We start from the raw sequence: 45,682 nt of genomic DNA, 5'->3' as shown, positions 1-45,682 counted from the left end.
TTTGCCGCCGGCTTCCTTCAGATTCCACCTCGCGATGGACACCCTTGCCCTTGGCTATGTGATTCCCGCTATTAGGGCTCACTCGGGACTCGCACCCGTTAGCTAATGCTCATGCTGAGCGTACCAATAACGATATCGCCTTGGAGATTGTAAGGCGATATTGCGAACGGAGTGGAGGGATAGAACTTCAGACATATAGCTCTCCACGCAGCGGCATGCAGCGCATAAGGGAGTGGCAGCCAGATGTGGTGCTGCTGGATATTGAGATGAGCGGAACGTCGGGCATAGAACTGGCGAGGCAACTGCCCACTTCCTGTTGCCTGATATTCACTACGGCATACGCACAATATGCCTTGGAAGGTTTCGAGGTGAATGCTGTCGATTTCCTTCACAAGCCTTTCTTCTACGAGCGTTTCGAGCGTGCCATGCAGAAGGCACGGCAATGGGTGCGCATGCACGACCTGCTCCGAACATCGGAGTCTGCCGTGCGCCAACTGTTGCTGAAGTCTGACTACAAGACCATCTCTGTCTCCATCGACACCATATTATATATAGAGTCTATAGACAATTACGTCAAGGTGCATCTTGCCGACGGAACGTCGATGCTTTCCAAGATACCGCTGCATATCGTGGAGGGGCAACTGCCGCAGGGAGAGTTTATACGCATACACCGTTCGTTTCTCGTGGCAAGATGCCGCATAGCGCGCTTCTCAAAGACAGAGATAATACTGGAGAAAGACGGGAAGGCACTGCCCATTGGAAGGAAATATATGGACAATTTGAAATTATTAAAACTTCGCAAGTAGTAAAAAGGAGGTAGATGAAGAATGAAAATACTTCTTTTACCTCCTTTTTACTACTATAGTTGAGCGAAACTTGAAAAGTCCTACTTGTCAACCTTGAAAATCTTGTGGTCTTTTATGTAAAGTCCACGTGTAGGCCGTCCTGAGAGTCGTCTGCCCTGCAGGTCATAGTATACAGAGCTTGCCGGGTCGTGTGGTTGAGAGGTTGTAACAACATCTATGCCGGTAGCCCATCCGTAGAAGTCGAAGACACGGGTTTCCATTCTTCCCAATGCCATCACCTCAGATATTGAGAGTGCGCGGTTGTAGACGATGAAGTCATCGAACATGGCATCGGGCGAGCCCCAGAACGACCCTTTGCCAAGGCAAATCTCTGCCGAGGAAGAAAGGAGATCGAGCAGCAGACTGTAGTCGAAGCCTGTTGCCGTGGTGACAGTCTTTCCGTCCATCACGCCGTTCCATTTGCTGAAGTTTGTCTTCTTGCTGTCCACATACATCGTGACGCTTGATTTTGTGAACACCAGAGTAACAAGGTGCCATGTACCAGTTCCAAGCGTTGTGGCGACAACATCATTGGGATGGTTGATGTCTATCCAGTTGTTGTTCTCAGCATTGCCGTCATTGTAGCCGATGTATGTGTTGCCTGTCATGTACAGCCGTGCCGTTCCGTCAGTAAGGCCGAACAGCGCGTCCCAGCTGTTGTTGTCAGCACGCTTCACCCAGAACGATATTGTCGCACCATTGGCGAGTTCCTGTCCCAATAGCGGATTGGGCATGGCCACGTAGCTCTCGTTGCCGTTGGCACCGAATGTCAGATGAACGTAGTTGCCAGTCCTGAGGGGATCATCATCGCTGAGTGTCGGCACCTTGTTTGTTCCTTTCTTCAGCAGCGACGCCTTCCTGCTACTGTCGAAGGCATCGGCGAGATCATCATCGTTGAAGCCATAGTATGCCACCATGCCGCTCTGCCAGTCGGCTGTAGGAAGGGCGTTGGCCTCGGAATAGGCGTTGACGGTATAGCTCTTCTCCCAATACCATCCTGGGGTCTCCAGTCTTACCGACAAGTCTACGTAGGTATTCTCCTGCAGTCCCGTAGGATTGTATTTTCCATATGGCGATATGACATCCTCGTTGCTGCTTGTCCATGTCATCTTCACGTTGCCGGCCTTCAGGTCCATGCTGTAGAGGTCTATGTCGCGCATGACGTTCTGCTTGTTCACTAAAGGCTCCGTCTGATTGTTCAGCTGCCATGCCAGGTCGTATTTTGGCGACATCTTGTAAGCCCAGACGCTTGTTCCCGTCGACGGTGCGCTTGCCGACAATGAAACGGTATGCACGGTCTTGCCGTCCATGACCTCCTCCGTCACCACACCATTGTATTTTATGCCTCCAAGAACGAGCGATATATATCCCGTACCTTCCGTAATGGTCCATGTGCCTGTCTTGCCGCCAGTGATTTTCCCGTCTTCCGACAGTGTTATCTCTATTGGCGTCACCTCCTCGTAGTTGGCATAGTCCATGCCGTATTTGTGTATCAGCAGCTTGTAGGTTCCTGCCAGCTCGGCAGCGGTGAATGGCTGTGCGGAGGCAATGTCGGCATCGGTCACCATCTCGCCATTATATCTGAAAGGAGAGGCAACGAGCCATCCGTCGCTGTTCGTAAACAGCTGGTGTGCCCTTACCTGATGTCCGGCTGTGCCGTCGTTGAATTTCGTATGGCATACGAGGAAAGCCCTTCCGTCTTCGGTCGTTATCGCTGAGTTGTGACCCTGCGCGCATTCCCCGACGGTCTGGAAACCCCATCCGTTGTATGCTCCCATTAACTTTCCGCCCCTTGTATCGCCATTCTTTCCGTAGTTCATCGCGTACGATGTGAAGATGGCACTCTTGCCCTTGGAGTCCTTGTACGGTCCGTCGGGCTTGTCGGAGCGGAATACCCTCATCTCATATCCTCCGTCGGGAGAGAAGAAGCCGTAGCTTACGAACAGATAGTACCAGTTGCCTATGTGCTCTATGTACGGGCCCTCGCCCGACACGTAGTATCCTCCCGCAATTTTCTTGCCGAAATATGGGTCGCTTGTCACGCCGTTCGACGAGCCGTTGACCGAGGGATATTCCACATCGTAGTCTCTGAGTCCTGTCTCCTCGTCGAGTTCCAGCATCCATATGCCGCCCGACCATGAGCCGTAGCACAGCCATAGCTTTCCCTCCTCGTCGAAGAATACGTTGGGGTCTATGGTGTGCGGCCAGCGCTCGCCCCATTTGGTGCCCACATTATAGCGTGAGGGCAGCGCCGACTGCTCGCCAAGCACTATCTCGAGGTCGGTCTCCTTGTATGAGTGTGAGGTGTCATAGAAGCCGCATGTCACCACAGGTCCCTGGTAGAGGTATGGTCCGGTGATGTTGTCGGCGGTGAGCAGGATGATGCTCGAGTGCCAGGCGTCGCCATTGATGCTCAGATACTGGCACCATTTATTCATCGTAGGGTTCCATATCACGTCGGGAGCCCACATGTTGCCGTTTATGTCGTAGCTGGCATCGCTGCGCTTCGACCAGTCCATGGCGTTGAAGGCCGGCAGGGCTACGGTCGCCCCACCCTTCTTTACGGCAGTAACGGCAGGCGTGACGAAGGCCACGTCATTGCCGGCATTATTGTTTGTGCCTTGTTGCCAGGTGAACGAGGACGATGTCCAGTTCTGCATATCAGTGGAATAGGCGCATCCGCGGTGGGAGCCGAAGATGTAATACCTTCCGCTGCCCTGGTCGTAGACCACCGACGGGTCGTGTATGCTCACCTCCTTCTTTGTCTTGTTAGCATACAGCGTTTTGGCTTCCGTATAAGTCAGTTCTGTCTGCGCTGATGCGGCCAAAGGGATGGCGGCGGCAAGCAGCAGCACATGTTTCAGTTTGATGTCTGTCATAGGTTGTGGTAAAAATGATAAGTTTCAGTTGACAATGCAAAAATAATTAAAAAACGATTATCCGACAAACAATTGCATGATTTTAACACAGAAAGACCTGTAGCATACCGACACTATGCTCGCTGTATGCAGATATGGCCTCCCGTGGAACGTAGAGCGTACCATTTAGATAAGGTTCATCAGAAATATGGAGTGACGAACATAATAATATATTATTCCTAAAGTATATTATTAAATGAAGTGGGTGAAACCGTTTGCCATAGGATATGAATACGTTTGCATCCCTGATAAGGTTAATAACCTTACGGCTGAAAGGTTAATAACCTTACGCCCTTAAGGTTATTAACCTTATCGGCAATGATATATATATATGCATAGACCACGCAACAATATATTGTCACTCGAGATATAGCATGAACCGCAAATATGAATACGCCACAGACAAGATTTGTAACCTTAGCGGCAATGAAGGTAACAAATACAGAGCACACTGCTATAAATGGTAATCACTCGAAATGCCGGATGACCCCAACTTCTTCTTGTTGGCATTCATTTTCCTGCCATTAAAGTCATTGTTCTTCTGTATCACTTGGTCTCTGGCGAACTTGGTTTTCTCAATGCAGAAGTCCACATTTCTTTGCCGTTTGCTCCACTGTTTTATTGCCTTTTCTTAGCTCTGACATACATGCCGGGACGGAACATGGCGTTGTGGTCTTTCACCTTGGCGTAGGCTTTGATGGAGTAATCCGTCTTGTCAACAGCCTGATCTACAGAGATGACAGTGGCCGAGAAGGTTGACTTGCCCATGCCATTGACGCGGAAGGACAGTTCGGTACCTCTGTCTATCAATTGTAGGTCTTTCTCGTAGACCGTGAGCTGTATGAGCGGCTGCGACTTGTTGATGACATCACAGATGGCACTGCCGGCTTCTACATATTTGCCCAGATTGACTGTCAGATTGGTGACATAACCACCGATGGGCGAGGTGACAGGCAGGTAAGTCTTGATGCCTCCGTTCTTCACCGCAAGAGGACTGATGCCCAACGCACGCAGCTGAGCCCCTGTGGCAGAAGCCTTGCTCTTCATGGCGAGATATTCTGCCTTGCTCTGCTGCACCCTTTTCTGTGAGGCAGCTTCCTTTGAGCCTAACGAACGCTGGCGGTTGTACTCCTGCTCAAGATATTCCAATTGTGCCGAGGCCTCCAGATAGCTCTGTTGCAGCTCGATGAATCCGGGGTCGTCAAGCAGGGCTATCACCTGCCCACGGCTAACAGCCTTGCCGGGCATGACATAGAGCTTATGAATGCGCCCGCCCATTGTTGATGACACGGTTGCCATCTGGGTGGGAGAGGCAATGAGCACTCCGTTGAATGTAGGACTGTTGGCCACATTTGTGGCACTCGATACGGCATCTACTGTCACAGAGTCTTGTTGTGCCGTTGATGCTGACGTGGTGTCGGCCGAGGCCGTCTGTTGGCCCTCAGCTGTTTCAGATACATTCTGTTCTTTTCCGCCGCATGATGCCAGTAATAATGCTGCCATCAGCAATGTAGGATATATTTTCATGTTGTCAAATTGTTTTTATTCCGAATATAATTCCAGTTCTACTGCTGTCACATTGTATTCATGTACAGCATCTATATATTGTTTGCGAATGTCGCGTGAAGTGTTCAGACTCTGTACAAGTTCGGCTATATCCGTCTCGCTCTCCTCATACAGCAACACGGCGTTGCGTTGCAGCTCGTCAGCCTCATGCAAGGCTGCATCAACATAGTAGGCCACATTCTTGGCATTCATTGACAGTTGGTCTCTCAGTTCTTCCACCTTTCGCCGTAATTGCGTGCGGTTTTCCTCAGCCTCAAACTGGGCAGAGAGAGCCTCCATCTTGGCCTGTTTCACCCTGCTTTTCTGTGGGAAGAACAACAAGGGGAACGACACCCCTACCGACCATGAGCTGAGATTTGTCAGAGGTGCGATTTTCTGTAGGGAATAACCGATAGAAAACTCAGGGAAAAACTTGCTTTTCTCAATGTTCACCATGTCTTGCTTCTGCCGTGCCTGCATGTCAAAATAGGTGAGATAGGTGGCCGACGGCTGTTCACAGAGCGTGGCAGGGAGCAACGACAGGAGGGTATCCTCAGGCACGACTGGTTCTGTCGACCGACATACCCAGGCAAAACGCTTGGCTGCAACGGCCAACTGGTCTTGTGCCTGCACCCTTTTGGTGTGCTGTTCTGCCGCCAGGGTGTTCATCATCGAGTATTCCAGTTTGCTGATGTCGCCCTGCTCATATCTGAGGACACTCATCTCACGCAGACGCTTGGCTGTCTGTTCCTCGCCCTGCCACAAGCGGCACAAGGCCAGGGCAGAGAGATATTCGCACCATGCACGCTTCACCTCCGCAGTAATTTCCCTTTTTACAATGTCACGGTAACGCTCACCTGTCGCGGTCATGGTTTTGGCAAGCACATTCTTGTAATGCGGAGTAAGCAACGAACCTAACGATTGTTCCACAGTGAGCTCGTTGTCGGCTCTGGTCTCCCCATTCAGTTGTCCCCACGCAAATCCGATGTTGGTATTGCCACCATCCCAGGCTTCCCCACGCATGGCGCGAGCACGCTCTATCTCTGCGTTGGCCATGCTTATGCGTGGCGAACGGTTGACCGCCATGTCGACAGCCTCGGCAAGTGATATGTGTCGTGGCTGGGTTTTGACTTGCGGTTGGGCTTGAGCAATGGTAAACAAGGCAACAATGGTAAATAATGTAGCAAAACGCTTGGGCACAACGCCACGGCGTACCAAGGCTCTCCAACTCACAGGGAAGGCGTTGACCATACGGTAGAATGCAGGAATGACAATCAAGGTGAGTACAGTGGACACTATCAGGCCGCCGATAACAACAGTGGCCAATGGACGCTGTACCTCAGCACCGGCTGACGTAGCCACTGCCATGGGAACAAAGCCCAACGAGGCTACAAGACCCGTGAGGAACACGGGACGAAGAATATGCTTGCACCCGGCATACACCACCTGGTTGGTGCATCTGCTGTAGGCACCTGACCGGCGTATCTCGTTGAAATGGTTGATCATCAATATACCGTTGAGCACCGCCACACCAAACAGGGCGATAAAGCCCACTCCTGCCGAGATGCTGAATGGCAAACCGCGTATCCAAAGGGCGGCAATGCCTCCAATGAGCGACAGTGGAACGGTGGAGAATACTACCAATGAATAGGTAACGCTCTTGAATGCAAAGAAAAGCAGAAGCAATATAAGCATCAGGGCGATAGGTATCACGACAAGCAGTGTGTTGATGGCATTCTGCAGGTTTTCAAACTGCCCGCCATATTCAAAATAATAGCCAGGTTTCAGTTTGACATTCTTGTCGAGTGTGGCACTGATGTTCTCCACCACCTTCTGAATGTCAGCATTGCGCACGTTCACACCGATGACAATCCGTCGTTTGGCGGCATCACGGTTGATTTGCAGAGGACCGTTGACCAGGTCGATGCTTGCCACTTCGCTCACTGGTATCTGCATGTCGTCTGACGTGCGCACCGTCAGGGCATTGAGGTCAAGGTCTTTCACCAGTTCGTGGTCGAGGCGCACCACCAGGTCGAAGCGACGCTCGTTCTCAAACACCACACCTGCAGTCTCGCCGGCGTATGCCGTACGGATGATAGAGTTCAGCTCTTCAATGTCAATGCCATATCGGGCAATCTTGTTTCGGTCGAAGTGTACCACCAACTGTGGCAGACCGACAGCCTGTTCCACAATCACGTCGGCAGCACCAGGCACCTTATTTATATATGAAGCCGCCTCCTTGGCTTTTTCGTATAATTCGTCCATGTCCTCACCGTAGAGCTTGATGGCGATGTCGGCCTTGGCACCAGTCATCAGCTCGTTGAAGCGCAGCTGTATGGGCTGACTGAAATTGAACTCTGCATCAGGCACTACTTCCAATGCCTGTTTCATCTTCTCCACCATCTCGGCCCTGCTGCTTGCAGAGGTCCATTCCTTGAAGGGTTTCATCACAATCATCACGTCGGCATCTTCCACCGACATAGGGTCTGTGGGCACCTCGGCCGTACCGATTTTGGCCACCACATGCTTCACCTCGGGGAATTTTGTTTTCAGAATCCGCTCTGCCTTCTCTGACACTTCAATGCTCTTTGTTAGCGAGCTGCCTGCCGGAAGGGTCATCTGCATGGCAAAGTCGCCTTCGTCGAGTGTGGGGATGAACTCTGCGCCCAAACGGGAGAACAACAACAGGGCTGCAGCCAACAGGGCAAAGGCTGAGGCAATGGTCGGCACGGTGCGCTTCATGCAGAAATGAAGTACTTTGTAGTAAATCCGTCCTAACCTGTTGAAAAACCTGTCGGCAAAAGTGGGCTTCAGGTCGACGTGTCTTGGCAGGAATATTGCTGCCATCATCGGCACATAGGTGAGCGAGAGAATCAGCGCACCGATGATGCAGAATACCAGGGTCTCGGCCATTGGGGTGAAATATTTGCCCTCTATGCCACTGAGCGTCAGCAGTGGGAAAAACACGATGAGGATGATGAGCACGGCAAAAGCCGAACTGCGCACCACCTTGGCTGCACCTTGCTCCACCTCGTTGTTCATCTCGTCGGCACTGAGCTGCTTGCCTGCCAGACGTTTGGTGTAGATATGGGCCAATATGCCTTCGATAATCACTATGGATCCGTCAACCACGATACCAAAGTCAATGGCACCAAGACTCATCAGGTTGGCTGACACGCCAAAGATGCGCATCAGGATGAAACCGAAGAGCATGGCCAGGGGAATGACCGAGGCAACAATCATGCTGGCCCGGACATTGCCCAGGAACAGCATCAGCACCACGAACACGATGATGGCGCCCTCGACCAGATTGTATATCACGGTAGAGATATTGCGGTTGACCAGTTCCGAACGGTTCAGGTAGGGCTCGATGGTGACGCCTTCAGGCAACATCTTCTGTACCTTATCTATACGGCTCTGCAGTTCCTTGGTCACCACATTGGCATTGGCTCCCTTGAGCATCATGGCGATACCGCCCACACACTCGCCTTCTCCGTCCATGGTCATGGCGCCAAAGCGCTTGGGAGCACCGAAGCCCACACGTCCGATGTCGCTTATATGCACCGGCATACCATTGCGGTTGGCCACAACAATCTTCTCGATATCCTTGATTTTCGAAATCATGCCCTCTGAGCGGATATAGTATGCCCGGCCTTTTTTCTCGATATAGCTGGCTCCTGTGTTTTGGTTGTTCTTGCTGAGTGCCTCAAACACGTCGCCAATGGTCAGCTTTTGAGCAGTCAGCACATCTGGGTCGATGGCTATCTCATATTGTTTGAGGTAGCCTCCGAAACTGTTTATTTCTACAATGCCCGGAATACCCGACAACTGCCGGCGCACAATCCAGTCTTGAATGGTGCGCAGCTCCATGGCGTCATAATCCTTGGCATGTGCCTTGTCCACCTTCAATACATACTGGTAGATTTCCCCCAGACCTGTAGTGATGGGCATCATCTCGGGTGTACCCAGTTCTGAGGGTATCTCGCCTGCCACTGTCTGTATCTGTTCGTTGATGAGTTGTCGGGCTTCAAGGGTGGGTACACTCTCCTTGAACACCACTGTGACCAACGACAGTCCGAACCTTGACACCGAGCGTATCTCGGTAACATTCATGATGTTGCTCATCGATGTCTCTACAGGAATGGTAATGAGTTGTTCAACCTCCTGTGGAGCCAGGGTGGGCGACACTGTCACAATCTGTACCTGGTTGTTGGTGATGTCGGGCACAGCATCTACAGGAAGGGTCAACATGGCGTAGATGCCTCCTAAAAGCAGAAAGAATGTGGATAATGCCACAAAGAGTTTCTTGCGTACTGAAAATCTTACTATACCATTAAACATATATATTATATATAATATTGTCTTATAGTGATATCTCTTTCAGCCGGGCTTGGTTGAGTGTTATACAGAGATTTAGCATTATATCATACAGAGATAATGCAAATTTATAAAAAAATCCCGAATTACAAGCAATTCGGGATTAAAAACTAATGTCATTACTATAATCGTACATTTTGACAAGAAAACATCAAACCTGTCTTAGGCCAGGAAATATCTCATCACAGGCTGCAGCAAATAGTCGTAGAGCCTTTGGCTGTATCGTTTTCTCGCTGCCGAGGCAGCCAAGAGTATTGGCATGAACATAAATTCGGAATTATTTGCCCATTGCCGGAAGCCGTCATTGGGCTTGAACGTATCGGCAAAGGAGACAAACTACAAATACTACTTTCATTATCTTCGCATCATAAGTATTTTGCGAGTACAAAGATATTCGCATAATACTACATATCCTTGACAATGGCGTTAGATATCTGTGAAAAACACGACTCAGAGGGAGCATACATTCGACACAGCCACTAAGCGGTGTGTTATATGACAAGCAGGACTTCATATATGTCGAGGTGACAAGATACGACAAAACATTACCTTTCTATCCTTCCTGTGGTATTCCCCATCATGGCAATTATCTCTTGCTCGGTTACGAGGTTCTGGTCGCCTGGTACGGTGTTCTTCATTGCGCTTGCCGCAAGTGCGAAGTCGAGGCACCGCTGGTCATCGTCCGCCCAACGCTGACGAGCATGGATGAATGCTGCCACAAAGGCGTCGCCCACTCCCATAGGGTCTATGATGGGCTGTATGTCGTAGATGCGGGTAGTATATAGCTTGTCGTCGGCATAGAGCACTCCCGTGAGGGTATGGTGGGCAGAGGTAATCTGGTTGCGCAGGGCTATGAGCATACGGCGGCAGCGTGGGAACTGCTTTTTCAGTTCCCTGAAATAAGCCTCGTAGGCATTGCGGTCTATCTCATAGCCGGCATCCATGGCCTTGAACGGGATATGCTTCAGCCCGCTTGCCACCTCCCATTCGTTCTGGTCACCGAAAATGAAACTGCTGTATTCCATGAGCTTGTGAAGGGAGTCGTGTGCGTTTGCACCTTCATATCGCCACAGGTTCTTGCGGTAGTTGATGTCGCAGGTGACCTCTATACCCATGCCGTCGGCAAGGCGCACGGCCTCCATAGTAGTGTCAAGGGCATCCTGGCTGACGGAGCATGTTATGCCCGAGCAGTGGAAGAGAGACGCACCGGCAAAGATGTCGCTCCACTTTATATCTCCGTTACGCAGCGTACAGAACGATGAGTCGTTGCGGTCGTAGACGACAACAGGATTTCGCATGGCAGCTGCAGACTCGAAATAGTAGGTACCGAGCCTATCGCCACCCCTCACTATATGTCTGGTACTGAGCCCGAACTGCTGCAGGTGCATGAGAGCCGCCCTGCCCATGGCATTGTCGGGCACACGGGTGACATACTCAACATTATCGCCTAAGCAGGCGAGCGATATAGCGACATTGGCCTCTGAGCCGCCATAGTTGGCTGAGAGCGAGGAGCCTTGGCTCAGACGCTGGCATCCCGACTTTGATAGTCTCAACAGTATTTCTCCGAAAGTAACAATCCTTTTATCCATGACAAGATGATTTTGAATGCAAAATTACTTGTTTTTCTAAAAATGCCATTCTTTTTTATATTGTTTTTTTTGCTCCTTTAGACATTTTTGGTATATTTGCAACAACAAAAATAAATTCTGACATGCATATGAAAGATATCAGACTACTATTACTAATACTTGCCGCAGCAACAGGCTTGGCCAATGCGCAGACTGACGTAAGCCGAAAATATATGGTAAATGCCGATTTCAGCAACGGCACCATGACGAACAAGTCTCCGGAAGGATGGACGTTATCGCTGACAACATCGGGCGTACAGTCTACTATCAGCACTGAGGGGAAAGGCAACGGGCTGATTGCCGCTGGGCAGAACCACTGGCAGCTATGGCAGGAAAGCGGCTCACTGAAGGGAAAGGCCTTCCAGACCACAAGCAGGCTTCCGTTGGGCAGATACAAGCTGACGGTTGACATGGTGACGGCGTTCAGCGAGGGAGAACTGAGACTGTATATTGGCTCCGACTCTACAAAAATCCTATCGGGCAACAACAGGACATACGAGGTTGAGACACTGGTTACATCAGAAACCCCGGAGGCAGGACTTTACATAACTATAACAAACGGCGGACTGCTCGACTTCGACAACTTCACATTGTACAGATACGAACTGACTGCCGAAGATGCCAGGAAGATTGTAGAGCCACTATATAAAATATGTATAGCCGACACCCTGTCGAAGGGACGCCAGAAATGGTATAACCGTGACGAGATGATTGAGGCATTGGAAACCTACAAGAGCATGGGCGATGACGACAGCTCCATATTGGCCGCCACAACCAAACTGCAACAGGCGCACGACAACTTCCAGCAGATAAAGTCCGACTACGTACAGCTCAGGGAGGAGGCGGCAAGCTTTTACACAGAGATACAGAAACTAAAGTTCGCCTATGTCGACAGTGTCTACAACATTCGCAAACAAATCAATTCCTACTACCTCAAGATGGAGGACCACTACGAATGGGTAAAGGCAACCCTGGCATCACTCCACTACATCATGGACGTATACGAGAAGTATAAGGAACTGGCCAAAGCCATCAGCTACGCCAACACACAGATGCAAGCTACCAACTATGAAGGCAAGGCCGACCTGCAAGCCGTCTTCAGCGAGGCATGGCAAACAGCAGCCGAGGCAACAACAACGGAGGAGTTTGACTCATGTATCAAAACCGTCTGCCAGGCACTGGACACTTATCTCGCCACAAGAGCATCTGAATGGATAACCGTCAAGAACGGATTGCCTCACTATACCGACAACAGGGCAACCGTACAGGCACACGCCCCGGGATTTGTGCGCGTTGGTGACATATGGTACATGTGCGGAGAAGACCGCACCAGCCAATGGAACCCTGACGTAAACCTCTATTCTTCCATAGACCTTGTAAACTGGAAATTCGAGAAGAAGATAATACAAAACGGTGTTACCACAGCAGAGTTGGGCAGCAGCAGGATGATAGAGCGGCCTAAGCTGTTGTACAACAGCAAGACAGGGAAATATGTGGTATGGTGCCACTACGAGTCGGGAGACTACAGTGCCTCAGAAGCCGCCTGCTTCGAATGCGACTCCATAAATGGAGCTTACAAATATATATGGAGCGGACGTCCAATGGGCATAAAGTCACGCGACTGCAATGTATTCCAGGACAACGACGGCACCGCCTATTTCATATCGACCACAGAGGAGAACCAGCACCTGGGACTGTTCCGTCTGTCAGACGACTATCATGAGGCCGTTGAGCACACGCAGCTCTTTGCATGGCAAAGCCGCGAGGCTCCTGCCATAGTACGCGTCGGCGACACATACTTTATGTTTAGCTCGGCCTGCTCAGGATGGGACCCTAACCAATGCAAGCTATCATACACCAGCAATCTGCAGACAGGATGGAGCTCACTGTCAGATATTGGCAACAGTATCTCATACGACACACAAGCCGCTGCCATCTTAGAAATAAAGGGAACGAAGGCCACAACCTATCTGTATGTAGGTGACAGATGGCAAGACCCGGGGTTGACAGAGTCGAAGATTATCATGTTCCCGATAACGTTCAACGGCAATTCGTGCTCATTCAAATATCACGAGAGGTTTGACATCAACTTCGTAACGGGCGAATGGCGTGAGACACCGACTGAGGAAATATTCCTGAGCAAGAAGAACTGGAAAGTAGCAGACTGCAGCAGTCAGGAGGGAATCAATCCGGCCTCGTATGCCATTGACGGGAATGTCAACACCTTCTGGCACACCCAATATAGCGGTACCGTAGCAGAAGCACCACACTATATCACCATTGACCTGGGCAAGCAGTACAGCATCAAGAGCTTCCTGGCCACACCACGCATGGATGGGAACACCAACGGACTGATACGTAATTACCAGTTCCTTGTGAGTGATGACGGAGCAAACTGGACAAGCACACGGTCGGGCGACTGGATGCCATACTGTACGGAGGTTGCCATAAATACCAAGGAAGGCAGATACATTAAGCTTGTGTGCACGGAAGGAACATTCGCCTCGGTGGCCGAGTTGGACGTCGTGGCAGAGGAAGTTGATACAGGTATCGATGGTGCCGGCTATGACGATAATGGAAAGACCGTTGCGTCGCACAGGCTATATACCATAGACGGACAGGCGGCATCCGACAGCTGCAAAGGCTTGCTGATAGACAAGATTACCTATACTGACGGTACCACACGATGTGTGAAGAAGGTTGTGAGATAGGAATACGAAATTACGGGTTGTTGCAACAAGAGCAACAACCCGTAACCCGTAATTCAGAATTCGCCGCAGGACTACTTCTTTGCCACAAGTTCCATGGTATCGCGTGCGATAACAATCTCCTCGTCGGTAGGAATGAGGCAAACCTTTACCTTTGAGTCGGGAGCTGAGATGACACGCTCTACGCCACGGCAGTGGTTTGCTTCCTTGTCCATCTTGATGCCAAGGAATTCAAGACCCTGGCAAGAATCCCAGCGTACATCTTCCTGGTTCTCACCTACTCCGGCTGTCCACACGATGATGTCAACACCACCCATGGCGGCGGCATACTCACCGATATATTTCTTTATGCGGTAGTTATACATCTGGAGTGCGAGGTGAGCACGCTCATTGCCCTCGCTGTCAGCCTTCTCTATCTCACGCATGTCGCTTGACAGCCCGGAGATGCCAAGTACACCGCTCTCCTTGTTGAGGAACTCAGCCATCTCATGCGGAGTCTTGCCAAGCTTCTCCATAAGATATGTCACGGCACTTGGGTCTATGTCACCACTACGGCTACCCATCATGAGTCCGGCAAGCGGAGTGAGTCCCATGGAAGTGTCGATAACCTTGCCGTACTTCACGGCAGCTATTGACGCACCATTGCCTACGTGGCAGGTGATAATCTTCTGTGTCTTGATATCCACACCGAGGAACTCGCAGACACGCTGTGACACATAGCGGTGTGAGGTGCCATGGAAACCATAGCGGCGAACATGATACTTCTTGTACAGCTCGTAAGGTATGGCATAGAGGTATGCATAGTCGGGCATTGTGCTGTGGAAAGCATTGTCGAATACTGTTACCTGTGGCACATGCGGCATCAGGGCATTAACGGCGCGTATGCCACGCAGGTGTCCGGCATTGTGTACAGGAGCAAGGTCGCAAAGGCTCTCGATACCGTCCTCAACTTCCTTTGTCACGATGCAGCTCTTCTCGAAGAGGTCACCACCCTGCACTACACGATGGCCAACGGCATCTATCTCGTCGAGGCTCTTCAATGCTCCGAACTCAGAGTCGAGCAGGCACTTGAACACGAAGTTGACGCCTTCCTTGTGGTCGGGCATGTCGTGCATGATAATCTTCTTCTCTCCATTAGGCATAGTAATCTTTATGAATGCCTCATCGAGTCCGATACGCTCAACACCACCCTGTGCCAGAACGGACTCATCGTCCATGTTGTAAAGCTTGTACTTGATAGATGAACTACCGCAGTTCAATACTAATATCTTCATAGTTTTGTATATTATTTTAATTTAGACTTATGCTGTAAGAGCATTTGTCATGCTTTTGCGTCCATTGCCTGGCAGGCGGTTATCGCTACCATATAATATATGTCCTCTACAGAGCAGCCGCGGCTAAGGTCGTTTACCGGGCGTGCTATACCCTGGAGGATCGGGCCTATGGCAATAGCGTCGCCAAGGCGCTGTACCAGCTTGTATGCGATGTTTCCTACCTCAAGGCATGGGAACACGAGCACATTGGCTTTTCCGGCAATGTCGCTGCCCGGTGCTTTCTTGGCACCTACAGACGGTACGAGGGCAGCATCTGCCTGTAGCTCGCCATCAACCTTAAGCTCTGGGGCAAGCTCGTGGGCGAGACGTGTGGCCTCAACAACCTTGTCCACCACCTCATGCTTGGCGCTGCCCTTGGTGGAGAAGCTCAGCATGGCAACCCTTGGGTCAGCAAATCCGGCAACACTCTTTGCGGTCTGTGCCGTGCAGACTGCTATCTGGGCAAGCTGGTTGGCATCAGGCATCGGGGTAACGGCAACGTCACCAACAACGAGCACACCGTCCTCACCATACTGTTTTTCCTTTGAGATAAGCAGCATGCCGCCACTTACGCATGTAATGCCGGGAGCGCACTTGATAATCTGTAATGCTGGACGCAGAGTGTCACCAGTGGTGCTGAGAGCACCGGAAATCTGGCCGTCGGCACCCTCGGTCTTGATAATCATGCAGCCAAGGTAGAGAGGGTTCTTCACCAACTCGCGTGCCTGCTCTATGGTCATACCCTTCTTCTTGCGCAGCTCGGCAAGCAAAGCAGCATACTCTTCGCTCTTCGGGTTGTTGAGCGGGTCGATGATGGTAGCCTTGCCGATGTTCTGCAAACCCCAGCCTGCGGCGAGGTTGTTGATCTCTTCGGGGTTGCCAATGAGAATGATGTCCGCAATGTCGTCAGCCAAAACTTGGTCGGCGGCCTTCAAAGTACGCTCCTCAGTAGCCTCTGGGAGTACGATGCGCTGCTTGTTTGATTTTGCGCGCGCAACAATCTGTTGTAATAAATCCATAGTTTTGTATATGTAGAATGTTAATTGTATATCTTCGTTATTCTCATATCCATTCCTTGCATGCAAAGGTACACCAAAATCAGCGAACGGCAAAGCGATTGCTTATCTTTTTGTTACGCCATCTCTCTTGCCAGCACACTCTCCAACTCTTCTGCCGACAGGCGCAGGCGGAACTCTCCCTTGATGGCAACGCTGATGCGTCCCGTCTCCTCGCTCACCACTATGGCAATGGCATCCGAGTCCTGCGAGATACCCATGGCAGCCCTGTGACGCAGTCCCAGCTCCTTAGGTATGTCAAGACTGTGCGACACGGGCAGTATGCACCCCGCGGCCCTTATCCTCTTCTTCGATATCACCATTGCTCCGTCGTGCAGCGGCGAGTTCTTGAAGAATATGTTCTCTATGAGTCTCTGGTTGATGCGCGAGTCAATCTCGTCGCCGGTATTCGCAATATCGTCGAGGGGAATTGCACGCTCGATTACTATCAGCGCACCGACCTTGCCCTTGGACATATCCATGCATGCCATAACGATGGGCATTATCGTCTCCTTGTCCTCCTCTATCTCGGCAGTCTTCTTGCCAGAGAAGAACTTGAACAGCCCGCGCATACGCTGGTGAGTGCCCAACGAATAAAGGAATTTGCGTATCTCCTCCTGAAAGAGCACTATCAGGCCGACCACTCCCACGGACACCAGCTTGTCCATGATACTGCCCAACAGCCGCATCTCGATGACCTGACTTACAAAAAGCCATATCACCACAAACACGATGATGCCGATGAAAACATTCAGCGACCGGCTCTCCTTCATGAGCCGGTAGATGTAATAGAGCATCAGTGCCACCAGCACTATGTCCACTATGTCTTTTACTCCAAAATCAAAGAACATTGTCTGTGAGATTAAGGTTATTGCCCTGAAGCTGACATCATACTAACCATTCGTACCGTGTCGACAGCCTCCTTCACATCGTGTACGCGAAGGATGCCCGCTCCCTTCATCAGCGAGACGGTATTAAGGGCGACGGTGCCACAGAGCGAGGTCTCTGGCGTACCACCAGTCAGCTTGTATATCATCGATTTCCGCGATATGCCTGCCAGCACGGGCAGCTCCAGCACCAGCAGCCGCTCAGCCTCTGCCATTATCTGGTAGTTCTGCTCAAGCGTCTTGCCAAAGCCGTACCCCGGGTCCAGGATAATGTCCTTTGCGCCAAGGTCACGTAGCTGCTGCACCTCTGAGGCAAAGGCCAGAAGCATCTCGCGGAGTGTTGGCTTCACCGACATGAGGATATATGGCACCCTCAGCTCACCAACCAGCTCAAACATGCTGCCGCTCTCATGGATGGGAGTGTTGACGATACCTGTCAGGCCACCCTCCGAGACATCGTTTATGATGTCAGCCCCCCACTCTTCTATACACCTGCGGGCAACAGATGGCCTATAGGTATCTACCGACAGCGGAACGTCGGGCTGCTCGCGACGAACAATGCCAAGCGCCCACTTAAGCCTTCGGGCTTCCTCAGCCTCGTCGACTTCAGTAGCACCCGGCCGTGTGGAGAACGCACCGACATCTATGAAGGCTCCGCCCTCCTCCACTATCTGGTTGGCCCTCGCGGCTATCTCCTGCTCGGTTTGCTTGCGGCTGCCTGAGTAGAATGAGTCTGGGGTGACATTGAGGATGCCCATAACCTTTGGCTGCGACAAGTCCACAAGGCGGCCTCTAACGTTAATAGTATATTCAACAGGTTTAATCATACCCTGCAAATTTACTAACTTTCCACGAAAGAAAACAATGTTTTCCAAGTTTTTCCTCATAAGAATAAAATATATCGGCAAATTTATATAATTTTGCATCGACATACTATCATTATCATGGACATAGCAGAACTATACAGGCTCTACCTGCAGACAGGCAGGCAAGCAACAACCGACTCCCGCGACTGCCCGGCCGGTTCTATCTTTTTTGCACTGAAAGGCGAGTCGTTCGACGGGAACAGGTTTGCCAAGGCTGCACTCGACAAGGGATGCGCATACGCCGTTGTTGACGAAGCAGAATACGCCGACTGCTCCGACCCAAGGTTCATACTCGTTGATGACGTGCTCACGGCATTCAAGGAGATGGCAAGGGAGCACAGACGTCAGTTCAGCATACCTGTCATCGGCATCACAGGAACCAACGGTAAGACCACAACAAAGGAACTGGTGGCAGCGGTGCTGTCAGAAAAGTACAGCGTAATGTACACTCAGGGCAACTTCAACAACGACGTGGGAGTACCCAAAACGCTTTTGCGCATGGATGCCTGCCACGACATAGCTGTCGTAGAGATGGGTGCAAGCCATCCCGGCGACATCGAGAAACTCGTCAACTACGCAGAGCCCACATGCGGCATGATAACAAATGTCGGACGGGCACACCTGCAGGGCTTCGGCTCTTTCGAGGGGGTAAAGCAGACTAAAGGCGAGCTGTACGATTTCCTCGCAGCACACGATGGCCTCCTGTTTCTCAACTCCGACAACGAGCATCTGGTACAGATGGCTGCCGACCGCAACATATCAAGAGCCATCACCTACGGACAACATACCGAGGCAACGGTGCAGGGAGAGGTTACAGGCTGCTCGCCTTTCCTCGCCTTCCGCTTCTGGACCAACAACATCGCACCAAGAGAGATATCGTCCCATCTCATCGGCGCATACAACATCGACAACATGCTTGCCGCCATCACCATCGGCCTGCATTTCGGTGTCACGCCAGAACAGATATGCCATGCCCTCGAAAGCTACATCCCAAGCAACAACCGCTCGCAGTTTGAGGAGACGGCGCACAACAAACTCATAGTAGACGCATACAACGCCAACCCCTCAAGCATGATGGCAGCACTGCAAAACTTCAGCATCATGGATGCCAGCAACAAGATGGTAATCCTCGGAGACATGAGGGAGCTGGGCGACGTCAGCGACGAGGAGCATCAGAAAATCACTGATTTCATCGGCACTACAGACATCAAGGACGTATGGCTCGTAGGCAGCGAGTTTGCCAAGACATCATGTCCTTACAGGAAATTCAAGGATGTAGAAGAGGTCAAGGCAGCCATATCAGCCTGCCGTCCCTCCGGGTGCTGCATACTTATCAAGGGCAGCAACGGCACAAAGCTGTTCCAACTGCCAGAGATGCTGTAAAGTGAAAAGGAAAGAATGAAAAGTGAATAATCCAACGGTAATGGCTTATTGCAGCCTTTTATATCACAAAGCCATTGGATTCTTCACTCTTCACTCGTCATTCTTCCATTTTCATTTTTGGTGTCACCAGAAATCGACGATTTCAGTCAGCCTGTTTTTCCCATCCCAGACGCAAAGCATTGCAACCGTCCACGCAAAGCATTGCATGTGCCAACGCAAAGCTTTGCAACCGTCCACGCAAAGCTTTGCAAGTGCCTACGCAAAGCTTTGCATCTGCCCTCGCAAAGCATTGCGTGAAAAGAGGCTTGTCAAACAGACAAAAAAAAGAGTTACATTGCTGTAACTCTCTATCATTTTAAGTGGTGCCACCAGGAATCGAACCGGGGACACAAGGATTTTCAGTCCTTTGCTCTACCAACTGAGCTATGGCACCATCATATCTTTTTGCCTTACACGACAGGAGCTGCAGCCCCGTCTTCTGTAAAAGCGAGTGCAAAGATAGTCTTTTTTATCTGTTCCCGCAAATTTTTTTGAAGAAAAATGCTAATAATTGAAAAATTAGCTGTACCTTTGCACCCGCAAACGGGATGTAGCGCAGTTGGTAGCGCACTACGTTCGGGACGTAGGGGTCGGGCGTTCGAGTCGCCTCATCCCGACAGCACAAAGCGCAGACAGGTTCAACACTTGTCTGCGCTTTATCTTTTGCTCCCGTTATACAGTAGAGACAGCTACCTATCCCTAACCTGTCCCTCTCCCTCAATTATCCATTTGTATGTTGTCATTTCCTCCAATGCCATGGGGCCTCGCGGTCCGAGCTTCTGTGTGCTAATGCCTATTTCAGCGCCAAGTCCGAACTGTGCGCCGTCGGTGAAGCTGGTTGGTGCGTTCCAGTATACGCATGCGGCATCAACCGATTGCTGGAACAGGTGTGCCGCCGTCTCGTCGGATGTTATTATTGCCTCGCTATGCCCGGAGCCGTAGAGCTGTATATGGTCCAGAGCCTCGTCAATGGTATCTACTGTACGTATCGCTATCTTCATTGCCATGAATTCCGTGCCGAAGCTGTCATCTGTGGCAGGTTGGAGCAATTCAGAGGGATAGCTTCCTGCAAGAGCCTGGTATGCCCTCGGGTCGGCATATACCATCACTTCGTGACGCGCCAATGGCGAGCATACGGCCGGAAGGTCTGGCAATCTGTCGGCATGCACTATCAGGCAGTCGAGGGCATTGCATACGCTGCACCGTCTGGTCTTGCCATTCTCTACGATACGGGCCGCCATTGCGATGTCGGCATCCTTGTCGAGATAGGTATTCACCACTCCCGCACCAGTCTCTATGACAGGCACCTTGGCGGTGTTGCGGACGAAATCAATAAGCTTTCTGCCACCACGTGGTATGCACACATCAATAAATCCCACGGCGTTGAGCATCTCTGCCGTAGCCTCGTGGGTGGCAGGAAGGAGTGTGGCAACGGCGGTGTCCACGCCGTGTTCCTCAAGCACGGCATGAATGAGGCTTATCGCGGCACGGCACGAGCTGTCAGCATCCTTTCCACCTTTCAGTATGCAGGCATTGCCGCTCTTCAGGCAGAGCGAGAACACGTCGAAGGTGACGTTGGGGCGTGCCTCGTAGATGACGCCGATAACGCCAAAGGGTACGCTTACGCGCTTCAGCCTCAAGCCGTTGTCGAGCGTCTTGTGCTTTGTCTCCATGCCAAGGGGCGAGGGTAGCGTGGCAACATGCCGCATGTCGTCGGCTATTCCCATGAGTCTCTGTTCGGTAAGCATCAGACGGTCGTAGAGAGGGCTGTTGCTGTCCATCCTTGCCAGATCTTCGGCATTGGCCTGCAGCAGCGTGTCGCTGTTGGCTATTATAGCATCGGCTACCGCCATCAGTATGGTGTTTCTCTTATCATCGGTCAGCAAGGCCAGTTTCCGGCTTGCCGACTTCACCTTCGTGAATGTCTCTGTAAGTACCATAAATATATAATAAGGTGTATTCTATTAATTGCCTGCCCACTCTGCCATCATGCCTGGAATTCCGTGTGCCTGGTCTCCTCCGGCCTTGTGATAAGGTCTATGAGGATGTCATCGCGCTTGCCGTTGGCAATAATGACCTTTATTCCACTATGCTGCACCCTTCGGGCAGTAGAATACTTCGACACCATGCCGCCGCGTCCCAAGGAGCTTTTTGATGCCTGGATGTATTGCGACAGGTCGGTGCTGGCCTCCACTTTACGGACAAGCGTACTTTGCGGGTCACAGGGATTGCCGGTATATATGCCGTCGATGTTGCTCAGCAGTACCAGCATGTCGGCGTGAAGCATCATGGCGATAAGCCCTGACAGCTCATCATTGTCGGTGAACATCAGCTCGGTGACACACACCGTATCGTTCTCGTTGACTATCGGCACTACCCCATTCTCGAGCATCACGGTCATACATGCCTTCTGGTTGTCATACTGCTCACCCTGCTCAAAGTTCTCCTTCATGGTCAGCACCTGCCCGACATGCAGGTTGTGCTCACGGAACAGGTCGTAGTAGAGTCCGATAAGCTTCACCTGTCCCAATGCTGAGAACAGCTGCCTCTGCTCTACGGAGTCAAGGTCGTGGTCAACCTTTAGCTCCCTGCGTCCGCACGCCACGGCACCCGATGAGACAAGGACCACATCGTGTCCCTGTCCCTTCAGCCATGCCACCTGGTCGACTATTGCCGACACTCTCGTGACATCCAGCTTGCCGTTGTCTCGTGTCAGCACGTTGCTGCCCACTTTTATTACTATTCTCATTTCTTGTCCTTTTCCCTGATCTCAACCCTGCGTATCTTTCCGCTGATGGTCTTTGGAAGCTCGTCAACAAACTCGATGATACGCGGATATTTGTATGGTGCGGTCTCGTGCTTCACATGAGCCTGCAGCTCCTTCACGAGAGCCTCGCCGGCCTTTTCCTTCCAGTCCTTGTGCAGCACTACGGTAGCCTTTACCACCATTCCCCTGATTTCATCGGGCACGCCCGTGATGGCACATTCCACTACAGCAGGATGGGAGATGAGCGCGCTCTCCACCTCAAACGGACCTATGCGGTATCCGCTCGACTTGATGACATCGTCGATACGGCCTACAAACCAGTAGTAGCCGTCCTCGTCGCGCCATGCCATATCGCCCGTATGATACAGGCCATCGTGCCACACCTGCTTGGTCATCTCTTCGTCACGGTAGTAGTATTTGAACAGTCCGTAAGGCTTGCAGTCGCCGACCCTGACGCAAATCTCGCCCTTCTCACCGTCCTCACACTCTGAGCCGTCGGACTTGAGCAGGCGTATGTCGTACTGCGGGTTTGGCTTGCCCATGCTACCTGGCTTCGGTGTGTTCCAAGGGAAGGTGCCAAGGGTCATGGTAGTCTCGGTCTGTCCGAAGCCCTCCATGAGGCTTATGCCCGTCAGCTCAAGGAACTTCTGATATACGGCAGGCTCCAGTGCCTCACCGGCTGTGGTGCAATAGCGGAGTGACGAGAGGTCGTACTTGGAGAAATCCTCCTGTATCATGAAACGGTAGATGGTGGGAGGTGCGCAGAACGAGGTGATATGGTATTTCTCAATGGCGCGCATAATCTTCTCCGCTGTAAACTTCTCGTGGTCGTATACGAATACCGTTGCTCCCGCAAACCACTGTCCGTAGAGCTTGCCCCATACAGCCTTGCCCCAGCCAGTGTCGGCAACGGTCAGATGGATGCTGTCAGCGCTGAGGTTGTGCCAGTATACGCCAGTAGTGAGATGGCCAAGGGCATACAGATGGTCGTGTGCAACCATCTTCGGCTCGCCGCTTGTTCCGCTGGTGAAATACATCAGCATGGTGTCCTCATTGGTATTGACATTAGCTGGGCGTTCATACCGCGGAGCCTGTTGCCACTCAGCGTTCCAGTTATGGAAGCCCGCAGCAACGGGTTTCCCGGCCTCAGTGTCGGAGTTTACTGCCACGAGCACCTTCACTGTTGGGCTCTCGTCCATGGCAGCGAGTATCTGCGAGGTAACATATTCATCGTTGACGCTCACTATAGCCTTGACGCTTGCGCGGTTGTTGCGGTAGACGATGTCGTGCTTGGTAAGCATGTGCGTAGCAGGTATAGCCACGGCTCCAATCTTGCATAGCGCAAGCATGGATAGCCACCACTGGTAGTGGCGCTTGAGGATGAGCATCACCATATCGCCGCGGCCTATGCCGAGACTTTGGAAATAGCTTGCAGCCTGGTCGGTCTGCTCCTTTAAGTCCTGGAACGTGAAGCGTTTCTCCTCACCTCTCTCGCTCGTCCACAGCAGGGCGAGCTTGCCTGGTGCCTCCTCTGCCCATGCGTCCATGACGTCGTAGGCAAAGTTGAAGTTCTCTTTTATCTTGAATTGCAGGTTCTGCTTGAAGTCCTCTTCCGATGAGAACTGTGTCTGTGCCAAGAATCTCTCAATCATAGTTTTTGCTTTTTTATAGTCGGCAAGTAATCAGTCTTTTTGCTTGTCAACTAAAATATTATTGCCAAGAATTTCACTTTCTGCTCACCAATAGTCCTCATGCCATGGGGCTGAGTGGCATCGAAGATGATGCTGTCACCCTCGTGTAGCACCAGCGTCTTCTTGCCTATGGTCAGCTCCATCTCGCCTTCCAATACCATATTGAACTCCTGACCGGCATGCGTGTTCCTTTCAGCAGGAGCATCGGCAGGCTTTGGCTCTACGGTAACGATGAACGGGTCGGCCTTTCTTCCCCTGAAGCCGCTGGCCAACGACTCGTAGTGGTAGGCCTTGCGGCGCTCGACACTCAGTCCCTGTCCCTTACGGGTAAGGAAATAAGAGCTCATGTGTGGCTCCTCGCCGAACATCAGCACGTCGAGGGAGATGCCATATTTCTTGGCAATCTTCTGCAGGTTGCTGACATGCAGCTCGCTCTCGCCATTTTCCATGGCAACATATTCGTCATTAGTGATAGCACAGGTTTCTGCCATCTCCTCAACAGAGAGGTCGAGAACGTCCCTCAGTCCTTTAAGGCGTTCGCCTATTAGTTTGATAGTATCTTCCATAATGTTGTGATAATTATTGTTTGGTGCAAAAGTATAACATTTTTCGCATATATCTATACTTTCGAGGCTTTTATTCCCTTTATCACAGCCGAAGTAAATCCGTTGTGCTCCATTTCGTTCAGTCCCCTGATGGTAAGTCCGCCCGGTGTCGTCACCTTGTCTATGGCACTTTCCGGATGCTCGCCAGTAGCCTGCAACAGCTCCACAGCCCCCTTCATGGTCTGCAAGACAATCTTCTGCGCAGCCTTAGCCTTAAATCCCAGTTCTACGGCACCCTCTATGCTTGCCCTTGCATACCTCATGGCAAAGGCTATAGAGCACGACAGTGCTGTGGCGGCGGGATAGTGGTCCTCGTCTATGGAGACGGTCTCGCCCAGCGAGTTGAACAGCCCCTCGATGATGTCTGTGGTCTTCTCGTCGGTATTCACTGGTGTGATATATGTCATTGACGCCTTGTATTCGATGGCGATGTTGGGCATGGCGAGCACGAGCTGTGGCACGGCCCCGTCCTTCTCCGTCCATGACAGGATATTGGCGGAGCTTACCCCCGCTGCCACCACAACTAACGTCTGGCGGTGGTAGTCGAGCGACTCCTTGATGCCTCTTAGGGTTTTCTCCACGTGCCATGGCTTTACCACCACGCAGACTATGTCGGCATCCTTTACCGCCTCATTGTTGTCCGCAATGGCATTTGCACCAAGAGAGGCGAAATGGTTGAGTACAGGCCTGTTGTGGTCGCTGACTGTAAGGTCGGCAGCATTGAAGCCGTCTAGTTTAAGTATACCTTCTGCTATGGCACCACCCATGGCACCGGCACCGATAATGGCTATTTTCATGATGATATGTTGTTTGTGATGTTTGTTATTCTATGTCCTGCAGAGCTCTGGTGAACTTGTCTATGAAGGCGTCCACCATCTCCTTAGTCATGCAGAGCGGCGGGAGCAACCGGAGGACATTCGTGCCAGCGCACCCGGTGAAGCAATGTTCTTCGAAGATAAGTTTCCTTCTGACTTCCTTGTGCGGTATGTCGAGTACCACGCCTACCATCAGTCCGCGGCCTCTCACCTCGGTGATATGGCTGTTCTGCTTCTGCAGTTCCTTGAGTCGGGATATGAGATACTCGCCCGTCTCATGGGCATTCTCTACAAGATGCTCGCTTTCGAAGACATCGAGCACGGCAAGTGCTGCCGTACAAGCGAGGTGATTGCCACCGAAGGTTGTACCGAGTTGCCCATATACAGGCTTGAAATCCGGCGATATCAGCACGCCGCCCATAGGGAAGCCGCAGCCTATACCCTTGGCCACCGTTATGAGGTCGGGACGGATGCCCAGCCACTGGTGTGCGAAGAACTTTCCGCTACGGCCATATCCGCATTGTATCTCATCGCAAATGAGGAATGCGCCATACTTCTTGCAGGCGGCATGGAGAGCCTGGGCAAACTCCGGAGTAATCATATTGCATCCGCCTACGCCCTGTATGGCTTCTATGATGCAGGCGCACACATCGCCCTTGGCGAGTTCCTTCTCCCAAGCACCAATATCATTGATGGGCAGATAGGTCACGTGGCCGTTATCGTTTATCGGTGCTATGATTTTTGGATTGTTTGTTGCTTCTACAGCGAGTGAAGTCCTACCATGGAAAGCCTTCTCTGCAGAAAGCACGCGCGTGCGTCCGTTTGTGAATGAAGCCAGTTTCAGGGCATTCTCGTTTGCCTCAGCACCAGAGTTTATGAGGAAGAACTGGTAGTCCTCATATCCGCTTGCCTTGCCAAGCCTTTCTGCCAGCTGCACCTGCAGCTTGTTGATAACCGAGTTGGAGTAGAAGCCCAGGCTGTTGAGTTGCCGGGTCATCATCTCCACATAATGCGGATGGCAGTGTCCTATGCTTATCACGGCATGACCGCCATACAGGTCAAGGTATTCCTGGCCTTTGTCGTCCCATACCTTGCAGCCTTGTCCCTTTACTATGTTTATGTCAAATAGTGGGTATACGTCGAATAGTTTCATAATTTATGTGAAGAATGAAGAGGGAAGAATCCTATGGTATAAGGAGACTTGCCCTTTCAATAGATTTATTGGATTACCCTTAAAACGCTGACGGTTTCAGATTAAGACCAGATTTCTCATCGATGCCGAACATGATGTTCATATTCTGTACAGCTTGTCCCACAGCCCCCTTCAGCAGGTTGTCGATGCACGATGTGATGAGCAGCTTATTGCCGAACTTGTCGCAATGGACAAGAGCCTTGTTGGTGTTCACCACCTGCTTCATGTCGATGCTCTTGTCCACATAGTGAGTGAAGGCGGCATCCTTGTAGAACTCCTTGTAGCCCTCTACTATTTCCTCTATCGGCTTGTCGGTCCTTACCACCTCGGTAGCGAAGATGCCCCTTGCAAAGTCGCCACGGTAAGGGATGAAGTCGATGGCGGCATCGAGGTAGCCCTGCACCTGACGTAGGCTTTGCCTTATCTCAGGCACATGCTGGTGGGTGAACGCCTTGTAGATGCTCATGTTGTTGTTTCGCCACGAGAAGTGTGTGGTGGCACCGGGCTTCTGTCCCGCACCTGTTGAGCCTGTTATGGCATTGACGGCAACATCATCGTTGATGAGTCCCAGCTTGGCGGCAGGCAACAGTCCCAGCTGTATGCACGTGGCAAAGCATCCGGGGTTGGCCACATGCCGCGCATTGGCTATAAGCTCCCTGTTTATCTCTGGCAGTCCGTAAACAAAGTCGTGGTTGGCAGGAGTCATAAAACCGGCATTGCTGTCATTGCCCGCAATGCGAAAGTCCTGTGCAAGGTCAATAATCCTTACATGCTGCGGAATATGATGCTCCCTGATAAACGCCTCGCTCTTGCCATGACCGAAGCAGAAGAATATAACGTCGACATCATCAAATGGCATGTCGGCGGTGAACTTCATGTCTGTGTCTCCATAGAGACCCTCGTGTATGTCGGCAACATAGTTGCCTGCGTTGCTTTCGCTGTTTGCGAAAACTATCTGTGCCTCGGGGTGGTGTATCAAGAGGCGAATAAGCTCGCCTCCTGTATACCCCGCCGCACCAAGAATTCCAATCTTTATCATTCTGGTAATCTTATCCTTTTGGCATGCATATCCAAAGGAACAAGTAGATAATAAATCCCGGAAAGCCCGCACTGAAGATGGTGGCTACAAGCCATGCCAGCCTTATCAGGGTTGGGTCCCAGTCAAGATACTCTGCTATTCCTCCGCATACGCCTCCTATCCATTTGTCGTGTTCTGACCTTTGCAGTCTTTTTCTTGCATTCATAATCTTATGTATTTAAGTGGTTATCTGCTTATTTGACGCAGACAGGCCACCTAAAGTTGCAGAGACGCGCGATTTTTATCTCTTCTCGTCAGGATGCATACCGTAGTACACCCTCAGCGGTGTGCTCGACACCTTGATGAAGCCTTTCGCATCGTCAGCTGTCCAGCCGTGCTGCATCTCGCCATACTCGCCAAGTTTTGACTTTGTGAGGTCGTCGGCAGAGTCTATGCCAACCGTCTGGAAGCCGTATGGGCGCAGCTTCAGTATGGCCGTTCCGTTGACATTGCGCTGCGATGAGGTCAGCATGGCCTCCATATCGGGCATGACAGGCTCCAGATACTGGCTCTCGTGCAGGAACATTCCGTACCAGTTGGCCACCTGGTCCTTCCAGTACTGCTGCCACTTGGAGAGAGTGCTCTTCTCCAACAGTCGGTGTGCCTCTATGATGAGCTTTGGCGCGGCAGCCTCAAAGCCTACCCTGCCCTTTATACCTATTATAGTATCGCCGACATTGCAGTCGCGGCCGATGGCGTAGCTTGCACCAATCTCCTCAATCTTCTGGATGGCAGCTATCTTGTCATCATAGTGCTCGCCATTGACAGCCACGATTTCTCCCTTCTCGAAGGTAATCCTCAGCTCGCTCTCCTCATCCTTTGCCGTTACGTGCTTCAGGTAAGCCTCCTCCGGCAGTCCCTGTGTCGGGTCGAGCAGTTCTCCTCCGCAGATGCTGGTACCCCATATACCTACGTTGTACGAGTATTTCAGCTTGGTGAAGTCGGCATAGAAGCCATGTGCGTTGAGGTAGTCAACCTCTTCCTGCCTAGACAGCGCATGGTCACGGGTGAGAGTTATGATCTTCACGCCTGGTGCCATCACGAGGAATGTCATGTCAAACCTTATCTGGTCGTTGCCTGCACCTGTTGAGCCATGGGCAATGGCATCAGCTCCAATCTCATTTGCATAACGCGCTATGGCAATGGCTTGGAAGATGCGCTCGGAGCTGACCGAGATAGGATAGCAGTTATTGCGAAGCACGTTGCCGAATATCATGTATTTCAGCGACTTCTCGTAATATTCCTGTGTCACGTCGAGGGTAACATACTTTACCGCACCGAGCTTGTATGCGTTTTCCTCGTTCTTCTTGAGCTGCTCCTGGCTAAATCCGCCCGTGTTGGCACATGCAGCATAGACGTCGTATCCTTCCTCTTTGAGTTTCATTACTGTGTAAGAGGTGTCCAATCCGCCAGAAAAGGCTACCACTACTTTCTTCTTCATATTTATTTGGTATTTTTGTTGTCGTTATTTGATTGTTTTTCTATTTGGTGTATACGGTTTATTACCTCCTGTGGTATTTTTGCAGGCAGATGTTCTTCCGGGTCGTAGAGCATTGCCGTGCAGATGCAGTATTTCCGGCCTGTGCGGTGAAGCACGTCGACATTGATGCATCCCTCGCAACCACGCCAGAAGGCCTCATCGTCGGTAAGGTCGGCAAAGGTTACGGGCTGGTAGCCCAGCTGTGAGTTCATTGTCATTACCGCAGCTCCACTTGTCAGGCTGAATATCTTGGCGTGTGGCCATCGGGTGCGTGCAAGCGAGAAAGTCATGTCCTTGATTCTCTTAGCTACTCCCATACCGCGGAAGTCGGGGTGTACGATGAGTCCTGACGTAGTGACGTATGTTTTGTTTCCCCATGTCTCGATATAGCTGAAGCCTGCAAATTTCTCTCCGCTAAGAGCTATTACCGCTTTGGCTTCCCTCATCTTTGTCGCTACATATTCGGGCGACCGTTTCGCAATACCAGTACCACGGACCTTTGCAGCCTCTGCTATGGTCTGCAGTATGGTGTCGACATATTTTTCGTGGGTGGCGTCGGCAACCATCACTTTGATTTCTTCCATTTCTTAGTTGTTTCCTATCTACCTTAATATAAATATATGTATATTAATTCATGGTGTGCTTATTGTTTGGCCCAATATCCTGTGGGCCGCATGCTGTTCTGTTGTCCCTTATCTAATGTCGATGATATTGCTCAGACCGTCTATGACGCTGCCCTCGGAGACACCCTCCTTGATAACGATGAAAATGGTGTCGTCGCCAGCTATCGTGCCGAGTATATCGGGGATGTTGCTGTTGTCGATGTTGTAGGCTATCGAGCTTGCATAGCCGGGCCGGGTCTTGATGACTCCCATGTTGCCGGAGAAATTTATCGACACAAATCCCGGCATCTGCATCATTTCTGTTGCCGAGAGTGGCTTGTGTATACGTTTGTACATAGTCTCATTGGGCAGCACGTATACATATTTGCCGTTCATGCTTGCCGCCTTGGCAACCTTCAGCTGCTTGAGGTCACGGCTTAGGGTGGCCTGGGTGAGCTTGAACCCTTCCTTCTCCAATTCTCTCAACACCTCTTCCTGACTGCCAAGCTCCTTGCTTGATATAATCAGTTTCAAGGCTTCCATTCTATTGTTCTTTACCTTCATTGGATGTATGTTTATGCGTTTACAAGTGCAAAAGTACGGAGTTTTATGCAAACAGCCAAATAATTTATGCAGAAAGTTAGTATAGCGAATGTTTTTTATGTATTCTCAAATCCGCAATTAGTCCCCATAAGGAAAATTAGTGGCAGCAAAATGCTTGAAAACAACATTTCCGGTAAGCAAAAGGACGATATCTACCTGTCTGTAATTCTGCAAGCGGCATATAGCGGCACATTGGTCATCCAGTCCTGCTCACGATAGTCGGACATCGACAGCCGGATGGCATGCAGTGAGGGATAGCGGGCTACAAAGGCGGAAAGACTCTTGGCCTTGAGATTTTCCTCTGCTTTCACCTCTATAGGGATTATCTTGTCGCCCTTCTGAATGAGAAAGTCTATCTCGCCGCGCGAGTTGTCTGCCGACCAGTAATATATAGAGTCAACCTCACCGATAAGTTGCTGGCAAACGTATTGCTCGGTCATCGCACCACGATAGGTGGAAAAGACGTCATTGCCGAGAAGTATGGCATCTGAGGAAAGCTTGTTCATTGCGCACATCAGTCCCACATCGAGCATGAATAACTTGAATGTGCCGAAATCCTCAAATGCGCTCAACGGCATCTCGCCACTCTTGGTGCGATTAACCTTGTATATCAATCCCGCGTCGTGAAGCCATTCCACGGCAACTTCAAAATCCTTAGCCCTTGCTCCCTGACGCAACACTCCGTAGATGAACTTGCGGTTCTCCTTGGCAAGCTGGCTCGTTATGCTGTGCCACACCATCCTAATTCGCGGAACCTCGTTTGCAGGAGCATGTTTCGAGAAATCGTTCTCGTATGTCATGAGTATATTCGACTGTATGCGCCTTACTTCATCAAAGCCCATTCCATCACAGTACGCCTTTACTGCCTCAGGCATACCACCCACAAAGTAATATGAGCGCAGCAGTTGGACTATGCGGTCTTTCACATATCTAATAGAGTCCCATTTTGACTCCACAATGAGCTTGGCGAGACGTTCCTCTCCTGCAGCCCGCAGAACCTCCATAAAGCTCATTGGCATGAGACTCAAGAAATCAACCTTTCCTACTGGGAACGAATCTCCATTATGCATTGATATACCCAACAGCGAGCCTGCCGTGACAACGTGATACTCTGGGGCTTTTTCGCAGAAATATTTCAACGACGTGACACCTCTTGGTGCAGCTTGTATCTCGTCGAATATCAACAGAGTGTCTTTATCTATATCAGTATGAAAACGCAGGCTAAGAGCATCGATGATTCTCGGTATGTCGAAATCTGGCTCAAACACATGCTTGAGCATCTCTTCGTCCTCGAAGTTCACATATATCCACTTGTCGTATGCCTTACGTGCGAATTCCATCATCAGCCAGGTCTTACCCACCTGTCTCGCACCACGTATAATCAACGGTTTGCGGTTGGTTCGTGCCTTCCATTCATACAACTGTCTTAACGCATCTCTTTCCATATTGCCTAATGTCTTGATTTTCGGGGACAAAGATACAAATAATTATCAAATCACGCACTGCTTTCGTCCATAAAAATGTTCAATCCAACACTTTTACGTCCTTAAAAGTGCGGCAATACACATTTTTTCGTCCTTAAAAGTGTATTTAAGAAGTACAGGGGACAAGAAGTACAGGGGACAAGAAGTACAGGGGACAGGTAACTGTCGCGCTGTAAGCGCAAAAGCGCATAGCCCAGGGTAGAGCGTAGCGACACCCTGGGCTATTTCATGTAGGTGATGGTCGCGCTGTAAGCGCAAAAGCGTAGATAACAGCAGGACAAATAACGCTTTTGCCCTTTGCCTTTCCTTGCAGCCGGCGACCTTTGGTTCAGGGCGTTGCTACTGATTTTTGTACATCAAACTGTACACCCTACTTAGTCACCAAACAATGAGGCTACAACCTCTGCGTCTGACCCTACGAACACTTGCACGTCGGTCATCGGTCTATAATCAAAATCTATGAAACGCAAGAGCTGAACCATAAGGAACTGGTTGTCTGCCGTGACACAAGTCTCCGCCCTCACATTTCCTATAGGTACATTAGCAACGATGTTGCCATTCTTCACAAATTGTACGATTTCATCGATACTTTTCGAGAGCAAGCTCGCCATTCGTTCACCATCCGAAGCGGTGTAATCGTAAACACGGGCGGTAATCCTACTACCAGTGGGCAGATAGGTAGCCTTCTCGCCCAATCCGAAAAATGTTGATGTAACCCGTATGTCGTTATTGCTGATGACAGCGTCTGCCATGTGCAAATTCTTTATTTTTGCCATAATATTGTTTGTTTAGTTAATGGATTAAAAAGGGGTGTAAAGAGGAGATAAGGGGAGTAAAGAGACTATACCCTTATTCCATAATGATGCACGCGCCATTAAGTCATGGTGCGGAATAACGATGTGGTATGGCAAAAACTCTAACAGAGGATATGTCTCAGCGCAATAACATAATAGAGGCGTGAGACAGCAGAACGGAAAGGTGCACTTTCCAAGTTGTTGACTAAAGCAGGAATAGCTGTTTCCGGGCAGACAAGAGAGGCGTGCCCCCGTGACAGGGCGGTAGAAGGCGAAGGGCCAAAAGAGGGCTGAGACCTTACTACCCTCGGCAAACAAGTACGCGCCGGCATAACAGCATCGTCGAATGCGGCTGCACCGTTATCACGTCTGTCACGCCCGGCATCACTAAGCCTATCCCGGCCGTAGGGATGTTCCTGCCCTGTATATGAAGAAGCAAGGGCATCAGCAGGCATAACCGTCATCATAATGACGGTCGCCAACAGAGATAATATGTAAAACCTGCACCTCATATACATATTTAAAGGATAACCATTAGTGGTTTACGGTTGCAAAGATACAGATAAAAAAACAAATATGCAAACATAGCATAAAGTCATTTGTCAGAACTCGACATAGGGTTCGAGCTTCCTGATGACTTCCGGAGGGAAGTTCGCAAGCAGCCGAAGGTCGTCGAGACTGTGCAGAGGCCCCTTGAGTCTACGGTATTCCACTATGTCGCGTGCCTGATAGAAGTTTATGTACGGATGAGCCTTAAGCTGCGCCAACGTTAGTTTGTTTAGGTTCAGCCTCCGTATGTTGCCATCGGTAATAAGGAAATATTTCATCGCATCCTCCGGGAAGCCCTCTATCTCCCTAAGCTGTTCTACATCAACGAACCCTCCGAGCCTCTCACGGTAGCTGACTATGCGACGCGCATAGTAACTGCCGATACCTGGGACTTTGCGCAGCATCATAGTATCAGCAGTGTTTAGGGCGACATGCTCCGTAGGCGAGATCTTCACTGGGTATCTCACCGTATCACGTTCCATAGGCGTCTCCTTTGCCACAAGCTCAGAAGCCGGACGGTAGTCAGAGCTTATGGTGATATATGGCTCCAGCTCACGATACTGTTTCGCCGTAAGACCATACAGACGGGCGAAATCGCTTGGCTTGGTATACACACCTCCAGCAGCACGATATTTGTAGATGTTGCGCACCTGCCACGACTGGAGTCCAAGCCGTAGCAGCTGGGTGCTGTCTGCAGTATTAGGGTCAAAGGGGAACCGCTCAGGCTTATAAGAGCCTGAAGCATAATAAGGAGTGTTCGGATTGCCGTACTGACGCTGCCGTCCAGTAAGAGAGTCACCGCCGACAGCAACAGCCGTACTGTCTGCAGCCTTTCCCAAGTCCTCACTTTCGCTTGTGAACAGCGAGAGCAACAGAAGCCCAATGGAGAATACCGCTATAAGGAGCAGAACCTTGCGGTCGGACTTGTTGAAATAGAAAAATTCCTTCCATTCCATAATCTTCTGTTCGTCTTACTTGAACACTCCCATCTGATTGAGGAAGATGACTATTATGCACACCGGACACACAAAACGAACAGCAAAGAGCCACAAGCCGAAGAATGCTCCATGAAGAGTTCCCCAATTAGTGAACTCATTGTAGACTATCTTCCTTGGCACATACCATCCCACAAACACCGATGTGAGCAGCGCCCCCACAGGCATGAGGATGTTGGAGGTCAGGTAGTCGCAGCAACCCAGGAAGTCGACTCCGAAGATGTTCAGCTCTACGGCACCGCACGACAAGGAGCAGAATATTCCGATGATGATACAGAGCGTTGTCTGCACGCAAGCTCCTTTCTTGCGTGATATATGCAATTCCTCATAAAAGAAGGCCGTACCAATCTCGTGCATGGAGATGGTACTCGTAAGGGCGGCCAGTGTCAGGAGCGCATAGAAAAGAATGGAGACCACATAACACACAACTGGCATGGAGCCAAAGGCCGACTGGAAGACATTGGGCAAGGTTATGAACAGCAGTGAGGGACCGCTGTCAGGATTTACTCCTACGGAGAAGGCGGCGGGGAAGATGACAAGTCCCGCCAACACTGCTATCACGGTGTCGATGCCCGCAATCTGCAGCGCAGACTTGGCAAGGTCTGTGCGCCTACTGAAATATGAGGCGTAGGTACAAAGGCAGGCTGTACCAAGAGACAGCGAGAAGAATGACTGTCCAAGAGCGTCGAGGAACACACCCCGTGACATCTTTGAGAAGTCAGGATTGAGCAGGAAGTCTATTCCCTTCCATGCTCCCGGCAGCATGCACGAGGCCACCACAAGGATTATGAGCAGCACGAACAGTGTCGGCATGAGCATGTTGGATGCCTTCTCTATGCCACGTCTGACACCTCGTATCACCACAAAGTGAGTTATAAGGATGAACACAATAGTCCACACCAAAGGGCGCACGGCATCTGTGGAGAACTCTCGGAAGAATGTCGTGACATATTCCGCATCGCCATTGACTTGCCCCATGAGTGAGGAAAGAAGATATTGCAGGCACCATCCGGCGACTACAGCATAGAAGCCAAGTATTACTGTTGAGGTGAAAATGCCGATGTAGCCGATAATCTGCCACGGCCTGCCATCAGCCAAGTTCTTGTACGCACGCGCCGCATTGGAGGCCGAGTGCCTGCCAATGATAAATTCGGAAACCATACCGGGGACACCAAGAAAGAGGATGCACAAGAGGTAAACCATAATGAAGGCCGCACCGCCGTCCTGTCCCGTAATATAGGGAAAACGCCACACATTGCCAAGTCCTACCGCAGAACCGGCCGTTGCAAGTATCACACCTATCTTAGTTCCGAAATTTCCTCTCTGTTCCATAATGTTAGTATTGTAGTTGAAAAATATTTCTCAGCAAGCGATGACGGTAAGCTGCCGGCTCGTGTCCTATATTATTCCAAACTGATGGAGGAATATGGCCAATATCGCCAAGGGGCAGACGAAGCGCAACAGGAAGAGATAGATGCCGAAGAACGCTCCCGACACTGTTCCCCAGCTTGTGAACTCGTCGCGTACCGTCTTTCTTGGCACAAACCATCCCAGAAATACGCATGTCAGCATACCACCCAAGGGCAGGAATATCTGGCCAGTAACGAAGTCGAAAAGGTCAAAAAGGTCCATTCCACCGATACGCAGGAAGTCCCAGCTGCCCAACGACAGTGAGCACAGCACGCCGATGATGCCGCAGGAAACCGTCACTATAACCGCACCCTTCTTACGGGTTATGTGAAGCTCCTCGAAGAAGAAAGAGGTGCTCACCTCATGCAACGACATCAGCGACGTGAGCGCCGCTACAGAGAGAAGCAGGTAGAAAAGCAACGACACCACCCACCCTACAGCCGGCATTCCGCCAAAGGCCTGATTGAAAACATTGGGAAGGGTGATGAAAATCAGCGACGGGCCGCTGTCGGGATTTACACCTACCGAGAAGGCGGCAGGGAATATCATAAGACCTGCGAGGATGGCTACGATAGTATCGATGACAGAAATCTGCAATGCCGACTTCAGCAAATTGGTCTGCCGGCTGAAATAGGATGCGTAGGTACAGATACATCCCATGGCTATGGACAGGGAGTAGAACGACTGTCCCAATGCTCCGAGGAACATGCTCTTGGTCATCTTCGAGAAGTCCGGACGCAACAGGAAGTCAACACCCTTGTCGGCTCCGGGCAAAAGGCATGATGCCACTACTATGGTGAGCAGCAGCACGAACAGCGTAGGCATCATAAGCTTCGATGCTCGCTCGATGCCTCCCCTTACTCCATGAATGATGACAAAATGGGCAGTGAACAGTATGACAAGAGTCCATATGGCTGGACGGACAGGATTGTGGGAGAATGTAGTGAAATAGTCCATGACATACTGGGGATTACCCTTCAGCTCACCAACCAAGGACGCATAGACATATTGCAGGCACCATCCTGACACTACGGCATAATAGCCCGTGATGAGAAATCCAGTGACAACGCCCAACAGTCCTACATATTTCCACGCATTGCCGCCCGACATCTTGTTGTACGCCCTGAAAGTGTTGGCAGCTCCATGGCGGCCAATAATAAATTCGCTGAGCATGCACGGGATGCCAAGCAACAGCACGCAACAGAGATACACCACTATGAAAGCCGCGCCTCCATTGTCACCAGCCATGTATGGGAAACGCCATACGTTGCCAAGTCCAACGGCACCACCAGCCGTGGCGAGTATCATCCCCAGCTTACTACCAAAACTTGCTCTCTCCTCTGATGTCATATTGATTTGCTATTATTATTTTCGATTGCAAAATTATAAAAAATATCGGTATTACGCTAACAATCCGAATGTTTTTGCACCCTCATACAACGAAATTGATTATCTTTGCACGCAAAATCGCATACATCATGAAAAGTATCAGAAAATATCCCGTATCACTGTTCCTTATCGCCGCAATATGGACGGTATGCCTAATACCTATCCCTGAGACGCCTTTAAGCGATGTTCCGATGATGGACAAGTGGACACACTTCGTAATGTTCGGAGTGCTCAGCCTGTGTATAATATCAGAATATGTTTACCGGCACAGAAAGCCTAAAGGCTGGGACGTGGCACTTGTCGGTATGCTGCTGCCCTTTGCCATGGGTGGTATGATAGAGCTGGCGCAAGCCTACTGTACTGGCGGCAACCGCAGCGGCGATGTTATGGACTGGCTCGCCGACGGCATTGGCGTGCTGATAGGAGCGGCTATCGGTAGTCTTCTGGTATACTATCGCGCCAGAGCGAGAAAGGATATTTAAGCATGTGCTTATTGTAGAACCTGCGGTCACCAGTAACTTCAGGACCGATGAAATCGGGCTTTTCGAAAGGTTCATCTGGACTTTTCAGTTCTACCTCTGCCATTACCAGTCCCTCGTTATCGCCATAGAACTCGTCTACCTCGAAGACATGAGCGCCCGAACGTACCAGGAAGCGCCGCTTGTCGATGACCCCTCCACGGCACAGCTCCATCAGATGGCGTGCCTCATCCATCTCTATCTCTTTCTCGAACTCGTATCTGCTGATACCATCATCGGACTTTCCCTTGATGGTAAGGAAAGCCTTCTCATCACGTATTCGAACCCTCACCGTTGCTCCCTCGGCAGGAATATATCCCTGGACGATATGGCTATTCGAAAAGGCGACGCTTTTGAATGCGCCGCCTTTCCGTACCAGAAACTTGCGTTCAATCTCAAGTCCGCTCATTGTACGATGAAAATAGAATAAATCATAAATACTATGGCTAAAGCCACGAATGCTCCGAAAATCCAACGGACAACCTTCTTGGCCTGCTGTTCCTGTTGTGCGTCACGCTTTGCGTGGCGGATTTTACTCTTTTGGCTCATAATTATTTGGTTTATGGTTAATGGTCCTTTTTCAACAAAACTAACTTGCTCCCCTCTCTTTTGGAGAGGGGTTGGGGGGTGAGGCTATTCATTTACCGGGAACTCCATGAGGTATGCCTTTATGAAGGGGTCGAGGTCACCATTCATCACACCATCCACATCCGTTGTCTGGTAGTTCGTACGGTGGTCCTTAACACGCCTGTCATCGAAGACGTAACTTCTAATCTGGCTTCCCCACTCTATCTTCTTCTTTCCAGCCTCTATCTTTGCTTTCTCCGCAAGTCGCTTCTTCATAGCCCTGTCGTAAAGTTGGCTCTTGAGCAGGAGCATGGCCTTGGCACGGTTCTTGGGCTGGTCACGGGTCTCGGTATTCTCGATGAGTATCTCTTCCTCCTCGCCCGTGTCAGGGTCCTGGTACATATATCTCAGACGTACTCCCGACTCCACCTTATTGACATTCTGGCCACCGGCTCCACTTGAGCGGAAGGTATCCCACGACACCCTTGCCGGGTCTACATACACCTCAATGGTCTCATCTACGAGTGGCGACACGAAGACCGATGCGAAGCTGGTCATGCGCTTGCCCTGTGCATTGAATGGTGATACTCTCACGAGCCTGTGTACCCCATTCTCGCTCTTCAGGAAACCGTAAGCGAACTCACCACCCTCAATCTCCATTGTCACACTCTTTATACCGGCCTCATCGCCTTCCTGCAGGTTGGATATGGTAACCTTATAGCCATGAGCCTCAGCCCAGCGCATATACATACGCATAAGCATCTGCGCCCAGTCCTGACTCTCCGTACCACCGGCTCCGGAGTTAATCTTCATGACACAGTCCATAGGGTCTTCCTCTTGCCGGAGCATATTCTTCAGCTCAAGGTCCTCGATGGCCTTGACAGCCTTGTCATAGTCTTCATCCACCTCCTGCTCAGTGACCATCTCCTCCTTGTAGAAGTCGAATGCCAACTGCAGCTCATCTGCGAGTTGCCTGACGTTATTATATCCTACTATCCATTTCTCGATGCTCTTGACCTTCTTCATCTGCTCCTGTGCACGCTCCACGTCCTCCCAGAAGTCGGGTGCCTGCGTGCGCAACTGCTCCTCCTCAAACTCCACTTTCTTCTGGTCTATGTTTAGATACTTGTGAAGAGCGTCCGCACGGTCAAGTACATCTTTCAGCTGATCTGATGTTATCATTGTCTGTCTAAGTCGTTCTATAATATTCAAGGACATTCAATCAGTCCTCATACATCTTATCTATAAATTCCTTATAGTTCTTATTCACCACCTGCCTTCTTAGCTTAAGGGTATTGGTAAGTTCTCCGCTTTCCATAGAGAATGGTTTCGGCAGAATTGTGAATCTCTTTATCTGCTCATAGTGCGACAATGTCTGCTGCAGCGTGTCAATACGTTCCTTCATCATGGCATTCACCTTCGGATGAGCGCACAGCTCGTCAATAGTGGAATAAGAAACGCCATTGTCGCGTGCCCACTCCTCAAGCTGGGAATATGCCGGTACGATGAGTGCCGAGACAAACTTTCGCTGGTCGGCGATGACGGCCGCCTGGTCGACAAACTTGTCGACAAGGAGCAAGGCCTCTATCTGCTGTGGTGCGATATACTTACCGTTGCTGGTCTTGAAGAGGTCTTTTATGCGCTCCTTAAGGAACAGCTCGCCATCTTTCAGATAACCGGAGTCGCCTGTATGGAAGAAGCCATCCTCGTCAAACGACACGGCATTTATGGAATCACGCTTATAGTAGCCACGTGTGATGGTCGGGCCCTTGAGCAAAATCTCATCGTTCTCGCCAATCTTTATCTGTATGCCCTCGATGGGACGGCCCACAGAACCGAGAGTATAGCCATCGGAGAGATGGTCGCATGACACAGTGGCCAGACTCTCGGTAAGACCATAGCCAACAACCATGTTCAGACCGATGGAATGGATGAATTCCTCAACTTCGGGCGACACATAGGCACCTGCTGTTGGGAAGATATTCGGTTTGATAAGTCCCATGGTCTTGCGCACAAGGCTCAAGATAGCCTTGTCAACGACCTTATATTCCAATGCCAATGGCAATGGCGGACGCTTGGCATGACTGAGATATTCAATATTGTACTTGCGGCCCACAGACAGCGCATAGGCAAACATCTTTTTCTGCACAGTACCCGAGCGGTCAATCTTATCCTTGACAGCCTGGTATACTTTCTCCCAAAACCTCGGCACCGACGACATACATGTGGGGTGTGTCTGCCTCATAGAGTCCTGTATCTCCTTGGGATAGGTATTGATGATTATCTCGGCACCCTCCGACAGACACAGATATGCCCATCCACGTTCAAAGATATGCGTGAGCGGCAGGAACGAGATGGAACGGTCGTCCTCACTAACAGGCACACACTTGTCATTGGCCTCGAGTGCGGCTTGGTATTGCCCATACGTGAGCACGACGCCCTTGGAGTCGCCCGTGGTCCCACTGGTATATAATATGTTGCAGATATCGTTGAAATCGGCCGTTTTCCACAAATTTTCCACTTCCGTCTGACGAGGCAATCCCTCTCCGAGCTTCAGGAAGTCGGAGAAGTACATGGCATTAGGGTCATTGGGACTTATGCGGACACTCTCATCAAAGATAATGATGCGCTCAAGCGACGGACACAGGGTAAAGACCCTCAAGGCCTTGTCATACTGCTCCTGCTCGCCCACAAACAGCACACGCACCTGCGCATCATTAATCATAAACTGTATCTGCGTCTCGCTGCTCGTAGCATAGAACGGTATGCTGACAGCCTTTACACCGTAGGCTCCGAAATCAGTATATAAATAATGTATGCAGTTCTGTGCGAAAACAGCAATATTCTCCTGCGGCTTGATGTTCAGGTTGAGCATGGCGTTAGACACTTGCTTCACCCTCAACGAGAACTGGTTCCATGTCACGGTTTTCCACTGTAGACTTCCAAACGGGCGGAAGGTCAAAACACTACGGTTGCCATATTTCCTAGCCTGGTCGTGTATAAGTACCGAAAGATGAGAATTTGTCTGCATAGCGATAATGTATTAATACCAATTGCAAAGTTAGCATAAAATTTCGATTAACCGAAGAGAATACAAATCAATTTATACACTCGGACATAAAAAATTTCTTTAGGTGGGTCATGAAAAAATACTCTTATTTTAATGAACATACCTTCGTGAGCCTACGAATGTCTTTGGCTGATGAAGGTATCTTCGTATTTCGGGGCTGTTTACAGGCAATAAAGTTGCCTGCAAGATTATTTTTGCTTAATTTTGCAGCATCAACATTTTCACTAATAATTTCCATAGATAATACACTATGACAACCGACGAATATCTTGACGGGGCCGTAACGTTACTACAGCAGCTCATTGCCACCCCGTCGGCAAGCCGCAACGAGGACAAGGCTGCCGACATCATGGAGAACACCATCAGCAGCTATGGGCTTACGGTACACAGAAAAGGGAACAACATATGGACCATCGACCCGGAATATGACGAGAGCCGGCAGACCCTGCTAATCAACGCACATATAGATACCGTGAAGCCAGTAGCGACATGGAACCGCGACCCATACAGTCCCGAAATAGAGGATGACAGGCTCTATGGACTTGGCAGCAACGACTGCGGGGGTGGACTGGTGACGCTGCTGCAGATATTCAGAAAGAAGATTAAAGAAAAGCGTAATTACAATCTCGTCTATTTAGCATCAGCAGAAGAGGAGGTGAGCGGAGCCAACGGCATAAGCCTCGTCCTCCCATTGCTGCCACACATCGACGTTGCCATAGTGGGCGAGCCAACAGGCATGCAGCCGGCAATAGCAGAGCGAGGACTAATGGTGCTCGACGTGATAAGCCACGGGAAAAGCGGGCATGCAGCACGCAACGAGGGAGTGAATGCCATATACGAAGCACTCGATGACATGCAGTGGATAAGGGACTACAAGTTTGACAGGGTCAGCGACCTGCTCGGTCCGACAAAGATGACACTAACGGTAATAAATGCCGGCACGCAGCACAACGTAATTCCCGACAAATGCACAATGCTTGTAGATGTGCGTACAAACGAGCTATATACCAACGAGGAGGTCTTCGACATCATTCGCCAGCATGTACGCTCAGAGGTGAAGGCCCATTCCTTCCGCCTGCACTCGTCGCATATTCCCAAAGACCATCCGCTAATAGCACGCTGCATAGCACTGGGACTGACTCCTTTCGGCTCTCCCACCCTTAGCGACCAGGCACTGATGTCCTTCCCGTCGTTCAAGCTTGGCCCCGGACAGTCAAGCCGCTCACATTCTGCCGACGAATATATCTGCATAAGCGAGATGAGGGAGGCACTGAGAATATACGATGCCTTGCTGTAAGCCCGCTGGCATCCAAGAGATGAAAGCGATGTGGGAAAAACATTGGGAAGGGATTCCTAATGAATGCACCTTTCACGCACACGTTTGTGCAAGGCTAGAGCAGAGGCCAGCAAACTTGTTTGGTTCATCCGAGATATGAAGTGATGTTTTATAGACATTATACTTTAAGAGGGTCTTATATATCTGTCATAGCCTACGATTATGTTTACAACACTGATAAGGTTAATAACCTTACGGCTGAAAGGTTAATAACCTTACGGCCTTAAGGTTATTAACCTTATCAGCAATGAAAACAATATACCCTGGCCATGCAACAATAAGCGGTAGCCATTCTAAATGCTTGATGAGCCAAAATTGTTTGGTTGGGTTATGCTGAGCCACGCCAAAAGTGCATTCAAACGAACGTTTCCGTTAAGCCAGATGAACAATGATGAACCAGGATAAACACAGACTCTTTTGGGATAAACAAAAAAAATGTGCAGAGCACTCAAGCCCTGCACATTTTTTGTTTATTTGAGGTTACAAGATTACTTTACTGCAACCTTCACGCACCTGCCATCGGCAAGCTTAACAATGTTAAGACCCTTCTGAGGAGCATTGACGCGCATACCGTTGAGGTTGTAACGCTCAACGACAGTGCTGTTTGCATCCTTCTGAACGTCGGTAATGCCAGCAGCACCTGCTCCGAGATGTACCTGTGCGGCATTTACGATACCGAGGTTGTTGAGGTTAACGAGTATTGCTGTGAGGCTCAGCATATCCTTGTCCTGAATGAGGGTGCTGGTGACAGGGAGGGTGTTGGTGTAATTGATGACCTCACCCTTTACGATGTCGCTCTCCTCGCTCTCTGTAAAGAGAGCATCTCCAAGCGGACGCCACGACTGAACGACAACGTTGCTGTATTCCATCGGTACAAACGGCTCAGCCTCGAACCATGAGAGCATGTCAGCGTTCTTGTAATATGCCGCTGCAGCCCGATAGTCTTTGTAGCTATTGGAATAGTAATTCAGCTGCATCCATTGTGTACCAGTACCCTTCATGGCATTCTCGGAGAGGATAAAGCCTACACCGTAGGGGTTCTCACCAAAGCGGTCGTAGTTGAATGTAGTAGAAAAGTCTACCTTGATGGCAGTCTTGGTGTCATCGGTCCAGCTTGCTGACAAGTTCACCGAAGCCTCAGAAGGTATGGCCTGATTTATGGCATTGACAAGATCGTCAGCACCATAATCTACGGTTCCCTGTTGATTGAGTTGGTTGTTTAATCCCATATATGGGTCAGCACTAAGAAGACGGTCGAACAAAGCGCCGGGCAGGCCACCACCACCAAGATACGAAGAAAGCTGATTAGCAACAACACCATAGTTGCCGAGAACATCGTTCTGGTTATACTCATAACAGTTCATCGGGTCAACGGCGTTCTCGCCAAATGTGTAGTGACCTGCAAGTGTTATGACCTTGTCACCGAATGTCTTCTTGAGGTTCTCAAGACCCACATGTCCACGTGGGCACCATCCGCACCATGTACCAGTCAACTCCTCTACGACAGATGTACGCTCGGCACCTTTCTCAAGAGCTATGATGCTGTTTGACGCAGTATTATCTTCTGCAATGTTCTGATTGCCGTTCACCTTAGTTACTGTCAACTCAATAGTATGGACACCGTCGGTGCTGAATACCTTGTTTGCCAAAGGCAGCACGCCATAATCGTTGGCAGCAATAGGAGAGCTAAGGTCAAGATGACGCTCCTCGCCGACCTCACCATCCTCGCTGATGATGTAGTCGATGGATGTTATGGCTTTTGCACAGTTGTTTGCGACATAGAAATTGTATTGGTTTGCAGCACCTACGAGGACAGTCTGCTCGGCATCAGCAGACACGGAAGCGCTGTTGGCCTCACACTCAGACACATCCATTCCGATTTGTATTGTAAGGTCACCGAGTCCTAAACCATAGAAATTGTCAAACACGGACACTCCACCAGTGTCATACTTATAAAGCAAACCACCATTTGTTCCATCCGTATACCATGTGATGATAGGACGACCGGAACTTTCACCCTTGAAGGCATAGCCTACGAAACATCCGTCAGCAGGTATCTTGTAGGAAACAGGCAGCTTGACGCCTATGAAACCTGCTTTTCCAGAAGGTATCTTGCTAATCTCATCAGCAGGCACTACGACCTTTATTGCTGCACTATCGGGAGAAACAGGTGGGTTATAGTACACATTTCCTTTTTCCTCTACCTCAGCGTAAGGAGCCACCCAGACGGTAAGGTTTTCATACTTTTGTCCGCCATAGATAACGAATTCCACGGAGTCTATTTTCGCCTCTGCATAGTTGCCGGGGATAAGGCATGCAACATTGTAATCGGTCTGTCCACTAAGAAATGTAGCACCAAATGCTTGAGCAAGCAGGTCGAAGCCAAATGTTAAAACTTGACCTGAAGACTCCTTAGGATAACCCCACCATGCGAGAGGAGCATCGGCAGCGACGGCAGAACTGCTGTTACGCTTGATGCTGGCACCGTTCAGTCTCATACTCTTGCTTACCTCGTTGAAGGTGGCAGCATTAGCCAACTGCATGCGTGAGGACATTTTCTTGCCTGGCTTTACTTGATCCAGACTCTTTACCTGTGTTAAAGGCGATGACTTGACACCTACATAAGGCAGGTGTGAGGTCTTAACCTTGCCGAAGTCGAGTGACTGTGCACTGACATTGGCGGCAAGGGCAACACCAATAATACCTAAAAGTAATTTTTTCATCATACTGAAAAGATAAAAGTTAATATATTTTTTTATTATCAGATACCTGCCCGGGGGTGCCGGGCAGGTATTAAAAGTTGATACTATTTAGCAACGGTGCGCGTCAGCACAGGAGAATACATCACCTGATATACGCCGTTGTAGTAGTCAGCTGCAAAGCTGTTGGCAGCAAACTTGGCGAGCATGATAGTGCTGTAGTCTATGCCACTATAGCTGGAATTGAAGACTGCCTCTACATTTCCGTCAGCATCTTTCTCGAGCTTGGCTCCCAAAGTGGCACCCTGATAGAACTCAGTCCAGTATTCTGCCAGTGCATCGGCGAAGATAAGGTAGATGTAGTTGCTGCTTGCCTTTCCAACATAGTCACCGCTGGTAAGAACGATAGACATTGTAGACTCGTCGAAGGTGTAGGGAACATTGAGGTTCATACCTCCAAGCAGTATGGTGTTG

At 50.3% G+C, this 45,682-nt stretch carries 35 protein-coding genes, 2 tRNA genes and 1 pseudogene (1 of these 38 running past the window's edge); 6 read left to right on the top strand and 32 right to left on the bottom strand.

Annotation, left to right across the window (positions count from 1 at the left end):
* The first annotated feature begins 140 nt into the window (after window positions 1-140).
* Complete coding sequence (locus CIL02_RS15215; protein WP_240513744.1) at window positions 141-806, top strand: LytTR family DNA-binding domain-containing protein; 666 nt, start codon at window positions 141-143, stop codon at window positions 804-806.
* A gap of 80 nt (window positions 807-886) precedes the next feature.
* On the opposite strand, the gene CIL02_RS15210 is transcribed toward CIL02_RS15215, so the two are convergent.
* The 4 genes from CIL02_RS15210 to CIL02_RS15195 form a co-directional block, all read right to left on the bottom strand.
* Entirely contained in the window at window positions 887-3,724 is a 2,838-nt protein-coding gene (locus CIL02_RS15210; protein WP_094403015.1) for a family 43 glycosylhydrolase, read from the bottom strand.
* A 657-nt stretch (window positions 3,725-4,381) separates the two neighbouring features.
* On the bottom strand, window positions 4,382-5,290 hold the full coding sequence (locus CIL02_RS15205; RefSeq protein WP_094403014.1) for an efflux RND transporter periplasmic adaptor subunit: 909 nt from the start codon (window positions 5,288-5,290) through the stop codon (window positions 4,382-4,384).
* Window positions 5,291-5,305: 15 nt separating this feature from the next.
* Entirely contained in the window at window positions 5,306-9,649 is a 4,344-nt protein-coding gene (locus CIL02_RS15200) for a CusA/CzcA family heavy metal efflux RND transporter (RefSeq protein WP_094403012.1), read from the bottom strand.
* Window positions 9,650-10,230: 581 nt separating this feature from the next.
* Complete coding sequence (locus CIL02_RS15195; protein ID WP_094403010.1) at window positions 10,231-11,274, bottom strand: sugar kinase; 1,044 nt, start codon at window positions 11,272-11,274, stop codon at window positions 10,231-10,233.
* Window positions 11,275-11,402: 128 nt separating this feature from the next.
* On the opposite strand from CIL02_RS15195, the gene CIL02_RS15190 reads away from it, so the two are divergent.
* A complete protein-coding gene (locus CIL02_RS15190) occupies window positions 11,403-14,024 on the top strand; it encodes a discoidin domain-containing protein (protein WP_170935126.1) in 2,622 nt (873 codons plus the stop codon).
* A 71-nt stretch (window positions 14,025-14,095) separates the two neighbouring features.
* Here CIL02_RS15190 and CIL02_RS15185 read toward each other — a convergent pair whose 3' ends face one another.
* The 4 genes from CIL02_RS15185 to folP form a co-directional block, all read right to left on the bottom strand.
* Window positions 14,096-15,295, bottom strand: a complete 1,200-nt coding sequence (locus CIL02_RS15185; RefSeq protein WP_094403006.1) for an acetate kinase — start codon at window positions 15,293-15,295, stop codon at window positions 14,096-14,098.
* Window positions 15,296-15,342: 47 nt separating this feature from the next.
* On the bottom strand, window positions 15,343-16,353 hold the full coding sequence (pta, locus tag CIL02_RS15180; protein ID WP_094403004.1) for a phosphate acetyltransferase: 1,011 nt from the start codon (window positions 16,351-16,353) through the stop codon (window positions 15,343-15,345).
* Window positions 16,354-16,466: 113 nt separating this feature from the next.
* Window positions 16,467-17,240, bottom strand: a complete 774-nt coding sequence (cdaA, locus tag CIL02_RS15175) for a diadenylate cyclase CdaA (RefSeq protein WP_094403002.1) — start codon at window positions 17,238-17,240, stop codon at window positions 16,467-16,469.
* 17 nt (window positions 17,241-17,257) lie between these two features.
* The gene (gene folP / locus CIL02_RS15170) at window positions 17,258-18,103 is read right to left on the bottom strand and encodes a dihydropteroate synthase (protein WP_094403027.1); all 846 of its coding nucleotides are present in this window, start codon (window positions 18,101-18,103) and stop codon (window positions 17,258-17,260) included.
* Window positions 18,104-18,220: 117 nt separating this feature from the next.
* Here folP and murF point away from each other — a divergent pair, with 117 nt between their 5' ends.
* Window positions 18,221-19,525: a UDP-N-acetylmuramoyl-tripeptide--D-alanyl-D-alanine ligase gene (gene murF / locus CIL02_RS15165; protein ID WP_094403000.1), complete on the top strand. Its 1,305-nt coding sequence runs from the start codon at window positions 18,221-18,223 to the stop codon at window positions 19,523-19,525.
* Window positions 19,526-19,885: 360 nt separating this feature from the next.
* On the opposite strand, the gene CIL02_RS15160 is transcribed toward murF, so the two are convergent.
* A tRNA-Phe gene (locus tag CIL02_RS15160) sits at window positions 19,886-19,958 on the bottom strand.
* A 150-nt stretch (window positions 19,959-20,108) separates the two neighbouring features.
* Between CIL02_RS15160 and CIL02_RS15155 the strand changes: the two genes are divergently transcribed.
* Window positions 20,109-20,181, top strand: a tRNA-Pro gene (locus CIL02_RS15155).
* Window positions 20,182-20,253: 72 nt separating this feature from the next.
* On the opposite strand, the gene CIL02_RS15150 is transcribed toward CIL02_RS15155, so the two are convergent.
* The 17 genes and pseudogenes from CIL02_RS15150 to CIL02_RS15075 all read right to left on the bottom strand — a co-directional run bounded on the left by CIL02_RS15150 (window position 20,254) and on the right by CIL02_RS15075 (window position 36,979).
* Complete coding sequence (locus CIL02_RS15150) at window positions 20,254-21,504, bottom strand: glutamate-5-semialdehyde dehydrogenase (protein WP_094402998.1); 1,251 nt, start codon at window positions 21,502-21,504, stop codon at window positions 20,254-20,256.
* 53 nt (window positions 21,505-21,557) lie between these two features.
* Window positions 21,558-22,313, bottom strand: a pseudogene (gene proB / locus CIL02_RS15145) (glutamate 5-kinase); the annotation flags it as partial.
* Complete coding sequence (locus CIL02_RS15140; RefSeq protein WP_094402995.1) at window positions 22,310-23,983, bottom strand: AMP-binding protein; 1,674 nt, start codon at window positions 23,981-23,983, stop codon at window positions 22,310-22,312. The pseudogene proB and the gene CIL02_RS15140, both read right to left, overlap by 4 nt.
* 50 nt (window positions 23,984-24,033) lie before the next feature.
* Window positions 24,034-24,588, bottom strand: a complete 555-nt coding sequence (locus CIL02_RS15135; protein ID WP_094402993.1) for a cupin domain-containing protein — start codon at window positions 24,586-24,588, stop codon at window positions 24,034-24,036.
* 53 nt (window positions 24,589-24,641) lie between these two features.
* Window positions 24,642-25,424 carry a pyrroline-5-carboxylate reductase gene (locus tag CIL02_RS15130; RefSeq protein WP_094402991.1) on the bottom strand — a complete coding sequence of 261 codons (783 nt, stop codon included), beginning with the start codon at window positions 25,422-25,424 and terminating at the stop codon, window positions 24,642-24,644.
* Window positions 25,425-25,449: 25 nt separating this feature from the next.
* On the bottom strand, window positions 25,450-26,595 hold the full coding sequence (locus CIL02_RS15125; RefSeq protein ID WP_094402990.1) for an aspartate aminotransferase family protein: 1,146 nt from the start codon (window positions 26,593-26,595) through the stop codon (window positions 25,450-25,452).
* 79 nt (window positions 26,596-26,674) lie between these two features.
* Entirely contained in the window at window positions 26,675-27,673 is a 999-nt protein-coding gene (argC, locus tag CIL02_RS15120; RefSeq protein WP_094402988.1) for an N-acetyl-gamma-glutamyl-phosphate reductase, read from the bottom strand.
* Between the two features lie 10 nt (window positions 27,674-27,683).
* Window positions 27,684-27,878, bottom strand: a complete 195-nt coding sequence (locus tag CIL02_RS15115) for a PspC domain-containing protein (RefSeq protein ID WP_094402986.1) — start codon at window positions 27,876-27,878, stop codon at window positions 27,684-27,686.
* Window positions 27,879-27,953: 75 nt separating this feature from the next.
* On the bottom strand, window positions 27,954-29,153 hold the full coding sequence (locus CIL02_RS15110) for an argininosuccinate synthase (RefSeq protein ID WP_170935125.1): 1,200 nt from the start codon (window positions 29,151-29,153) through the stop codon (window positions 27,954-27,956).
* A gap of 2 nt (window positions 29,154-29,155) precedes the next feature.
* Window positions 29,156-29,776 (bottom strand): GNAT family N-acetyltransferase, encoded by a 621-nt coding sequence (locus CIL02_RS15105; RefSeq protein ID WP_094402983.1) that lies wholly within the window; start codon window positions 29,774-29,776, stop codon window positions 29,156-29,158.
* Between the two features lie 108 nt (window positions 29,777-29,884).
* On the bottom strand, window positions 29,885-30,358 hold the full coding sequence (argR, locus tag CIL02_RS15100; RefSeq protein ID WP_094402981.1) for an arginine repressor: 474 nt from the start codon (window positions 30,356-30,358) through the stop codon (window positions 29,885-29,887).
* A gap of 191 nt (window positions 30,359-30,549) precedes the next feature.
* Window positions 30,550-31,842, bottom strand: coding sequence for an ATP-binding protein (locus CIL02_RS15095; protein WP_094402979.1), 1,293 nt, complete (start codon window positions 31,840-31,842; stop codon window positions 30,550-30,552).
* 413 nt (window positions 31,843-32,255) lie between these two features.
* A complete protein-coding gene (locus tag CIL02_RS15090) occupies window positions 32,256-32,657 on the bottom strand; it encodes a hypothetical protein (RefSeq protein ID WP_094402978.1) in 402 nt (133 codons plus the stop codon).
* A gap of 140 nt (window positions 32,658-32,797) precedes the next feature.
* Window positions 32,798-33,142 (bottom strand): hypothetical protein, encoded by a 345-nt coding sequence (locus CIL02_RS16180; protein WP_141210269.1) that lies wholly within the window; start codon window positions 33,140-33,142, stop codon window positions 32,798-32,800.
* A 135-nt stretch (window positions 33,143-33,277) separates the two neighbouring features.
* Window positions 33,278-34,180 carry a ComEA family DNA-binding protein gene (locus CIL02_RS15085; RefSeq protein WP_094402976.1) on the bottom strand — a complete coding sequence of 301 codons (903 nt, stop codon included), beginning with the start codon at window positions 34,178-34,180 and terminating at the stop codon, window positions 33,278-33,280.
* 15 nt (window positions 34,181-34,195) lie between these two features.
* Window positions 34,196-35,551 (bottom strand): sodium-dependent transporter, encoded by a 1,356-nt coding sequence (locus CIL02_RS15080; RefSeq protein WP_094402975.1) that lies wholly within the window; start codon window positions 35,549-35,551, stop codon window positions 34,196-34,198.
* A 66-nt stretch (window positions 35,552-35,617) separates the two neighbouring features.
* Window positions 35,618-36,979 carry a sodium-dependent transporter gene (locus CIL02_RS15075; protein ID WP_094402973.1) on the bottom strand — a complete coding sequence of 454 codons (1,362 nt, stop codon included), beginning with the start codon at window positions 36,977-36,979 and terminating at the stop codon, window positions 35,618-35,620.
* A 128-nt stretch (window positions 36,980-37,107) separates the two neighbouring features.
* On the opposite strand from CIL02_RS15075, the gene CIL02_RS15070 reads away from it, so the two are divergent.
* On the top strand, window positions 37,108-37,500 hold the full coding sequence (locus CIL02_RS15070; protein ID WP_094403025.1) for a VanZ family protein: 393 nt from the start codon (window positions 37,108-37,110) through the stop codon (window positions 37,498-37,500).
* On the opposite strand, the gene CIL02_RS15065 is transcribed toward CIL02_RS15070, so the two are convergent.
* The 4 genes from CIL02_RS15065 to CIL02_RS15055 form a co-directional block, all read right to left on the bottom strand.
* Complete coding sequence (locus CIL02_RS15065; RefSeq protein WP_094402972.1) at window positions 37,448-37,945, bottom strand: CYTH domain-containing protein; 498 nt, start codon at window positions 37,943-37,945, stop codon at window positions 37,448-37,450. The genes CIL02_RS15070 and CIL02_RS15065 overlap by 53 nt on opposite strands.
* Window positions 37,942-38,085 (bottom strand): hypothetical protein, encoded by a 144-nt coding sequence (locus CIL02_RS16470; protein ID WP_170935124.1) that lies wholly within the window; start codon window positions 38,083-38,085, stop codon window positions 37,942-37,944. The genes CIL02_RS15065 and CIL02_RS16470 overlap by 4 nt, the downstream gene beginning before the upstream one ends.
* 84 nt (window positions 38,086-38,169) lie before the next feature.
* Complete coding sequence (gene prfB / locus CIL02_RS15060; protein WP_094402970.1) at window positions 38,170-39,285, bottom strand: peptide chain release factor 2; 1,116 nt, start codon at window positions 39,283-39,285, stop codon at window positions 38,170-38,172.
* Between the two features lie 40 nt (window positions 39,286-39,325).
* Entirely contained in the window at window positions 39,326-41,134 is a 1,809-nt protein-coding gene (locus tag CIL02_RS15055; protein WP_094402968.1) for a long-chain fatty acid--CoA ligase, read from the bottom strand.
* A 289-nt stretch (window positions 41,135-41,423) separates the two neighbouring features.
* Between CIL02_RS15055 and CIL02_RS15050 the strand changes: the two genes are divergently transcribed.
* On the top strand, window positions 41,424-42,470 hold the full coding sequence (locus tag CIL02_RS15050) for a M20 family metallo-hydrolase (protein ID WP_094402966.1): 1,047 nt from the start codon (window positions 41,424-41,426) through the stop codon (window positions 42,468-42,470).
* Window positions 42,471-42,997: 527 nt separating this feature from the next.
* Here CIL02_RS15050 and CIL02_RS15045 read toward each other — a convergent pair.
* Together CIL02_RS15045 and CIL02_RS15040 are read right to left on the bottom strand one after the other, a co-directional pair.
* Window positions 42,998-45,235 (bottom strand): hypothetical protein, encoded by a 2,238-nt coding sequence (locus CIL02_RS15045; RefSeq protein ID WP_094402965.1) that lies wholly within the window; start codon window positions 45,233-45,235, stop codon window positions 42,998-43,000.
* A gap of 80 nt (window positions 45,236-45,315) precedes the next feature.
* Window positions 45,316-45,682, bottom strand: the final stretch of a protein-coding gene (locus CIL02_RS15040; RefSeq protein ID WP_094402963.1) for a BACON domain-containing protein. Its footprint extends 677 nt past the window's final position; 367 of the gene's 1,044 nt are visible here — the last part of the coding sequence; the start codon falls outside the window, past its right edge — the gene reads right to left on this strand; it ends in the stop codon at window positions 45,316-45,318.

Source organism: Prevotella sp. P3-122 (assembly GCF_002251365.1).
Taxonomy (GTDB): Bacteria; Bacteroidota; Bacteroidia; order Bacteroidales; family Bacteroidaceae; genus Prevotella.
This window is presented reverse-complemented; position numbering and strand designations above follow the sequence as displayed.

Bases quoted from the DNA above. Each gene is read 5' to 3' on its own strand.
- CIL02_RS15210 (WP_094403015.1), bottom strand. From the start codon at position 3,724: ATGACAGACATCAAACTGAAACATGTGCTGCTGCTTGCCGCCGCCATC.
- CIL02_RS15205 (WP_094403014.1), bottom strand. From the start codon at position 5,290: ATGAAAATATATCCTACATTGCTGATGGCAGCATTATTACTGGCATCA.
- CIL02_RS15200 (WP_094403012.1), bottom strand. From the start codon at position 9,649: ATGTTTAATGGTATAGTAAGATTTTCAGTACGCAAGAAACTCTTTGTG.
- CIL02_RS15195 (WP_094403010.1), bottom strand. From the start codon at position 11,274: ATGGATAAAAGGATTGTTACTTTCGGAGAAATACTGTTGAGACTATCA.
- CIL02_RS15190 (WP_170935126.1), top strand. From the start codon at position 11,403: ATGAAAGATATCAGACTACTATTACTAATACTTGCCGCAGCAACAGGC.
- CIL02_RS15185 (WP_094403006.1), bottom strand. From the start codon at position 15,295: ATGAAGATATTAGTATTGAACTGCGGTAGTTCATCTATCAAGTACAAG.
- pta (WP_094403004.1), bottom strand. From the start codon at position 16,353: ATGGATTTATTACAACAGATTGTTGCGCGCGCAAAATCAAACAAGCAG.
- cdaA (WP_094403002.1), bottom strand. From the start codon at position 17,240: ATGTTCTTTGATTTTGGAGTAAAAGACATAGTGGACATAGTGCTGGTG.
- folP (WP_094403027.1), bottom strand. From the start codon at position 18,103: ATGATTAAACCTGTTGAATATACTATTAACGTTAGAGGCCGCCTTGTG.
- murF (WP_094403000.1), top strand. From the start codon at position 18,221: ATGGACATAGCAGAACTATACAGGCTCTACCTGCAGACAGGCAGGCAA.
- CIL02_RS15150 (WP_094402998.1), bottom strand. From the start codon at position 21,504: ATGGTACTTACAGAGACATTCACGAAGGTGAAGTCGGCAAGCCGGAAA.
- CIL02_RS15140 (WP_094402995.1), bottom strand. From the start codon at position 23,983: ATGATTGAGAGATTCTTGGCACAGACACAGTTCTCATCGGAAGAGGAC.
- CIL02_RS15135 (WP_094402993.1), bottom strand. From the start codon at position 24,588: ATGGAAGATACTATCAAACTAATAGGCGAACGCCTTAAAGGACTGAGG.
- CIL02_RS15130 (WP_094402991.1), bottom strand. From the start codon at position 25,424: ATGAAAATAGCCATTATCGGTGCCGGTGCCATGGGTGGTGCCATAGCA.
- CIL02_RS15125 (WP_094402990.1), bottom strand. From the start codon at position 26,595: ATGAAACTATTCGACGTATACCCACTATTTGACATAAACATAGTAAAG.
- argC (WP_094402988.1), bottom strand. From the start codon at position 27,673: ATGATAAAGATTGGAATTCTTGGTGCGGCGGGGTATACAGGAGGCGAG.
- CIL02_RS15115 (WP_094402986.1), bottom strand. From the start codon at position 27,878: ATGAATGCAAGAAAAAGACTGCAAAGGTCAGAACACGACAAATGGATA.
- CIL02_RS15110 (WP_170935125.1), bottom strand. From the start codon at position 29,153: ATGAAGAAGAAAGTAGTGGTAGCCTTTTCTGGCGGATTGGACACCTCT.
- CIL02_RS15105 (WP_094402983.1), bottom strand. From the start codon at position 29,776: ATGGAAGAAATCAAAGTGATGGTTGCCGACGCCACCCACGAAAAATAT.
- argR (WP_094402981.1), bottom strand. From the start codon at position 30,358: ATGAAGGTAAAGAACAATAGAATGGAAGCCTTGAAACTGATTATATCA.
- CIL02_RS15095 (WP_094402979.1), bottom strand. From the start codon at position 31,842: ATGGAAAGAGATGCGTTAAGACAGTTGTATGAATGGAAGGCACGAACC.
- CIL02_RS15090 (WP_094402978.1), bottom strand. From the start codon at position 32,657: ATGGCAAAAATAAAGAATTTGCACATGGCAGACGCTGTCATCAGCAAT.
- CIL02_RS16180 (WP_141210269.1), bottom strand. From the start codon at position 33,142: ATGATGACGGTTATGCCTGCTGATGCCCTTGCTTCTTCATATACAGGG.
- CIL02_RS15085 (WP_094402976.1), bottom strand. From the start codon at position 34,180: ATGGAATGGAAGGAATTTTTCTATTTCAACAAGTCCGACCGCAAGGTT.
- CIL02_RS15080 (WP_094402975.1), bottom strand. From the start codon at position 35,551: ATGGAACAGAGAGGAAATTTCGGAACTAAGATAGGTGTGATACTTGCA.
- CIL02_RS15075 (WP_094402973.1), bottom strand. From the start codon at position 36,979: ATGACATCAGAGGAGAGAGCAAGTTTTGGTAGTAAGCTGGGGATGATA.
- CIL02_RS15070 (WP_094403025.1), top strand. From the start codon at position 37,108: ATGAAAAGTATCAGAAAATATCCCGTATCACTGTTCCTTATCGCCGCA.
- CIL02_RS15065 (WP_094402972.1), bottom strand. From the start codon at position 37,945: ATGAGCGGACTTGAGATTGAACGCAAGTTTCTGGTACGGAAAGGCGGC.
- CIL02_RS16470 (WP_170935124.1), bottom strand. From the start codon at position 38,085: ATGAGCCAAAAGAGTAAAATCCGCCACGCAAAGCGTGACGCACAACAG.
- prfB (WP_094402970.1), bottom strand. From the start codon at position 39,285: ATGATAACATCAGATCAGCTGAAAGATGTACTTGACCGTGCGGACGCT.
- CIL02_RS15055 (WP_094402968.1), bottom strand. From the start codon at position 41,134: ATGCAGACAAATTCTCATCTTTCGGTACTTATACACGACCAGGCTAGG.
- CIL02_RS15050 (WP_094402966.1), top strand. From the start codon at position 41,424: ATGACAACCGACGAATATCTTGACGGGGCCGTAACGTTACTACAGCAG.
- CIL02_RS15045 (WP_094402965.1), bottom strand. From the start codon at position 45,235: ATGATGAAAAAATTACTTTTAGGTATTATTGGTGTTGCCCTTGCCGCC.